A 46970-nucleotide genomic window follows, 5' to 3' on the forward strand; every position below is an offset into this window, starting at 1 on the left:
CCATTTGGGCCATTCCTCCCCGCAGTTGGAGCACACGTAAACCGTTTTTTCTTTCGCCATGACTCCATCGTCTCACAACCCCCGAATGCGAAAAATCGCGAGTTTGAAACCTGACCGCTGCGCGATAAATCCCGCACCCGGGGCGAGGAGCGTTGGGGGCGACTCAGCGAGAGGCTGGGGGGTGAGCGTTTTGCGACAATAGTCGCGCAAAACGCGAGGGGGTACTCCCCCTTCCGCCTCTCGCGAGCGCCCCCGAGCGACCCGCATCTAGCAACCAAGCCTCCAGAAGCACCGGAAATCCGGGATAGACGGACTGGGAGAATCGGAAGCTACTCGCTGGGTTGCGGATAAAGGTGGAGAATAGCCGGGTAGCTGCCATTATTGGCAGCTACCCGGCTATTCTCCCTCTATAATCCACACGTGCTCCGAAAACCCGCACCCAGGGCCACAAATTAACCGGTTAATTTCAGGTTAAAACCGCGTTAGACTTTTTACGGCGAATTACGCCGAAACCCCGGGCATAGAACCTCGTGAAAACGCGAAACCTCACACCCGGTGGCGCAACGATTGCAAGGAAAGGAACCCCGATGGCCACTGCTCAAGCCTGGATTGAAGGAGCGCGGCTGCGTACCCTCCCGGCTTCGGCGGCACCTGTCCTGCTCGGCACCGGCATTGCCGCCGGACTGGGCAAGATGGATCCTTGGCTGGCCCTAGGTTGCCTGGCAGTGGCGCTGCTGCTACAAATCGGGGTGAATTTTTCCAACGACTATTCAGACGGGATTCGCGGTACGGATGAATACCGTGTCGGTCCGCCGCGCCTGGTCGGTGGCGGGGAAAATCCGCGCAAGGTCTTGGCGGTGGCGCTGAGTTGTTTCGCCTTAGCCAGCGCTGTGGGCCTGAGTGTCGCCATTGTTTCCCAGTCCTGGTGGCTCATCGGCGCCGGAGTGGTAGCGGTCGCGGCAGCCTGGTTCTATACCGGGGGTAAGCATCCCTATGGTTACGCCGGTATAGGCCTGTCTGAGCTGCTGGTTTTTGTCTTTTTCGGTTTGCTGGCGGTGCAGGGAACCCTGTGGGTGCAGGCTCAAGTCCTACCGTGGCAGTCTTGGGCGCTGGCCAGCGGGTTGGGGTTGCTGTCCTGCGCGTTGCTGATGGTCAATAATCTGCGCGACATCCCCACGGACCGGAAATCCGGCAAAATCACCCTGGCGGTACGTTTGGGTGATGCCTGGTCGCGCCGTATTTATCGGCTGTTTATCTATATAGCGTTGCTGTTGTCACTGGCGGTGCTATTTGTGCCGTGGCCGGATATCTTCCCCGGCGGATTTATCCAATGGGGCAGCGGTTTTGTGGTGCAGCTCGTGTTGTGGCTGGGTGCTTTGCGGACTATGCGTCCGGTACGCGCGCACGAGACTGGCAAGTCCTTGATTGTCGCCCTGCGTAACACCGGTTTCCTCACCCTGGCTTATGGCGGCCTGCTCGGTCTGCTGTTCGCCCTGCTCTAGCCGTTTTTACCGGTTTTTTCAGAAGCGCTCACAAGCGCGGGTGGGCGGTAGCTCGCTACGGGCGGCGGTAGTCGGTTTACCCCTGCGCATCTTCCTATGCTATGTTAATAGTGTTGAGAGTTCACCGGGAAACCACCCGGAGAACCTTCTGAATAAAACGAAGAAAAGGGGAGGAAATGAAGCTGGTAGTGGTCGGCGGAGTTGCGGGCGGTCTGTCCTTCGCGGCGCGGATGCGCAGGTTGGACGAGTCAGCCGAAATCGTGGTGTTTGAAAAAGGGCCGTACCCCTCGTTTTCTAACTGCGGCTTGCCTTTTTATGTCGGCCAGGAGATTCCCACGCGAGAAAGCCTGCTGCTGAACACGTCCCAGAGCCTGAAAGCGAAACTGAACCTGGATGTGCGGGTGAACCACGAGGTCGTCGGCCTGGATGTGAACGCGAAAACCGTGCAGGTGCGCGGCACAGACGGGCGTGTTTTCACCGAAAGCTACGACAAGCTGATTCTTTCTCCCGGAGCGAGAGCCGCGCGCCCCCCGATTACCGGCTTGGATTCTCCGCGGGTGCACACGTTGCGCACGGTGGATGATGCCCAACAGATTGTGGACCTGGCTGATTGTGCAAAATCGGCGCTGGTTATCGGCGGGGGATTCATCGGCATCGAAGCGGCGGAAGCCCTGGCTCACCGCGGCATCAACACGACTATCGTCGAAGGCAGTGACCATGTCATGCCGCCGCTGGACCTGGAGATGGCTCATCTGGTGACCGGAGCCTTGCAATCGCTCAATATTAACGTCATCGCGAAAACTCGTGTCACCAAGATCCAACATTTCCCCGCTCACGACCTAGCAGAACTGTCAAACGGGCAGTGCCTCGAAGCGGGGCTGATTGTGCTGGCTGCGGGCGTTACCCCCGCTACGGAGCCTTTCGTGGCAGCCGGGGTCAAGGCTGATGAGCGGGGATATATCGAGATTGACCAGCACGGACGCACGAACTTGCCTGACGTGTTCGCCTGCGGTGACGCCGTTACGCAACAGACCGGGGTGACTGGACAAGCGCGGCCGGTTGCGCTGGCCGGTCCGACCAACCGCGCGGCCCGGCTTATCGCCGACTTCATCGCTGACCCAGAATCGGCCCGGCCTCTACCTAAACCCATCTCTACCTCGATTTTTCGGGTGGGGCCCATGACTGTGGCTCAGACTGGAGCAAATCGAGCCGAACTCGACGCGAGGGGCATCGCCTACCGCACGATTCACACCCATCCCACCGACTACGGCACTTTCCTGCCCGGTGCCCAACCGATGCAGCTGATGTTGCATTTTGCGGCCACGGACGGCAGGATCCTCGGCGCGCAAGGCATCGGAGGTAACGGGGTGGATAAGCGTATCGATGTTATTGCCACGGCGCTCAAGGCCGGACTGACCGCTCCCGATCTGATTGACTTGGATTTGGCGTATGCGCCCCCGTATTCCGCAGCGAAGGATCCGGTCAATTTCCTGGGTTACGTGGCGGAAAATGTGCTGCGTGGCCGGCTGAAACTGTGGTACGCCGAGGAAGCGGCTCACCTCGACCCCGCTACGCCAATACTTGATGTGCGCCCCGTCCCCGAGTTTAATGCCGGACATTTGCGAGGCGCCAGGTGTATTCCTCTGCCGGAACTGCGTTCGCGACTGGATGAGGTGCGCTCCTGGGTGGAAGGGAAAACCGTGTCCTTGAGCGATGATAGCGGAGCTAACGCTTGGCTGGCACAGAGAATTCTGGAACCCGCAGGGATTAATGCTAAAGTATTATCTGGCGGGGTCAATACGGTTTTCGCCTACTACTTTGACAACCCCGGTGCGGTGCTGGAAATGTAACATAGCTTCCAACAGACGATTCCGGATAGAGGAAAGGGAATAATATGTGCTCTCCAGTCAAGTGCGCGAACTGCGGAAAGACGACTTGGACAGGATGCGGTCAACATATTGACGCGGTCAAGGCCAGCGTCCCGGCTGACCAGTGGTGTACCTGTCCCGAGGACAAACGCAAACCGCAATCCCTATTCACGAGCTTCTTTGGGCGCTGAGCATTTCTGCCGCCAAGCGGCAGAAAATGAGCGAAGCGCTCAGGGTGCGGAGCCGTTAAGAAACGGCAATGGTTTGCCGTTTCAGGCGGCGCTTCGCCCCTGCTACGAAGTTGCAGAAATGCGAAGCATCACCAGCGCGTCTGAATAGCAATGTCTCGCCCCTCCCCGCCCTTGCTAAAATCACCGTATGACCTCTAGCAATGACTTCATAGAACTTCGAGCCGGTCAATACCGCGCCCAGATTTCGTCTTTTGGTGGGGGCTTGTGGTCGCTGACTTTTGCGGGGAAGCCGCTGGTGGTGACCCCTCCTTTACCGCACCAGGGGTTGTCGCGAGTGTCCCCGGTTCCGTTTGCGGCGGGGTGTTTGCTGGCGCCGTGGCCCAACCGGATGGACGGCGGAAATTTCACGTTTCAAGGCGAAACGTACCACCTCGAAATCAACGAACCCGACCGCCACAACGCCATTCACGGTTTCGTCAGGGAACGGTCTTGGGAACTCGATCCCGAAACGTCCGACAACCCCGCGACGGTGCGCCTCGCGCTGGAAATGGCGCCGCAACCGGGCTGGCCGTGGCGACTCAAATACGTGATGAACTGGAGTGTTGACGCGATCCAAGGGCTGCGAGGCGAACTGCGGGTGTCTAACCTGAACGCTGCGCCCTGCCCGTTTGGCTTCGGGTGGCATCCTTATTTAAGCGCGGGGGGCGCGAGCCTGGACGAATGCACCCTGAGTGTCTCGGTAGGCGACAACCTGGTGCTCGATTCAACACGTAACTTGCCGACCGGTCTGGAACACCCCGCGGACACTGTTTTGGGCCAAGCGCGGCCGGTAGCGCTACGCGGACTGTGGCTTGACCACGCCTTTCGGGCGCAACCCGAACCAGACGGGCGAGTCCGGGCCGCCTTGTGCCGGGCGGACGGTTCGGGGACGGAACTCAGTGCCGGACCGTGGTGTAGCTGGCTCCAGATTTATACCGCTGACCCCGCTCACCAGCAGGCTTTCCCCGGCGTTGATGATGGGCGCGCCCTGGCCGTCGAGCCGATGACCTGCCCGCCCAACGCCCTGAACCGCAACCAGGACGTACTGGTACTGGAACCAGGGAAACCTGAAACCTTCGCTTTCGGGCTACGCGCGATAAACGGTTAGCTGACGGGTATCCTGACGATTCCTTCCCAGAATTTCAGCATCTAGCGGGGTTTATTTCCCTGAGTACCAGAGAAGCAGACGTTCCACTTCCGCTTGCAATGCGGCGTTACCGTTACGGGAATACTTACGGGGGTCGACCAAATCGGGGCCTTGCGCCAAGTCCTGACGAACCTTGGCGGTATAGACCACGTTCAGGTGCGTAGAGACGTTAATCTTGGTCATTCCCGCTTTGATAGCGGCGCGCATTCCTTCGTCAGAAACCCCGGAAGAACCGTGCAGGACCAGCGGAACCGGAACGGCCTGTTTAATGGCAGAGATGAGTTCCGTGTCCAACGTGGCATCGCGCGAGGTCATTGCGTGTGACGACCCCACCGCTACCGCCAGCAAGTCCACGCCGGTGTCTGCCACGAACTTCGCGGCGTCCTCTGGATTGGTACGTGCGCTCGGGTCGTGGACTCCATTTTTTCCACCGACCTCACCTAATTCGGCCTCGACGCTCACGCCACGGTCGTGACACCACTGGGTGATTTGCGCGGTAGTGTCACGGTTTTGCGCATCCGGCAGTTTGGAGCCGTCATACATAATCGAGGTAAAGCCCAAATCTACCGCCGCGCGGCACAGGTCGAGATCCTCAGCATGATCGAGGTGCGCTACCACCGGGACTTTTGCCTGTTCGGCTAGCTTTAGCACGGCACTGCCGATAGGGTCTAACCAGCCATGATGGTACTTAACAGCGTTTTGGGACAGCTGCAGAATCACCGGTAGGTTGACTGCTTCTGCCGCGGCGACCTGGGCCTCACCATGTTCCAGCAGCACCACGTTGAAAGCCCCCAGACCGACTCCGGCCGAGGCTGCCTCAGCAGCGAGTTTACGTATATCGCACAGCATTTATGCACTCCATTCTTCAGTTTGAAAGGTCATTTTAGCGGCAATTGTTGCCACCATTTCTGTTTCCAACACGCCAGCAACTGCAGCCGGAACCGCGGCAGCCGACCAAGACACCGCACGCCCGAGAGTCTCGTGTGTCGGCAAGTTTTCGGACATGCCGGACAGAAATCCAGCTACCGCCGCATCTCCCGCTCCGGTTGGATTGCCCTCCAAAGTCATCCCGGGGGCGGCCCACTCGATCTGTAGCGAGGCGGTGTGCGCAGGCGCGGCGGGATGCTCTACGTAGGCCAGCCCGTCACGTCCAGCGGAAATCAGCAAGGAGCGAGCTCCCAGTGATAGCAAAGAGCGCGCCGCCGCGGGCAATTCAGTAATACCGGTGGCCTCACGCAGTTCCGCCACATTCGGTTTCAGGCAATCCGCGCCCGCCTGAGCGGCCTCTAAGAGAAACTGCCCGGAGGTATCCACCATCACCCAGCAGCCTAAGTCATGCAAACCGGAGATGAGACGTCCGAGCATCCCCTGGGGACTGCCCTGGGCAAAAGACCCGTTAATGCTGACGAAAGCATTCGGGGTCGCCCAGTCCAGCTCGAGTGCCTGTAGCCACGCCTGTTCCCAATGCTGAGTAATGTCTTTGGGGTTCATAGCGCCATAGTTCGGGCCTGCCTCATTGAATACCGTGGCGTCTCCGTCAGCCACGATGGCTACGGATTGGCGGTTTGGGAATGGCATGGGCAAGGGTTGAAAATTAAACCGACCCTGCCACTCTAGTTTCCGTTTTTCCAGGTCGGCAAGATATTCCGGGCTGGAAAAAAATCCTACTGCACGGGTGGGATAACCCATTTGCGCCAGGACTGAAGCTGTATTAATCCCCTTACCTCCGGCACGGTATACGAAGTCCTCGACCCGGTGTGTTGAACCGATTTTGAGGGCGTCCACTGTGTAAGTGATGTCCAGAGCGGGGTTGGGAGTGAAAGTGATGAGCTGGGGCATATGTAGTCTTTCCAAACTTATGACGGGCGGGTCGCGGGGATAATCGGAACTTGGGCTTTGGCGAAGGCTTGTGCCGCGATACCTAACAATTGTGCCTGCGACCCAAAGTTGGACAGCGAGAAGTGCGGTTCAGGCAGGTTCACGAGGTGCGATAAAGTCGCCTGGCGGAGTCGTTCAAGGTAGGCGGGTCCTTCCTTAGATTGTCCTCCGCCTACGATGACATCAAGATTTCCCAAGGTCGCCAGGCTGGCAGCCAAGACTGACCCCAATGCCTGCGTGGCGGTTTCGATTACGTGATGAGCGCATTCGTCTCCTTCCCGTTCCCTCAGGAACACATCCTTGGACGTGGGGTGGGCAGTTTGTGGGGAAATACCTTTCAAAAGGGCGTAGCGTCGGGCGGTATATTCGGCAGAAGCAATCCGTTCCAGGGGGAGGAGAGTTGCCTGAGCTGAAACTGGGGCGGCGGCCTTTTCCAGGTAATTCAAATCGGGATTGGGAAGTAGAATCTGGCCAATCTCGCCAGAGCTCCCGCTCCGGTTCAGTACTCGCCCGTTGAGGACAATCCCCGCTGAAATGCCGGTCCCGATAGCGACAAAAAAACACTCCTGACGTCCGGTAAACAAGGCTTCGCCCAAGGCGCCGGAACGGACGTCATGTCCCAACGCAATCGGAGCGCCCAAGGCTTCGCCTAATCGGTCGCGCATGGGAAAACGCCCCCAGCCAAGGTTGGCTGAAGTGATGGTCATGCCGGCGTCTTCCACCATTACTCCGGGAACGCCCACCCCGACAACACCGCAAACTAGCTCAGCCGGCACGGTGGAGCCGTCAGGGCGACGTATTTCACCGCGGTGCAAAGCCTGTTGAATCTGACTATGCTGCCCAGCAATTTGGTCAATCAGACCGACAGCGCCGCCGGTAGAGGTCGTTAGGGTCGGCAGCGTCACCAGCGAACCGCTGTTAGACACGAAAGCGACTTTCGTGTCCGTTCCCCCCACGTCAAAGGCCAGCGCGTACACCGGTGCAGAACCGGTTTTTGGTGTCGGAAGCTCATCGGGTGACATCTGTCTCTCCAAAGACGCGAGGATTATTCGGGTGCGTAATTAGGACAGAATCACTGAACGAGTCAGGTGACGCGGGGTGTCTGGATTCAGACCCCGGTGTTCCGCGCGCGCCACAGCGACGCGTTGCAGCAGTACCAGAGAGGCCATCGGATCGTAGTCGTGGTGGACCAAAGTGGCACCGGTAGCTGCGATTTGCGCCTCCATCCCTTCGGGGATGGAGCCAAAAATCCAGGTAATGCGGTTCGGTTCGGCAATGGAAATCGGCCCGTGGCGGTATTCCATCGCGGGATAGGACTCGGTCCAAGATTGTGAGGCTTCGCGCATCTTAAGGGCAGCTTCGTTGGCGAGTCCGTAAGTCCAGCCGGTGCCGAGGAAGGTGAATTGGTCGGCAGTTACGAAAGCTGCGGGAATTTCCGCATTCACTGCCGCGGCGCAATCCGCAATAGCTTTCGTCAAGTCCTCTCCGAGGCTGGCGCGCAGCAAAGCCAGAGCCGTGGTGGCGAAACGTGTTTGCACCACCGACGTTTCATCCGCGAAGTCTAAAACTAGTTCCATGTCGGTAAAGGGTGTGGCGGGACCATTGCCGACGGCGGTAATTAAGCGGGTGGGAACCTTGCCGTGCAAGGCTTTGAGAATATCGATAATCTCCGTGGTGGTGCCCGAACGAGACAGGGTAATGACCATGTCATAGTGGCGTGTCAGGGGGAATTCGGTGGCGGTGAAAGCATCGGAGACTCCGTGTCCCGCGACTTCCCGCGCACGGCAGTATGCCTGTGCCATGAACCAGGAGGTACCACAGCCAATCATGGCAATACTTTTGCCCTTTTCAGGGAAAAACCTGGAATCCAGGGAAGCGAGCATGTCAATGGCCTGTTTCCAGGTTTGGGGTTGGCTGGCAATTTCCTCAGCGGTGATACTCATGGTGGTGTTTTCTCCCTATAAAATCGGCTACATTGTTCAGAAACAAAAATACCACGCAAGGTGACACAAATTGTTTGAAACTGATTTAAATTTCATGTTATAGACATTTTAAATCACTCAGGAGGGAAAGGGCATGGCCCATCAATCATTACGGCTGACCAAAATTCTTGATTTAGTGCTGGAAAACGGCTCGATTCAGGTCGAGGACATCGAAACTCTCCTGGGGGTATCCCCAGCCACTGCGCGTCGCGATCTGGACAGGTTGGCCGCTCAACAGATGGTGACCCGAGTTCGCGGGGGAGCGGTAGCAAATCCCCTATCCGGGGACCTGCCCTTGCGGTATCGCCCGGTGAATAGTGGGCGAGCCAAGCAACGTCTGGCGAAAGCTGCCGCCAAGTTGGTGAAACCGGGGGATGTCATCGGCTTAAACGGGGGAACCACCACCACGGAAATTTCGCGCGAATTGGCGCTGCGCGTTTCGAAAGATTCCGGGTTTCAACGTCACGGGATAACAGTCGTGACGAACGCCATCAACATCGCCAACGAACTGGCTTTGCGTCCCCAGATTAAAGTCATCGTCGTGGGGGGAACCATGCGTCCTTGCTCGTATGAAATCGTTGGAAACATGTCTGGATTAGTGCTGCAAAACTTGGCGATGACCCGAGTGTTTTTAGGGGTGGTGGGGATCGACCTGAAACGTGGTTTGTTCAATGATGACTTGCTGGAAGCGGAGACCAACGCCGATTTTCTCCGTTCCGCCCAACGAGTCACCGTGGTGGCGGATAGCTCCAAATTCTCCGCGTTGGGGACCGCCCGGATTTGTGACTTTGAACCGATTGACGAAATCCTCACGGACAGTGTTGATTCGCAAACTTTAGAAGTCTTGGAAAGCCAAGGTATCACGGTTTTGACCGTCTAGGAACGGGCCAGCAAATAAAATAATTTGTTTAAATCGCACCAAAATGATTAGAAAAAATCATATTCTTTGTTGTAGGTGTTCAATGAAGTCCACCTTTTCGCCTGAGACAGTGCGGAAAAACTACCTCGGTTACTACCGTGAGCTGACAACTTACAACAATGGAAAGGAATGCTCGTGAAAGGCATCGTAAAAATTAGCGCAGTAGCAGCAATCGCGGCGCTCGCTTTAGCAGGATGTGCAAGTTCTGGCTCTGACTCGGGCGGCGCCGCAGCGGATCCGGCTAACTTGGAAACCACTATCAAAATCCTGGCTCCTTCGTACGCCTCCTCGACCAAGACGGACTGGGAAAACATTATTGCTGAGTACAACAAGACCTATCCGAAGGTCAAGGTTGAGCTGCAAGTTGAAGGTTGGGACGATTTCTCCTCCAAGGTGCAGGCTCGTGTACAAGCCAAGGACTTACCCGACATTCTGAACGACAATAACTTTGCGTCCGCAGCCGACGGCGAACTGCTCTACCCCATTACAGAAGTCATGAGCGAGGACGTACTAAAAACGATTGAACCCGCCCTTCTGAAGAACGGGGTAGGGGCGGACGGAACTCAATGGGTCGTCCCCGACGTGGCCTCCTCCCGCATGATGGCCTACAACACCGGCATCTTTGAAAAAGCCGGCATCACTACGGTTCCCGCTACATGGGACGAACTGGAGCAAGCCTGCGACAAGATTAAAGCTGCTTCCCCGGACGTGTACCCCTACGGTATGCCTCTAGGTCGGGAGGAAGCCCAGGTTGAATCCTCACTGTGGCTGTGGGGCGCCGGTGGTGACTGGTCCGAGGGCAAGACGTTGAAAGCCAAGAGCGATAAGGCAGTGGAGGCTTTCACCGAGATGAAGAAGCTCATCGATAAAGGCTGCACCCAACCCAACGCCGGCACGTCCAACCGTCAAGATGTCGCCGACCTGTTCAACAACGGCAAGGTGGCCATGATGATGGCCCACTCCGGCCTATTGAGCGTAACGGAGCAGGACTACCCCGACATTAAGTACGATATCGCCCCGATTCCCTCCAAGGATGGCAAGGGCGTGGCAATCGGGGTGACGGACTTCATCCTCGCTTTTGATAACGGTGATGATGCCCGCAAGCAGGCTACTAAGGGATTCCTTGACTTGTTCTATTCGGACGCAATGTACAAGAACTGGTATGCCCCGTCCGGGTTGCTTCCGGTGACGGAGAGCATCATTGAGCAAGGCAAGTCCGAAGCCGGCCCCATCGACAAGAAATTCTATGAAGCGCTGAGTACCGTGAGGTTCCTGCCAGTGGGCAACCCGCAGTGGGATACGCTGCAAGGAGCCCTGCAGTCTACTGCCGGGAAACTGACCGCTCAAGAACCAGACGCTGTGCTGGATGCGATTCAATCTCAGGTCGATGCCGAGTCCTGACGTGAACGCTTGAAAACGGGGCTGTAGAGGTGGCGACTGTCACCTCTGCAGCCCCGATAAAAACCCGCTTTGTATAGAGGAATCTCGTCGATATGAAAAGTGCGCCCAGTGTGGAACAGAACGTCAAGACCCAGTTGCGCACCCAAACTGTGCCGAAGACGAAAAAGAGCCGGTGGATGGAAACTGTAGCCGCTATACCGTGGCTGGCACCGACTCTCCTGCTGATTATCGGGGTCGTGATTTACCCGACTATCCTGCTCATCTACTATTCCTTCATTAAATTCAACAAGTATGGGGTAAACAAAGGGTTTACGGGTTGGGACAACTATGTCGGTAAAGCCGGGGCGCTGACCTACCCCTCTGTCCACATTGGCCAGGTGCTACTCAACACCACCCTGTGGGTAGTCGTGGTCGTGACGGTGACAGTGCTAGTTTCCTTGGGGTTGGCGCAGTTCCTCAACAAGGACTTCCCCGGTCGCAAGCTGGTGCGACTCTTTGTGATTCTCCCGTGGGCGTGTTCTGTGGTGATGACGACCACCGCCTTTAACTACGGCCTGGACTCAGAATATGGTCTGTTCAACCGGTTTTTCGTAGACACGGGTATCTTGCAAAAAGCCTATGCTTTCACGGAAAATCCCACGGCGGCTTTCTGGGTCGCAGTCTTTGTGGCTGTCTACGTGTCGTTACCCTTTACGACGTACACCATCCTGGCGGGACTGCAGTCCGTCCCGAAAGACATTCTGGAGGCTTCTCGAGTAGACGGCGCCAACTCCTTCCAGCGCTATTGGCTGATAGTGTTCCCCATGCTGCGCCCCGCAGTCGCCACCGCTGCTTTGATAAACATCATCAACGTATTTAACTCCCTGCCTATTTTGCAGATCTTGGTGGAATCCCCTGGCTATCACTCCGCCCACACCACCACAACCTTGATTTTCCAGTACAAGGCACAGCTCGGTCCGGGCGTCTCGAGTGCGCTGTCGGTCTTGAACTTCATGTTCTGCCTGGTGATTATTGCCATCTATCTCATATCTGTGAAGCCGACGAAGGAGGTGGAGTAACATGAGTACCCCTCTGACCAAACATTCTGAACCGGCCAAGGCGGCTTCTGAAGCTACTTCAGTGACCCGCCGTAAACGCCGTCCCGCGGGCATGGTCATGACGCTTGTCGGGGCGCTGCTGATTGTGTTGTTCTTCCTATTTCCCTACGCGTTAATGTTTGTGACTTCGGTTAAGACTCGCGGCGACGTGCGGAAAATCCCACCGGACTACCTGCCTTCCAAACTGGAACTGAGCAACTACCTAACGGTGTGGTCCTTCCCTGCGGTGAACGTAGGCAAATCACTTTTGGCCACGGCCGTCATCGCCATCGGGGCGACACTCCTGGTGCTGTTGGTGGCGACCCCCGCGGCCTACTATGTGGCTCGGTTCCGTTTCCCCGGGCGGATGCCCTTCCTGTTCCTGGTGCTGTGCACCCAGATGCTCCAGCCTACCGTGTTGGCGGTCGGTCTCTACCAGGAGTTTTCCAGCTGGCAAGGACAAGTCGTGTGGGTGGCGCTAATCCTCATCAACGGGGCTTTTAACCTGTCTTTCGCAATCTGGATTATGCAGGCGTTTTTCTCTTCAGTGCCCAAGGAAGTGGATGAAGCCGCTTTGATGGATGGCTTGGGACGTCTCCAAACCATGTTTAAAATCTCGTTGCCTCTGGTGTGGCCGGGTATCGTTACCGCGGTCGTATTCGTGTTCATTAATACCTGGAACGAGTACGCGGCGGCTTTCGTGTTGGTGCAAAAGCCCGAGTTGCAACCTTTGACGGTGGCAATGCCGCGTTTCTTGGGGCTTTACGTGCGTGAATGGCAGTACATGTTTACCACATCCGTAATCGCGATTGTGCCGGTCATTATCATGTTTGCCCTCATCGAGAAGCGTCTGATTGGTGGTCTTACTTCCGGCAGCATTAAGTAGCTTTGCTGGCGGGGTCGCTCTGCCAGGATTTAACAGCGGAAAATTGCTTACAGCACGCAAAAGTTATAGACTAGATGTTTGCGTGTTCTTTGTCCGAGGCCGCCTGAAAACGTTGATATTGCAGAAGAATGCGCCGGCAATATCACGGCAGGTACAGCGAGGGACGAGATGTTCAAACGCCGGAGCGCATCGAGATTTTCAAGGTGGAAGGGGAGACCCCCGTTGCCGCGACGTTTCGCGCAAAAGTGGCGGGTAACCTCTTGAAACCAAAAGGGGATCTCGACCATCCATACGACATAAAGGAAACGGAAATCTTGGCTACGAAATCCAAAGAATCCTCCACTCACCCTTTCCGGGTGTCTTTTGCCCAAATTGATGAACCGATGGCACCGCCGAATCTGTTGGCGCTCCAGACCGAATCTTTTGACTGGTTCCTGGGGAATGAAGCCTGGCAGGAACGCGTTAAGAAAGCCGATGAAACCGGCGATAAGCACGTTCCCCGCACTTCGGGACTGCAGGAAATCCTGAACGAAATGAGCCCGATTGAGGACAACGGCGGCACCATGAGCTTGTCCTTTAAGGACTACACCTTGGAAAGCCCGCACTACACCATCGACGAGTGCAAGGACAAGGACCTGACCTACAACGCGCCGATGTACGTGACGGCCGAATTTATTACTTACGAGACCGGTGAAATTAAGACCCAAACCGTGTTCCTGGGCGAATTTCCGTTGATGACCCCACGCGGGACTTTCATCGTCAACGGTACCGAGCGGGTGGTCGTGTCCCAGCTGGTGCGTTCCCCCGGCGTGTACTTTGAAAAGACTGCGGACAAGACCTCGGACCGGGACATTTACCTGGGCAAGGTCATCCCCTCCCGCGGCGCTTGGCTCGAGTTTGAGATTGATAAGAAGGACACGGTCGGGGTGCGTATCGACCGCAAGCGCAAGCAGTCCGCCACCATTTTCCTCAAGGCGCTGGGTATGAGCGTCGGCGAAATCCGCGAGGCTTTCCAAGACTTCCCGTTGATGCTGGAAACCCTGGAAAAAGACGGCGCGATTGAAACCCAGGATCAGGCCCTGGAGGATATCTACCGCAAGATTCGTCCCGGCGAGCCGCCCAGCGTGGAGGCCGGACGTAACCTGCTGCATAACTTTTACACCAACCCCAAGCGTTACGACCTAGCCGAGGTGGGACGCTACAAAATCAACAAGAAGCTCGGTGTTGAGCGGGAAATGGGCGAGCGCACCCTGGACCTGACCGACATTGTCGCCGCCTTCCGCTACCTGTTGGCGCTGCGTGCCGGAGACGACACGGTCAAGGTCAAAGACGCGGCCGGCAAAGAAACCGAACTGCGCATCAAGACCGATGACATCGACCACTTCGGCAACCGCCGGGTGCGTCCGGTCGGCGAGCTCATTCAGATGCAGGTGCGCACGGGTATGTCCCGTATGGAGCGCACGGTGAAGGAACGCATGTCCACTCAGGACGTCGAAGCCATCACCCCGAACTCGCTCATTAACATTCGCCCGGTCGTGGCGGCCATCAAAGAGTTCTTCGGGACCTCCCAGCTGTCGCAGTTTATGGACCAAAACAACCCGTTGGCGGGTCTGACGCACAAGCGCCGTCTGTCCGCTTTGGGTCCGGGCGGCCTGTCCCGAGACCGGGCGGGGATGGAAGTCCGTGACGTGCACCCCTCGCACTACGGGCGCATGTGCCCGGTGGAAACTCCCGAAGGCCCGAACATTGGTTTGATTGGTTCGCTGGCGACTTTCGCGCGGATTAACCCTTACGGTTTTGTGGAAACCCCCTATCGCGTGGTTAAGAAAGGCGTCGTCACCAACGAAATCCACTACATCACCGCTGACGACGAAGAAGGCAAAAACATCGCCCAGGCTTCCGCGCAGCTCACGAAAGACGGGCACTTCGTAGAATCCGCGGTGCTGTGCCGTTCTACCGGTGGCGACCCGGTGCTGGTCAGCCCCGAAGAAGTCGACTTGATGGACGTTTCGGCTCGTCAGATGGTGTCGGTCGCAACGGCGATGATTCCGTTCCTGGAACACGACGACGCGAACCGCGCCCTGATGGGGGCGAACATGCAGCGTCAGGCAGTGCCGCTGCTGAAAACCGAGGCTCCTCTGGTGGGCACCGGCATCGAGAAGCGCGCCGCGATTGACGCCGGCGATGTGGTCGTAGCTAAGAAGGGCGGCGTCGTTACCGAGGTCAGCGCCGATTTGGTGCGCGTCCAGGAAGATGACGGCGAAACCCACGTCTACGCAGTGGAAAAGTTCAAGCGTTCCAACCAGGGCAACTGCTATAACCAGCAGGTTATTGTCGACGAGGGCGACCGGGTCGAAGCCGGCGACGTTCTGGCTGACGGTCCTGCTACTGACGGCGGGGAAATGGCTTTGGGCAAGAACTTGCTGGTGGCCTACATGTCCTGGGAAGGGCTGAACTACGAGGACGCCATCATTTTGAGCCAGCGGGTCGTCTCGGAAGATTTGCTGACTTCGATTCATATCGAGGAACACGAAATCGATGCTCGGGACACGAAACTCGGCGAGGAAGAAATCACGCGAGACATTCCCAACGTTTCCGAAGCTGCCCGTAAGGACCTGGACGAACGCGGCATTATCCGTGTCGGCGCCGAAGTCAGCGCGGGCGACATCCTGGTCGGTAAGGTGACCCCGAAGGGCGAAACCGAACTGACCAGTGAGGAACGTCTGCTGCGGGCTATCTTGGGTGAGAAGGCGCGAGAGGCTCGCGACACTTCGTTGCGGGTGCCCCACGGGGAATCCGGTATCGTTATCGGGGTTAAGGAATTCGTGGCCGGCGACTGCGAAGACGCTGCGCTCGGACCTGGCGTGAAACACATGGTTCGCGTCTTTATCGCCCAGCGCCGCAAGATGACGGTCGGAGATAAGATGGCTGGCCGTCACGGCAACAAGGGCTGTGTCTCCAAGATTCTCCCGGTTGAGGATATGCCGTTCCTCGAGGACGGCACCCCGGTGGACATTATCCTGAACCCGATGGGTGTGCCCGGTCGTATGAACCTGGGTCAGGTACTCGAATTCCACTTGGGCTGGCTGGCTCACGAGGGTTGGGATATTAGAGAAGCCCGCAAGGCCGGTGAGCAGTGGGCTCAGGATGTTCCGTTGGAGGTTTGCGAACCGGGACAGCACGTGGCTACCCCCGTGTTCGACGGTGCGGAGGCTGACGAGATTACCGGCCTGCTGCGCAACACTCGGGTTCGCGACGACTTCGACCGCCCGCTTATCGACGAAATGGGCAAAGCCAAGCTGTTTGACGGCCGTTCCGGGGAACCTTTCCCGTACCCGATTGCCATCGGCTACAAGTACATGCTGAAACTGCACCACTTGGTCGATGACAAGATCCACGCCCGTTCTACCGGCCCGTACTCCATGATTACCCAGCAGCCTCTGGGCGGTAAGGCTCAGTTCGGCGGCCAGCGTTTTGGTGAGATGGAGGTGTGGGCTATGGAGGCTTACGGCGCCGCCTATGCCCTCCAGGAACTGTTGACGGTGAAATCCGACGACGTGCAAGGACGTGTGCGGGTTTACGAATCTATCGTGCGCGGCGAGGACCTGCCTCAGCCGGGCATCCCGGAATCTTTCCGCGTGTTGATGCAGGAAATGCGTTCGCTGTGCTTGAACGTAGAAGCGCTGGACGCCGCTGGCAACGCCATCGACTTGCGTGACGATGACGACGAGGCCGGCCGCGGCCCCAACAGCCTCGGCTTCGACCTGGGCAAACGGCCCAACGCCCCCGGCCTTTTGACGACCGACGAATTCATCAACGCCTAAGACGGACCGGAAGAAGAGGAAAGAAAACACATGTTGGATGCAAACAAGTTTGACAAGTTGCACATCGGTTTAGCGACTGAGGAAGACATCAACGGCTGGTCCCACGGCGAAGTTAAGAAGCCGGAAACCATCAACTACCGGACGTTGAAGCCTGAGAAAGAAGGCTTGTTCGATGAACGGATTTTCGGGCCGACCCGTGATTGGGAATGTGCCTGTGGCAAGTACAAGCGCGTGCGTTACAAGGGCATTGTCTGCGAACGCTGCGGTGTGGAAGTCACCCGTTCCAAGGTGCGCCGCGAGCGGATGGGTCACATTAAACTCGCTGCCCCGGTGACGCATATTTGGTACTTCAAGGGCGTGCCCTCCCGTCTCGGTTACCTGCTGAATATCGCTCCGAAGGACCTGGAAAAGGTCATTTACTTCGCGGCCTACATGATTACCGAGGTCGATGAGGAACGTCGCCACAAGGACCTGTCCGATATGCAAAAGGAATCCGATCTGGCGCGGGAGCAAATCGAAAAGAACCGCGATTTGGACGTCGAAAAACGCGCCCAAAAGATGGAACAGGATATGGCGGCGCTGGAAAAGGAAGGCGCCGAGAAATCCGAAATCGACAAGGTCAAGCGCAACGGCGAAAAGGAAATGCGTGCCATTCGCCACCAGGCTGAGTCTGACCTGAAGCTGCATGACGAAGTTTGGGACCGGTTTAAGAACCTGAAGGTCGGCGACCTGGAAGGCAACGAGCTGGTGTACCGCGAAATGTATGCCCTGTACGGGACCTACTTCAAGGGCGGCATGGGCGCCCAGGCAGTGAAGGACCGTTTGGAGTCTTTTGACCTGGTAGCTGAGGCCGAGGCGCTGAAAGAGGTCGTGGAGAGCAAGTCTGGTCAACAAAAGACCCGCGCTCTGAAGCGTTTGAAGGTCATTAACGCCTTCCTCCAGACCGGCAAGCCGGCTTCCGCGATGGTCCTGGATTCGATTCCGGTCATTCCCCCGGATCTGCGCCCGATGGTGCAGTTGGATGGCGGACGTTTCGCGACTTCTGACCTGAATGACCTGTACCGCCGCGTCATTAACCGCAACAATCGTTTGAATCGTTTGCAGGAATTGAAAGCCCCGGACATCATCGTCAACAACGAGAAACGTATGTTGCAAGAGGCTGTGGACGCGCTGTTCGACAACGGTCGGCGCGGCCGGCCGGTGACGGGTCCGGGCAACCGTCCCCTGAAGTCCCTGTCCGACATGCTCAAGGGCAAGCAGGGGCGTTTCCGCCAGAACTTGCTGGGCAAGCGCGTGGATTATTCCGGTCGTTCCGTTATCGTGGTTGGTCCGCAGCTGAAGCTGCACCAGTGCGGTTTGCCCAAAACGATGGCTCTGGAGCTGTTCAAGCCCTTCGTAATGAAGGTGTTGGTGGAAAACGGGGAAGCCAAGAACGTCAAAGCTGCCAAGCGCATGGTAGAGCGGCAAAACCCCCAGGTCTGGGACGTTTTGGACGAGGTTATCACCAACCACCCGGTCTTGCTGAACCGTGCGCCAACCCTGCACCGTTTGGGCATTCAGGCTTTCGAGCCACTGCTGGTGGAAGGCAAAGCGATTCAGTTGCACCCGCTGGTCTGCGGCGCGTTCAACGCGGACTTTGACGGCGACCAAATGGCTGTCCACGTCCCGCTATCCGCCGAAGCCCAGGCTGAGGCCCGCGTGCTGATGCTGTCGTCTAACAACATCCTGAAGCCTTCAGACGGCCGCCCGGTGACCATGCCCTCCCAGGATATGATTATCGGGATTTACCACCTGACCTCGGAAGAAGATCCGGAGATGGTGCATAACCCGCGGTTTGACCCTGACGGCAATCGGGTGCTGAAGTACTACTCCAGCCCCGCCGAAGCCCGCCTGGCTTATGACAACGACGACCTGGCTTTGCAGGAAACCTGCGTAATCCGGATGGAACCGGGCGACTTGCCGCCGGAGGACATGACAATGCCCGAGGGATGGCAGCCGGGAGACCGCTTTGAGCTGGAAACCTCCCTGGGTCGGGTTATCTTTAATGACTCGCTGCCGCGTGACTACCCGTTCGTGAACTACGTGGTAGAGAAAAAGAAACTCGGCAAAATCGTCAATGACCTGGCGGAACTTTATCAAAAGGCCGATATTGAGGTGTCCCTGGATGCGCTCAAGTCCTTCGGTTTCCACTGGTCGACCTGGTCCGGAATCACGATTTCCTTCACGGACGTGGTGCCGCCTTCGACCAAGCCCGCCATTTTGGAAAAGTACGAAAACCTCGCTTCTGATGTCCAAGCCGACTACGACCTGGGTGCCATCACCGAGGACGAACGCTACAGCGCCTTGATCGACCTGTGGCGGGCGTGCACGAATGAAGTGGCCGAGGAAATGCGCGAGAACTTCCCCGAACGCAACAATGTGTACCGCATGGTGAAGTCCGGGGCCCGCGGTAACTGGTCCCAGATTCAACAGATTGCCGGTATGCGCGGTCTGGTGTCCGACCCGAAGCAACGCTTGATTGAGCGCCCGATTAAGTCGAACTACCGTGAGGGTCTGTCCGTGCTGGAATACTTCATCGCGACCCACGGTGCGCGCAAGGGTCTGGCGGATACCGCTTTGCGTACCGCGGAATCCGGTTACTTGACTCGCCGTCTGGTGGACGTGTCCCAGGATGTCATTATCCGCGAGGAGGATTGTGGTACCCGCAAGGGCCTGACCATTACCATCGGTTCGGTCAACGAAGAAGGTCAAGTCGAGCCCGACGAACTGGTCGAGACCACCGCTTTTGCGCGGACCTTGGCCGTTGACGCGGTGGATGAGGCCGGAAACGTCGTGCTTGAAGCCGGGCAAGATGTCGGCGACGTGGCGATTAAGAAGCTCTTGAAAGCCGGTATCACCCAGATTAAGGTACGTTCCGTGCTGACCTGTGACGCGGCGATTGGTACCTGTGCTGCCTGCTACGGGCGTTCCTTGGCTACCGGCAAGCGCGTGGATATTGGCGAAGCGGTCGGTATTATCGCGGCGCAGTCCATTGGCGAGCCCGGTACTCAGCTGACTATGCGTACCTTCCACACCGGTGGTGCGGCTTCGGCGGCCGATATTACCCAGGGTCTGCCGCGTGTGCAGGAGCTGTTCGAGGCGCGTACCCCCAAGGGCGAAGCGACCATCACCGAGGCTGCTGGTCGGGTGAAGATAAACGACGACCCGTCCGGCCCGCGTGAGGTCATCATCACTCGTGACGACGGCAAGGAGGACCTGGTCATCGAGGTGTCTCGCCGCCAGGCACTGCTGGTTGCGGACGGCGATCACCTGGAGGTGGGCGACCGCCTGACCCAAGGTCCTATCGACCCGAAGAAATTGCTGCGCGTGAAAGGCCAAGCCGAAACCCAGCGTTCCCTGGTAAACGAAGTGCAGCAGGTTTACCACAGCCAGGGCGTGGATATTCACGCCAAGCACATCGAGGTTATCGTGCGCCAGATGCTGCGCCGCGTGACCGTGTTGGAATCGGGCGACACTATGTTGCTGCCCGGTCAGCTCATCGATCAGGCGAAGTTCCGCGAGGAAAACAAGCGAGTCGTGGCGCAGGGCAAGCAACCGGCCTCGGCACGTTCCGAGCTGATGGGTATCACCAAGGCGTCCTTGGCTACCGATTCCTGGCTGTCCGCGGCTTCCTTCCAGGAAACCACGAAGGTTCTGACCAACGCGGCGATGGAAGGCATCGACGACCCGCTGTCGGGCCTGAAAGAAAACGTCATCCTGGGCAAGCTGATTCCGGCCGGTACCGGGCTGAGCCGTTACCGCCGGGTGGAAATCAAGCCTTCCGCGAGCGGTCACGAGATGCTGATGTCGCAGATGCCTTACAGCGACACGACAGGATTCGGGCTGTTCGATGACGATGTCGACCTGGAACATCCGTGGGGATAGGGTCGAAAATGCCCGATGACCTGTGATTACATTGCTAAATCGGGTTTAATTCAATAGTTTCGGGGTTCCCGGTTCGCCAGCTGCGGATGGCGGGCCGGGAACTTCAGTTTTTCAACACCCGATTGATAGGGTTATGACTATGGGAATGTTGGATAAGGCCAAAGATATGGTTCAGGCGGTAAAGTTTGGTAACACCGGTGACGAGTCGAGCAGCGCAGTCGAGGTGGGGAACACCATAGAGGTGCGGGCGTCAGAACAGAAAGCCTCCGGTTTGTCTGCCTGGCCTACCGGGATGCGTTTCGCTCTCGCGCTGGCTGCCAGCGCGCTGATTATATTTCTTTTGGCGCAGATTGCCGGTGTATTCATGCCGACTTTTCTGGCATTTTCGCTGGCATTGGCGGTGCGCCCGGTATCGGAGTGGCTGATTCGTCACCGCTGGCCGGTCGGTTTGGCTGCTTTGGTAAACATCGTGCTGCTGTTTGCCATCCTCTTTGTCATGCTGGGGTTGATTGCGATTGCTATCACCGCTATGGTCACCGATTTACCGCGCTACGGTTCAAAGTTCCAGGCCCTCTATGAACAAGCCATCAACCAGTTGGACCAGCGCGGCTTTGACACTTCCGTTGTATTGGATTCCTGGAAGAACGTGGATATCAACCGGATTTTTTCCTACCTGTCCGGTTTTGCTAACCAGATTAGCGGCGCGGGAACCACCCTGTTCTTTATCATCATGGTGGCGATTTTTGTGGTCGGGGACATCGTCGTGGTGCGCCGCCGCGCAGCCGAGCTGGCTTCCTACGCGCCAGGTTTCGCCATTGCCCTGCGCAATTTCTCCCTGCGGGTACGGACCTACTTCCTGATGACTACCGTTTTTGGTGCTGTCGTGGCGCTGGTGGATGTAGGAATTCTTTATGCGTTTGGCGTGCCGACCCCCTGGACCTGGGGTATCCTCGCTTTTGTCGCGAACTACATTCCCGCGGTGGGATTCATTCTGTCCATGATTCCCCCGATTTTGCTGGCCTTGGCGCTGGGCGGAGTGTGGCCCGCCGTCGGGGTCTTCATCGGTTATATGGTCGCGTCACTACTGTTCCTGAACATTTTGCAGCCTCGCATCGCCGGGAACGCGGTCGGTTTGAACGCCACCGTTTCGTTCCTGTCTTTGATGGTGTGGTCCACGGTAATGGGCCCGCTCGGCGCGATTCTGGCGGTGCCTCTGACACTATTCTTTAAAGCGATTTTTGTGGATTCTGATCCGCGCACGGCCTGGATTGATGTGTTCTTCCGGCCCTCCGATGAGCCCACCTCCCTGGTGGTGAGTCGTAAATTCCATGACCGTGACGGCGACGGTATAGACGACGCCACCGGGCAACCCCAGAGCATCGATACGCGGTTGCGGGAGGAACAAATCCAGGACGCGGCTGAGAAAGAACGCGCCCGGGCGCAAGCAACCCTGGACAAACTCAACCAGGAAGCCCTGGTGCAAGCTGCGCAAAAGGCTGAAAAAGAGAAATCCAAGAAAGCCGAACCCTCTGAAAAAACCGAGGAATAGCAATCTGGCCTGCTACTTTTTCCGGCCGTAGGTCAGGGTTTTCCCGGTTCACCAGGCCGGTGGGCTCTATCTCGGGTCGGTGGGAGTTGTCGGCGGCCTGGCTATCGCGGGCAAAACCGGGGGAGCGAGGTTGCACCAGGCGGGGGCACATGCTCGGGTGGTTAGGATTTCGTGTCGGGAGAGTCCGTGGGGTCCGGGGGATTTTGTGTGTCTGTGGGCTTCTCTGAATCGGAATTTTCGTCCGGGCGGGGTTGGAGTATTTCGTCCTCTTTCTCACGCTTCTTGCGTTCGTATTCTTCACGCTGTTTCTCGCGCAGTTTCCGACTGACTTCCTCGAGGAATTCCGGGTCGTCGTCAGGAGCGCTGGGTTGCTTCGAGGCAGGTTTTCGCCCGAAACTGATGGGTACGGATTCCTCACTGGACCAGATATTCGGTTCGATAACCCCGCCTTTGGCTTCGGCGGCGGCGACTCGGGACACGATTATCCACGCAATCGCCCCGATGGGGCTAATCAGCAAAATCAGCAAAATCCACAAAATCTTTGGCACCTTGCCGGGCATGTTATCTTTCGGGGTGCGAATGCAATCAATCAGCGCATACAGGGTCAGCGCCAACCACAAGATAAACAACAAAACTCTGGCCACGGCTTCATCTTAACGTATAACCCGTGGTCTTTCTTGTTTTGTCGATTTCTGGACATGCCTGGAAGATGCTAACGGAGAAAATCGTATAAATAATGCGGGGGGCGACCGGTATCATGGTTTTAAATGGTTTTCATTCGCAAAGGAGGGGTCGCAGATGTCTAACCCCAAATCACGCTGGATTCTCTTAGCGGCTTATGCCGTGCTGTTCTTAGCTTTGCCCTATGTGACCCAACCGATTTTTAAGTCTGTAGGCGATTGCGGCTTTGGGTGGATTTTGATGATTTTCTACCTGGCGCTACCGCTTTTGGGACTGGGATGCGGGGTTGCGGACGGGATTGTCAACGGCTGGTCGCTGTGGTGGCTCATCGCTCCGGTAGTACTGTTTATTCCGCACTTCTTTCTGGCGATGGACGCGGCTGCCGACCTCAGCGTCCACTGGGACGAATTTGTCCTATTCACCGGCATCTATGTCGGTTTCGCGTTTATCCCCAACCTCATAGCGGGGCTGGTTCGGAACCGCCTCCAGCGCGTCCGGGCGCAGTCCTAAACTCGCCCGGTCCTGTCGGGACTTGTCTAGCGCACCCAGGCGCGACCGGCGCGAAGTTCCCGTTTCGCCAGCTCGGTAACCTCGTGACGAGCCACCTTGCCCGGTCCTAACGTGGGCAGGTGCTGCACGACCACGACCACGCGGGGAGCGTGGGCGGCGCCGAGTTCCGCGGTGACGGCGGTGCGGATTCGCGCCGCCAGAGAATCCGGCTCAGAAGTTCCGTCTTTCCCGCGAACCCCTAAGGAAGCCGGGGACCCCAACATCGGAGCCAGCAAATCCACATCGAGGTCGTCTCCGGGCACCACCACCGCGGTGACCAGCTCGCCCCAGCGGGCATCAGGCAGCCCGACCACACACACTTGACCGACGCCCGTCACACTCAACGAGGCCTGTTCTACCGCGGAAGCATGGACTTTCACCCCGCCGGTGTTGATGACATCATCGGTGCGGCCCTGGATAATCAGGCGCGGGCCTTCCATCCGGCCGGTGTCGGAAGTCTTAAACCAGCGGCGCGGCCCCATTTGAATCCACGGCGAAGCCTCCGCGGGATCGACTCCGGCCGGCGGTTTCTCAACGTAGCCTTCCATTAAGGACGTGCCGGTAATCCACACGGTATCGCCCACGGTAGAAACTTGGGTGCCCAGTAGGGGAATCCCGTCATAGACGCAGCCCCCGCAGGTTTCCGTCATCCCGTAGGTTTCCACCACGTGCCAACCCACGGCTTTGGCCCGGTCAGCCAGGAACGTGGTAAATGCGGCACCCCCAACCAAGATGGTGTCCACTTTCGCCAAGGCCGCGACCGCGTCCCCGCCCTCGTCTAGAATCTTTGACACCTGGGTGGGCACCAGCGACAGATACACCGGCAGGGTTGAATCCTTGGTGGCGCGTTCCACCGCGCGCACCAGGCTGTCGGGCTTAAACCCGTTGGTAGTATCCACGATGATGGGTTTCGTTCCGGAAATGAGCGAACGGGTCAACACCTGTAGCCCGGCCACGTGATGAGTCGGCAGTGCCAAAATCCAGCGGCCCGGCCCGCCCAGGGCAGCCAGGGTCGACCGGGCGGAGGACACTAGGGCGCTGGCGGAAATCGCCACCAAGTGCCCGTTGCCGGTCTGGGAGCCGGAGGTCTGCATAATCAAGTCGGTTTTGGCTGGCAGCGGTCCGTTCAAGCGCGACCGCAGGGTTTGGCGGGCCTGTTCCGGATCGACTCCGGGGGCGATGGGAACCAGGATTTCGCGGACGAAATTGCTGGGGGGCACGTCCTCGGGCTCGCCCGCAAAAACTCCGCCCACGGGTATTTCGGTGTCGGTAGCGTCGGTGGCCGTCTCAGCAGGTTGTGCAGGTGAGTCCGATTCCGTGGGCAAGTTCGGGGTTGGCGAGTCCTCCTCGGCGCGGACTTCCGCTAACGCCGCCTCCCAGTCGTAGTCGTCCGCGATCTGTCGACCGCTGCGGGCGAGTTCTTCCTCGGTGGTCAGAAGAGGCTCAATCGTGCTATCCAAAAATTCGGCTAGACTGACCACGTCCTGGGGTTTCGTGCCACCCGTCAGGAAACAGAACCGGACGGGAACTCCCCGCTTCGCTGTGTCACTCACCAACTTCACCCTGCCTTAACGCTAAAGTTCAATTATGGCTGTAACCTGGGATAACACCGCAGAAAATGTGGCAAACAAAGTCGTTTGCGCCGGACGCAGCAACGCGCCCGGAACCCGTCATACAGCCGGTTTCAATAAGATTCTAACGGTTTTGGTGGCTTTCTGGACAATGCTGGGAATGCTGGGGCTTTCAGCCTGTGCAAATTCGACGCCCGAGCCGGAAAAGACCCCTCCCCGCACCACCCAGCCCGAGGAACCCGCCTCTTGGCCCCTGACCGGCCTGCCTCGTGAGGACCTGACCCCGCACCCCGCGGTGGCGGTGAAAGTGGAGAACACCGTGGCGGCTCGTCCGCAATCCGGGTTGGAAGAAGCCGACATCGTGTTTGAAGAACAGGTTGAAGGTGGTTTGACCAGGTATAACGCGGTGTTCCATGCGCATACCCCCGAGGAAATCGGCCCGGTGCGGTCCGTACGTCCGATGGATCCGGGCATCGCGGCTCCGTTTGGCGGGATGCTGGTCTATTCCGGTGGCGTGCCGGTCTATGAATCCCGGGTGCAAGCCGCTGGGCTGCGCGGATTCAACGAGGATCAGGCGTTGGGGGCGCTGTATCGGGTGAAGTTCCGCGCTATGCCCCACAACCTCTATCTATCCATTCCTAAACTTTACGAGAAGGTCGGCAAAGACCGCACTATTGAGCCTGACGCTCCTCGGATTTTCGATTTTGCTAACCCTGACCAGGGGGAGCGTCCCACCGCGGTCTCGTCAGGAGTTCCGGCGAACTCCTTGGCGGCCCGCTTCCCGTCCCTGGTCGCGGGCTACGCCTGGACCGGTTCTCGCTGGCAGCGCTCTGACGGAGGCGTGGCGGCCAGCGCCCGTTCGGGGGCACCGCTACAAACCGACAACGTCGTGGTGGTGCTGACCACCATCACCGACACCGGAGCAAAGGACGCGGCCGGGGCTTCTGTCCCGGAAACGGTCTTAACCGGCAGCGGAACCGCCTACGTGGCGAGCGGAGGTTCAATCGCCCAAGTGACCTGGTCCAAAGACTCCGAAGGCTCGCCGCTACTGTTGACGGATTCAGCCGGCGCGCCCGTCCTACTCAACCGGGGCACCACCTGGATTGAGCTGCTGCCCAACACAAACTTCAGTTTCCAGTAACCCCAGCCGGCCGCAACCCGCTGGTGAACAGTTAGAATCTAGGCGTGGAAAATAACGCGGTTTCAGATGTTTTTGAGGCAAAACTGTGGCGGGAAGTCGGTCTGGAGGGGCTCAGTGATGTGACCTATCACCGGGGTGTGCTGGCGGACGGCAACCCGGCGCCGGTGGTGCGCATTGCGTTCAATCGGCCCGAAGTGCGCAACGCCTTTCGTCCCCAAACCGTTGACCAGCTGTATCGTTGCCTGGATCATGCCCGCATGACTGCCAGTGTGGCCACGATTTTGCTGACCGGCAACGGGCCGGCAAAGGATGGCGGCTATGCGTTTTGCAGTGGCGGGGACCAGCGGGTGCGCGGCGCTGACGGCTACCAGTATCACGTGACCGTTCCGCGCGACGACGCGCCGCAAGCTCCAGATAGCGCGGAAAACCCGCCCGAACGCCCTTGTGAAATCCAAAACCCGGCCAACCGGACTGCTGACCTGAAGCACCCGGAAGCTCCAGAAACTGCGGACCTCCCCGACCCGAGAGACGCGGCCGGACGCTACGGGCGGCTGCATATCCTGGAGGTGCAACGCCTCATTCGCGCCACCCCGAAACCGGTCATTGCGCTGGTCAACGGGTGGGCGGCCGGTGGGGGGCACTCGCTGGTGATGGTTTGCGACCTGGCGCTGGCCAGCCGGGAGCACGCCCAGTTCAAACAGGTTGATGCGAACGTTGGCTCGTTCGATGCCGGATACGGTTCGGGGCTGCTGGCGCGGCAAGCCGGGGACAAGCGCGCCCGTGAGATTTTCTTCCTGGCCGAAACCTATTCCGCCGCCCAGGCCGAGGCTTGGGGAGTGGTGAACCGCGCGGTGGCTCACCAGGACCTGGAACGCGTGGGCTGGGAATGGGCGCTGACAATTGCCGGGAAATCCCCGCAGGCGATTCGCATGCTGAAATACGCTTTCAACGCGGTGGACGACGGCCTGGTAGGTATGCAAATGTTTGCCGGGGAGGCGACTCGGCTGGCGTATGGGACCGCGGAGGCGCGCGAGGGCCGCGACGCTTTCCTCGAGAAGCGAGCCCCGAACTGGGACGAGTTTCCGTATTATTACTAAGAGAGCTCGGTAACGGCCCAAACCCGAAATGTAAACCCGAAAGAAGGTCAGAGTGGATTTCACGTTCCTGGTTGCCACGCTGGTGGGAATCGCGCTGATAATCGTGACCTGGGTGACGCCCTACGCCAAATTCCTGCGCGATGGTTTTGGGAAAACTGAGCTGGGTAACCGGGTGGTGGCCATCATGATTCCCGGCCTGACCATTCTGTGCCTGGGTGTGACGTTTTTCGAGGCTTGCGTGACTTACGCCACCGGCTTGTCCTTTTGGCGAGTGTGGGGGATTCCGCTGGCGGCTTTGCTGGCTTTGATTGGCCTCGGGGTAGCGTTTTGGGCGTTAGTTCCCGCGCCGGTGCCGAGCTTCCTGCAGCCACGGTGGATGAAAGAGGAACGCCTCTATGGGGCTTTGGGGGCGCTGGAACGCACTCGCTCCGCTCAGAAGCGCCGGGAACGGGAAGTCAACCGGCGCGGGTTTGACTATTTCGACACCCAAATGATTGATGGGGTTTCGCTGGCTTACCCCGAAACTTGGGTGTTGAACCTGGAGCCGAGTGCCCCCGCTCGCGTCTCCGGGCTGAAACTGGAAAGCCGTTTTGCGTTGGATACGCCCCACGACTTTACCCCGCATTCGCGGATTCTGTTGATGTCCGCGCCCCTGACCAGCCCGGAGCACAGCGTCAATTGGCTGCGTCGCCTGGCGGTACCCGCCGGTTGGCAGCCGCGGGAAGTAGGGACTTCCCGGCTGGCCGAAAACCCCGCTATCTGGGCTGATTCGCGCCTATCGGACGGTCGGGGAGTGCAGCAGCGTTGGGCGGCGGCTATCGGGGACACTTTGTGGGTGTTGGCTTTCCAGGTCGCTGGTTCGGATTTCGGGCCGCTGGCAGACGTGGGCGCGAAAGTTGCTGCTTCGCTGACCTTGCCGGACTCCGGAAGGACAGCCGGTCCCGTGGTGGCGTCGTGACCAGCCACGTTGAAGATTTCGGCAGTTCCGCCCGCCTGTCCCCTTTTGAGCCCGGCCCGGACGGCTCCCAACTGTTTACCGAGCAGGGAATCAAGCGGGCGTGGGTGTTTTCCGTGCCGATGCTCGTCAAGTTTCGCAATATCACGGTGCGGGAAGGGCTGATTTTACAAGGCCGTGCCGGCCTGGCTGAGGCGGCGCCGTTTGACAACTATCCTCCACAAGTCGCCGCCACCTGGTTTTCTGGGGCGTTTGCGGTGGCAGCACAAGGGTTACCGGTCTCGCTTTCCCCCGTTCCTCTCAACGTCACGGTGCCGGTCGTAGACCCGGACACCGCGGCGCGGCTGGTTCGCGAGTCGGGGTGTGGCACGGCAAAAGTGAAGGTCGCCGACCCGCGCAGCAGCCTGGAGGACGATATCGCCCGGATTCGCGCGGTGCATTCGGCCCTCGGGGCGGCGGGGCAGATTCGGGTCGATGCCAACGCGGCGTGGAGTCTGGCTGAGGCAAAAACCGCACTGCCGCGCTTGTGTGAGGCGGCCGGACCGGCCGGGTTGCAGTATGCCGAACAGCCCTGTCAGACCCTCAATGAACTGGTCGAGCTGCAGCGCGCGACGGGAATTCCGGTGGCGGCTGACGAAACTATCCGCCTGGGCGGGCAGCTCACCGAAGTGATCGCCAGCGGGCTGGCCGCTGCTGTCATCAAAGCGATGCCCTTGGGCGGCCCGGCGCGTGCCGCGGCCCTGGTGGGGGACGGGCTGCGGACGGCTGCTCCGGGTGGCACCAGCGCGCCCCTCCTGGTGGTGTCCTCAGCTTTAGACACCGGGGTGGGCTTGAGCGCCGGACTGGCCCTCGCGACCCAGCTGCAAACGACAGCCGCCTGCGGACTCGGGACCCTGCGCTTGTTCACAGACAGTATCCTCACCGCGGATCCCCGCCTCGAAAACGGCTGCCTGTACCCGGCAAAAACCTTGGAACTGAAAGGAAATCTGGCACCCGTCAGCCCGGCGGTCAGCAAACGGTGGCGCGAAAGAGTTGAACAGGTAGCCGCCGTGTTCGCTAGACTTTAGTTAGCAGCGGCAGCGAAACTGCAATTAAGGAGCGAAAGACGAAACCGATGGAAATCGAAACCGGCACCTGGACGTTTGTTCACGGGGAAACGCTGCATTGGGCTGCCGCCACCGATATCGGCTTGAAACGGGCTGAAAACCAGGATTCATTCCTGGCGACTCCGCCGTTTTTTCTGGTTGCGGATGGAATGGGCGGCCACGCCGGAGGCAAACAGGCCTCGGCCACGCTGCTGGGGCACATTCAGCCTCTGACCGGCACGGACGTGAGCCTGCCGGTGGTGCGCGAAGCCCTGGAGGCGGCCTGCGAGGAAGTCATGGGGCTGGTCGAAGCAAACATTGATTACACGATTTCCCCGCCGGGAACCACGCTGACTGGTTTAGTGGTGCTGGATTCACCAGGGGAGTGCGCGGCTGACGGGTCAGAAACGGCGCAGTTCCTAGTGCTCAACGTGGGCGATTCGCGAACTTACGTGTTGAGAGAGGGGCTGCTGACCCGCCTGACGCGGGATCACTCCCAAGTCGCCGAGATGGTCGAGGCGGGGATGTTGACTGTAGAAGAAGCCCGCGTCTGGCCGACCCGTTCCGTCATTACCCGCGCTATCGGTGCTGGTCAAGCCGGGTTGCCACAGATTGATACCTGGACCTACCCGGTGGCGACGCCCCGGCGTTTCCTAGTGTGTTCCGATGGCTTGCATTCCATGATTGATGACGGTGCTATCGGGCGGGCTCTGGGTGAACACCCCACCCCCGAAGCGGCAGTAAACTCCCTGGTGAACCTGGCCCTGCAGGTGGGAGGGCACGATAATGTCACCGCGATTGTGGTCGACGTGACCGCCCCGGAATCTGCACCCACAACCACGGAATCGGCGCAGTCCGAGCCACCCGAGCCGCCGAGCTCCCTTCTGCCGCCCCCGCCTCCCCCGGATAGCGAGAGATAACCATGAAGCACATCGCCAACGGAGGCAAAACGTTTACCGTGCGGATTTGTCCGCTGGGCCATCACAATCCACCGGATTTTCCCCGCTGTCGAGTGTGCGGCGGAATCCTGGATGCCCCGATTCAGGTGGCTTTCCCGAAACTGGGCTGGGTGCGTACCACCGACCAGCAAACTGTTGAGCTGACGGGCGATTTGGTGGTGGGTCGCGCCCCGGAGACACGCGGGCGTGAAGGGGTGTTTTCCCTGACTACTCCGCCCGAAATCCTTGAGATTTCCCGCACTCACGCCCGTATTTGTACCGAGGGCTGGGAAGTTACCGTGGAGGATCTGGGCTCGGATAACGGCACCCGCTTGTGCCGGACGACGGGCCAGATAGTGGACTTGCAGCCGCACACGCGGTACAACATTCAACCCGGCGACGTGCTGGAACTGGCGCCAAACTACCTGTTGAGGTTTGAAGCCTGATGCGTCGACCGGTCCGAATCCTGGTGGAGGGTAATCCCACCGAAGTGCTGTTAAACGCGGACGCGCGCGCCCGGGTTGCCGATGTGGCCGCAGCTTTGGGTGGGGGTTCGGCCTCTCGCCTCACCGTCACGCCGTTAGCGCCCTTGCTCGATCCGGGTGGCACCGGGTCGCTGCCAATCGTTGCCGAGTCCTCGGGGGCACAAGTACCGAGTGGCGAGACTGGCGGGTCAGGTCCGGCTCAGGTCGGGAAACCCTACGTTTTGCCGCGAGCGTTGCCGGTGGCGAAAGCGCCGATACCGCCGGGGGCAGGTTTAGCGCTGGTGGGGGAAAATGCCGAACTGCCGCCAGCTCCGGCGGGCATGAAGTCGCTGCTGACTTATTCTCCCCAACCGGTTGCCGACCCCGAACCGTTGGGAATCAACATAGAAATGCCGGCCCGGCCCCGCCTGTGGCTGGTGAATCCCGCCACGCTTGCCGTGCCCGTGGTGCCAGCGGCGTTGTTTGGGGTGTTGGCGGTCATTTTTCCCAGTGTTGCGGCGTTTGCTCTGCTGGGGCTCGCTGTGGTGGCGGGCGGCGCCGAAGTGGGGTGGGCTCTGACCCAAAACCGGGCAGCTTGGGTACGGTATGAGCGTGACATGGCTGCGCTCACTCCGCAGATTCAGACGGCTTTGGACCAACGCGACGTGGCGATACGCGCCAGTGTCACCGACCTGGCGGACTCACGCCACGCCCTGCTGCCCGGACTGTGGGGACACGCGAGTGCGCAAATGCGGATTCCGGTCGGTTTCACCCAGGCTCATCCCGAAATCACGTTGAGCAGTCCCGCAGATGCGGCCCCGTTTCGCGGCTGGGGAGCGATGGCGGCGCCGAGCGCGGAGACGAGCCATACGACCTCGGGACAAGTCGCGGCCATCAACCGCCGAATCAGCGCGATTGGTGCCGCCGCAGTCGGCGAGGGGCACACCGGCCTGGAAGTCGCCTATGTTCCCGCTGATTCCGGCCCGCTAGCGGTGACCGGCCCGCGCAACCTGCGCGGACCCGCGCTGAATCAGTTGCTGATTCGCGCCGCTTTGCGCTATTCCCCGGCCGACTTGAAAATCGTGGTCGCCGGGGCGAAACCCGCACAATGGGCGTGGGTCAGCTTCCTGCCGCACGGCGAGGCGGTGCGCGAGGATTTAGAGTTAGAGCCGGTCAGTGACTTGAGCGAAACCAGCGCTGAACGTCTGGCACAAGCCTGGACCAGCCGCAAAGGACAGCGCGGTTCACGCCAACGCCTGTTGCTGGTGGTGGACGGAGAAGTCCCGGCCGCCTCAAGATGGGAAGAATTCGCTACAGAGCCTGGCGTTTGGTTGGTTAACGCGGTTGACGACCTCGGCAGTGCGGTCAGCGCCGCTCGGCAAGTCCTGGACCTGGCGACCGGGTCTTGGCAAGACGGTGTGTCCCGCATTCCCGGAGCTAACCCGCCTGGTCCGCGCCACACCGCTTCGAACGGGATTCCCCTGCAGTCCGCCCGCCCGAGCCTGCTGAGCGTGGAACCCTTGTTGTTGACCGCTCCCAGCGCGCGAAAAGTTGCGGAACTCCTGGCCAATCTGAAGTTACCCGGTAAAACCGCCGAGACTTTGCCCGTAGTCGCCCAGCTGACCGATGTTTATCCCCAGACGGCCGGCGAAAGCGCGGCGGTTTTAGGTGAATCGGGGGAGAGGTCCCGCTGCGCGGCAGCAATCGGCTACGGCACTGCCGGCCCGGTGATTTTGGATTTGGCTGATGGCCAGAACGCCATCGTGGCGGGAGAAAATCAGGCTGCCCGGAACAATGTCATCGCTGCCTATCTGGCGGGTTTGGCGTTGACTCAGCGCCCGGAGGACGTGAGCTGGGTCATTTTTGACTCTCGCGGCACGAAATGGGGCGAAGTGGGGCAAGCCCCGCACTGTTTAGGTATCGAGTCGGGGCGGGGAGATGCTGTGTTTGCCCGGCTGCGCCGCTACTTGGAAGCGGAAACCGAGCGGCGCGAAATTTGGCTGAGCGAATCCGGGGCGGGCAGTCTGGCGCGGGCGCGCGAAGCCAAAATCGCGGGAGCCCCGGCGGATCTAATCGTTGTTATCGCTGTTGGGGAGGCATTTAGCACACGGCGACTTTCGCAGCTGGCGGAGCGGTTACACATGTACCGCGCCCTGGGATTGCACCTGCTGGTGAGCAGCGGTGATACCGAAAAGCTCCCGCGCGAAGCCCTGAAATACCTGCCGACACGTGTGGTGTTACACCTGGAGGACGCAGCCCTAGAGGCGGTTTGTGGCAGCTTTGAAATTGATCCGCGCGCGGCTTTCGCGCATCCCGGCCGCGGGATCCTGCTGGTCGGCGGGGTAGCCACCGGCTTCCAGACCCTAAATACCCTGATGGCTACCGATTTTGCCGACCCTCAGTTGGCTCCCGTGAACTTCACCGCCCTGGGGGGAGCGGCGTTCCCGCCAGCGCTATCGACGGGCGGATCATGGCGAGTTCCGGCCCTCGCAGGTCGCAGTTCCAGTCGGGCTGGCAAGAGCGGGGACCAGCCCACGGTTGATGTGCCGCGGGCGGCAACGCCGCTGTCAGTGCTGGCAGGGTCGTTTTGCTGCGGGAAATCCACAATCAGGCGCTGGACTTCCGGACTGGAAAAGGTTTATGACCTGGCAGCCTTGGGGCAATCCAGCGACACGGAGTTCCGCCTGGGGGTGCGCGATGACCTGGGACGCCAAGACGTCGTCCCCTTTGGCTTTAGTCCTGACCGGGAGGGCAACCTGTTCGTGGCAGGTCCGCGCGGCAGCGGGCGCACCGGAGTGTTGCGAGCTATCGCTGCCGATAGTTTGAACACCGGGGGTCGTCCGGTTGCTCTCTATGTCTGCAGTGCCGACACCACCCTCGATGTGCTGTCGAGCTGGGCAAACGTGGGCGTGGTAGCCCATGCCAACGAGCCGGAGACGATTGCTGACACGATTGAGTACCTGGTTAGCCGGTGGCGTTGGCGCACCGAAATTGCGCTGCGTAACGCCACCCGCAGTTTCCCCGAACTGCGTGAAGTGCTGCGCGGGGAACAGTTCGGTGAGCAGTCCGGCGAACAGAACGGTGTCCAGGCCCCGAACTCGGCGACACCCGGGCGGGACACCGGAGCAACCCGCAGCGAGAACCCCAGCGCTATTCCCAGTGCAACCCCCGGCGCTGATAGCGTAGTGGGCGGCGAAACCGACCGTGGCGAGCGAATTATCGTCGCGATTGACGGTCTGGAAGCCGTGTTGGAATCCCTGCCGGGAGCCAGTTCCGCCAGTTTCCTGGAACTCATCACCGGAGGCAGAGTCGTCGGAATCCACTTCGTTATCAGTGCCGAGAGCGTTGAGAACCTACCGGCAGCGTGGCGAGGCGCATTCGGAATGCGAATCGAGTTAAACGGTTCCGTTCCCGGCCGCGGCTTGGTTGCGGATGACCCGCGAGCTATTCAGATAGCTGTCCTCGGTAACGACCCTTCCGAGCTAGCCCAGACACGCATTCTGGAGCGCTTGGGGACACTGGCAAAAACCCCGGCCTACCGGATTGGCCGGTTGGCAGTGCCGGTGTTCGCCACCGCACTCACCACTGCTCCCAAGGGAGAAATGGCACTGGGACTGAGCGCCCCCGGAGGCCGGCAAATCAATACCATCACCAGTGGGGTTTACCTCATCGCGCGAGGCGACGGGGAAGTCGACCGGGCGGTGAGCTTGGCGGTCATGCGCTGGCTGGCTCGTTCGCTGCGCACTTCCAGCCCGGACACCGGGATGGTGCTGTTGTCTGCCCAAAGCCGTGAGGATAGTTCGCCCGCGTTGGAAACCCTGGCTGGCCTGGAGATTTGGGACGCGGTCGCCTGTGGTTTCGCAGACTTCCGCGACTTCTATCACCAGCTGCTTTCCGTTGCGGAACAAAAATCCCCGCCGGGATTCCCCGGTTTAGCCATCTATATTGCCGACCTGCCCGGATTCTCGCTGAACACGGATGCCGCCGCAGCCATGGCAGACGTCATCCGCGCGGCACGCAGCCGTGGACACCTGGTTATTGCCTCGGGCGCTGCCAATTCCCGTGACGGGCTGTCTTGGACGACGGATTCCGAACTGAATGCGGTGGTCAAAGCCCCTGCCGCGGGATTGTCCCTCGGCTTGAGCGCCGCCGACACCACCGCCATCTTCGGCGTCAGCGTCTCCCAGGACGGCACCATGTTCCCGCCCGCCCGCGGCTACTGGATTCACCGCGGTCAGGCCACGAAAATCCAGCTTCCTCAAGAAAACGGCTAAACACACGCGCTATAGACAACCAAACGCTTGCGCCACAGCATGGCTGAACATCAGCCCTGCAAAATGGTTTAGCATCAGTGCTGCATAACGGCTAACGTCAGCGCTACCAAACTGGCGAACGCCCGCGCAACCAGACGGCTAGATCCCCGCGCTGCACCACTATTGAACTGAATCGAAACTTTATTACTGGGTTCTGTCCATAAACCTCCCTTCGGTATGCACGAAAGTGCTTGAAAGGTAACATTGACCCCGGAGACGAAAATTTTGCAGTTTCTAAAACAGCTTTCGTTTCCCGGCATGGCAACGGTTTCCCGGTTTCACGGAAACCGCGAAACAGCACGATGCCAAGCGGCGAAAGGGTGAGTTGTGGATAACACCGGTCAGCGAGACAATCAGGACGCCTCAAACCGGCAATACGCTTGGGATTTGGTGCGACTACTGGTTGCGCAGGGATTTACGGACTGGTTTTACTGCCCCGGGTCCCGGGATGCTCCCCTGGGCTATGCCCTGAACCAGTTGGCAGCCAGCCGCCGCCTGAACCTCCATGTTCGCATCGATGAGCGCGATGCGGCTTTTATGGCTCTCGGGTCGACGCGCGCAGGGCATCCGGCAGTTTTGGTGATGACGTCCGGCACCGCGGTGGGAAACGCCCTGCCCGCGGTGATGGAGGCGGCCCACGCGGGTCTGCCGTTGCTGGTCCTCAGTGCGGATCGTCCCGCGGCGCTGCGCGGCACCGGGGCGAACCAAACGACCTGGCAGCCAGGGATTTTTGGGAATTTCGTGCGTTTCGCCACCGATATACAGCCCGGTGTCACCCCAGCGGAGCTACAACGGGCCGTGTCTGCTGCCGTGGCGTCTTGCCGAGGCGTCAGTCCCTCACCGCACCCGGCCACCAACGAAAAACACTTCCCCATCCCTGGGCCGGTACACATCAACGCCAGCTTCGTCGAACCTTTGGCACCCCCCGAAACTATCGAGGCGTTCGCCACCCGCGCCACCCGCACCGCCAGCGCCAACGCCAGCGAGAATCCTCTGGACCCGCACCAGGCGCCGCGTGGCACCCTGCTGATTGCCGGGGACCTCAGCGACGCCACCTACACGGACTTGTGCGAGGCGGTCGAAAACGCGGGGATTCCCGTCCTGGCCGAACCGCAAACCGCCTGGCGGTGCCACCCCAATGCGGTGCGAGGATACGCCAAAGCCGCCGGAACCACATTGTCGGAGGTGGCGGAACACAACCTCGAAAGAGTTATTGTCGCGGGCCGACCCACCCTGACCAGGCCGATTACGCGGCTCATTACCCGCCGCGACATTCCCGTGGAAACCGTGGGCGCACCGGGAACAACGGTCAACCTCGCCGACAACATCGCCCGGCAGTGGACAGACGCGTCCACCCTGGCTTGTGAACTGGCGAAAGCGGCGAAACCATCGCCACCCGCAGCCCCCCGCCCGCCCGCCGAGACCCCGGAAAGCTGGCTGGAAATGTGGCGTGTGGCGGGGGAGGACGCGGTCGCGGCCCTGACCCAGGATTGGGGTTTCCATAGCGCGGCACAAGCGATTTGGGACAGCACCATGACTGCGCCCGAGCCGGTGGACCTTTACTTGGGGGCTTCGCTAACTATCCGGGTTTTCGACGCGGTGGCGCGCATTTTGGCCCCGAACCGCGTCTTTACCAATCGAGGCCTGGCCGGCATCGATGGCACCATTGCCTCGGCTTGGGGGGCGGCGCTGGCGCGTCGTCAGCCGATGCGGCTGGTTTTTGGTGACGTATCGTTTTTCCACGACCTGGGCGCCCTGTGCCACGGCCGCACTGAAGAGGTACCAAACTTGCAGGTCATCGTCATAAATAACGGGGGTGGGCGGATTTTTGGCGGCCTGGAGCACGGTGCGGCCCCGGCAGAAACATTCACCCGGATGTTCCTCACTGCCCAGGTCGGAGACATTTGCGGGCTGGCTCGGGCGGCGGACTGGCAAGCTGAACGGATAGACAATCAGGCAGATCTGGTTTCCGCCCTGGCCCAACCGGTCAGAGGGCTGAGTCTGCTGGAGGTCGTCCTGTGAGCCTAACTTTGAACATTCCCGCGGTTGGGGAATATATTGCAAAAGTGTCGAAATCAAAGGTAGAACCTCTCACGCCGGTAACGGCGAACCCAAACCCGGCAAATCCTACCTGGGAACGAGCTTTGACCGCAGGCCTCCGCCAGAATCACAGGTAATTTTGAAGTCACCGGGTCAAAACCGTTGAGAACTTTATGAGGAGTAAACAGTGAGCGATACAAATAATCCCTGGACTTCCCCCGAGGAAACGCCCGCGTCAGAAAATCAGGAAAATACCGGGTCCACTCCGGAACATCAAGAAACGCAGATTCCCGCGAATCCCCAGAACTCTAATGAGGCTGCAACATCGGACAACCCGCAGCCCGCCCAGACGCAAACTCCGAGCCTGAGCGGCCGGATTATCTCAGTAACCCCCGCCGGCCAGGCCAGTGCTGAGCCTGCTGCGGACAGCGATAACGCCGACCAGTCGGGTGGCAGGCCGGTGGCCCACGCTTCTAGTGAAGTGGCGAGCGCGGGGTTCGCCAGTCCTTCTGATGACGGGTTCACAAGTCCAGGTGGTGACGGTTTCACAAGCCCGTCCGGGAGCGTTCCCGCTGAACAGCCCGTGGGTAGCTCCACTGGTTCGTCCGACACCGACTCAACCAACTCAACTGAGGCCGCCCCAACCCAACCGACTGACCCCGCTTCTGCCAACCCGGCAAGCCCGAACCCTTCGGCACAGTACGGAGCCAACGCCTTTTGGGGCACCACGCCGGGCTTTTCCGACCCCCTCGCAAACGCGAACCCGACCAACCCGCCATCTGCGTCCAGCCCGAACCAGGGGCAACCATCCGGCTTCAACCCCGGACAGCCGGGTAACCCCGGCGGTAACCCCGGCGGTAACCCGTTTGCGACTTCCGCCCCCTTTGCCGGCGCCCGTGGGGCAATGAACCCGCTGCAAAACAGCTTGACTTGGGCGGCGACCCCGGGGGATAAAAAGGAAAAAAGCCGTCCCGGATGGGGAGCCTTGATCGGCGTGGCGGTGGCGGCATCGCTGCTGAGTACCGGCGGTTTGTACGCTATCGAACAGAGCGGCTTGTTCGGGCATGACGCAGAAACGACCAGTTCCACCCTGTTCAATCCGGAGGACAAGGACGTCGCCACCCCCGAGCCGGTGGCAAACTCCAACTCGCAGAACCCGAACTGGGAGGCTGTGGCCAAAGCGGTCCGCCCCGCCGTGGTGGCGATTTCCGTGGAAACGAACAACGAATCCGACCAGGGCTCCGGCTCGATTATCGACTCGAAAGGCCACATCCTGACCAATAATCACGTGGTGGCAGGCGCCGCGGACGGCAACGGAATCATCACCGTAGAGCTGTTCGATGGACGCTTGTACAAAGCGAAAATCGTGGGCCGTGACGTGCTGACCGACCTGGCGGTGATAAAAATCGAGAACCCGCCGAAAGACTTGACCGTGGCGCCGTTGGGTAACTCCGACGATCTGAAGGTCGGGGAGTCGGTCGCGGCCATCGGTAACCCGCTGGGGTTGTCGTCTACGGTCACCACGGGTATTGTCTCGGCGCTGGACCGTCCCGTGCGGGTGCAGGCGGTGCAGGGGGGCAGTCCCGATGGTGAAGATGAGAAAGACCCCTTTGGCCTGCGGCGTTACTTTGGTGGCGGCATGATACAGCCTTCCCAGCCTGAAAAAAGCACTGCTCCTACCGAAGTCACCACGAACGCGATTCAGGTGGACGCGGCGGTGAATCCGGGTAACTCCGGCGGTCCCTTGTTCGATTCACGAGGGCGGATAGTAGGTGTGACCTCGTCCATTGCGAGTCTTTCGGGTTCCGGCGGCTCGACCGGAGAGGGCCAAGCGGGCTCTATCGGGCTGGGCTTTGCCATCCCGATTAATCAGGCTTCGATGATTGCCACCCAGCTCATTGATCACGGCGAAGCGGTGCACGCGGCGCTCGGTGTCATGGTGGGCCAAGAGGTCGCCACCGTGGACAAAGTGTCCCGTTTAGGTGCGCGGGTGCAGGAAATCAACTCCGGTTCCGCCGCTGATAAAGCCGGTTTGAAACAGGGCGACATCATCACCAAGATTGACGGCAAGCCTGTGAAAGGCTCGTTGTCCCTGGTCGGCTTCGTGCGTCAATATGCCGTGGGCGACACGGTGGAACTGACCGTGGTGCGCGACGGAAAGGAACAGAAGATTCCCGTGACGCTCCAGGCGCAATAGTCGTACGCGCGTGTCTAGCTGGCTTGGCCGCTGCCTCCGGGCGGCGGCCATCCTGGCATTTAAGCCGGGCAGCGGCGGCCCCAAATGAGGCGTTGGTGAGGTTTTCGGGCTACCGAAACTCTCGCCTGGCCAGGTTTTCGCTCAGGTTCCTAGCCGCAGCGTTCACAAGTGGGGTGGGGCGGCAGTGGTGGACCTCACGATGAGTTCGGTGGGAATCGTCCGGTGCAGGTCGGTGGTTTCCCCGGCCAGCTGGCGGACAATGAGATTGACCATTTCCACTCCGGCCGCATAAAAATCCTGACGCACCGTGGTGAGGGGCGGGAAAGAAAACTCGGACATTTCGATACCGTCAAAACCGATGACGGAAACGTCTTGCGGAACTCGAACTCCGTTCTCGTGCAAGGCCCGCACCAGTCCCAAAGCGATTTCGTCATCTGCACAGAAAACCGCGGTCACATCAGGATTCTGTGCGAGTCGTTTCCCGGCCGCATATCCCGCCTGGGCCGACCAATCTCCGGGAATGACGGGCGGCACCTTTCGCCCTGCCGCCCGCAGGCACTGTTCCCAAGTTTCCTGGCGAACTTGGGCGGAACGGGAACGTTTCGGGCCGCTGATGTGAAAAACCGTCCGGTGGCCCAGCTCCAGCAGGTGTTTCATGGCGGCTTTGACCCCGCCCACCTGGTCGGCAGAGGCCGAGGGATAAATGTCCACCAAGTTGGAATCCGAGGAAGCCACCGGCAAGTGGGGAGGAATCGCCAGTTGCTCCGCGCTGGCGTCCCCGCATTGCACAATGATCAGTCCGTCAATATCCTCTTGGGAAAGCAGTGACATAGCGCGGTGGGCCTGGTCGGTGTGCGGATATTCCACCTGCACCAAACTGACGGAAAAACCGAGTTCAGCAGCCCGGTCAATGACCCCGTTGGAGGTGTGTGCCTCTCCAGTGCGTCGAATCTCTTGGGTCAGCAGCCCGATGACGTCATAAGTACCGGTGCGCAAGGCGCGGGCGGCCCGGTTGGGGGTGTAGTTGAGTTCGGCGATGGCGCTCAATACGCGCTGGCGGGTTTCGTCTGAAACATTTTTGTGTCCGCGCACGACCCGAGAGACTGTCTGGGCCGATACTTCCGCCCGCAGCGCCACGTCATGGATAGAGCTGGCGCCGTTTGCTTTGCGGGGAGTTCGGGCCATGGGTGAAGCGTATCAAGCCCAGGTGAAGTTTCATTTGCGACTTGCCCAGCAAAAACTGTGTTATCGTTACCAGTACCGGTGAGAACGATAACACCAGTGTCGGTGTATTCGATTCCCGCGGCATCGCCCCAAGGAGACTTCCATGCAGCTACCAAATCATCACCAGAACCTTAGCGTTTTGCACGAAAATACTTTGGCGCCGCGGGCCTACTACATTCCGGTTTCCCCCGAGGCCGCGCACGCCTCGGAACATATCCCGAATTTCAACCTGGACCGTGGGCTCTCGGACCGTTTCCAGCTGCTCAACGGTGCTTGGGAGTTCGGATTCTATCCCTGCGTAGAGGACGTGCCGGAGGATTTTTTCACTCCCGGAGCTGCGGCGCTTCCCGACACGATTCCCACTCCCGGCGCGTGGCAGTACCACGGTTATGACTCCCACCAGTACACGAACATCAACTACCCGTTACCTTTGGACCCCCCTTATGTGCCCCACGCCAACCCCACTGGCGCTTACCGTCATGAGTTCCACTACCAGCCAGATCCGCAAGCTCCCGGTGCCACCCTCGTTTTTGAGGGCGTTGACTCGTGTTTCTACCTGTGGCTGAACGGGCGTTACGTGGGGTATTCACAAGTCGCCCACGCGACTTCCGCTTTCGAGGTCACCGAGTTTCTGCGGGAGGGGACGAATACGCTGGCGGTACTGGTCTGCAAGTGGTCGGACGGCAGCTACCTGGAAGACCAGGACAAGTTCCGCTGTTCGGGCCTTATCCGTGATGTCTACCTGCTGAAACGCCCCGCGGTACACCTCAACGATTACTTCCTCACCACCGAGATACAGCCCGATGGTGCCGGCATAAAACTGCGCGCGAATTTCAGCGGGGAAGCCTGCCCGGTCGCGGTCACGCTCACCGACGGCCCCAACATTCTGGGGCAAACCGAGCTACACCCCTTGTGCGACGGGGACGAAACCTACACCCATGCCACCGAGTTCCATCTCGAACACCCGAAACTGTGGAATCCCGGCGCACCCCACCTCTATACCCTGGTGATGGAGTCTGTGGACGAAGTAATCACGGAACGTGTCGGTATCCGTACCGTGACCGTCACGGACGCCGTGCTGAAGGTGAACGGCAACCCCATCAAGATCAAAGGCGTAAACCGTCACGAAAGTGAGGCCCAGACCGGACCGGTCGTCTCGCTATCCCAGATGAAACGGGATTTAGAGCTGATGCGCCAGCACAATATCAACGCGGTGCGCACCGCCCACTACCCGAACTGCCCGCAGTTCTATCATCTGTGCGATGAACTGGGATTTTACGTGATGAGCGAAGCGGATAATGAAAGCCACGGCACCCGAAACCGCGTCCTGGCCGACGAAACGGAAGAGAACGTGGTGGAGCTGTGGAACAAACCTATTGCGGACAACCCGGAGTGGATTCCCGCCACCCTGGATCGGGTCCAGCGCTGCGTTCATAGTGAAAAGAATCGTCCTTGCGTGTTTTCCTGGTCGGCGGGCAACGAATGTGCCTACGGGGTGACTATTGAAACCGCGCTGCAGTGGATGAAAGACTTTGACCCCACCCGGGTGACGCACTACGAAAGCGCCTACTATCGGTCCCACGACCGCTCTTATGATTACCGCAATATCGACCTGTACGCCCGCATGTACCCCCCGCTTTCCGACATCACCGACTACCTGGATAACCTCGGTGACAAGCCGTTCCTGCTGGTGGAGTACTGCCACTCGATGGGCAACGGTCCGGGAGATTTGGAAGATTTCTGGGCCCTGGTGCAGGCAGACGCGCGCATGTGCGGCGGGTTCATCTGGGAATGGTGTGACCACGCGGTGCCGGACACCGAGGGCCGTCTGCTTTACGGCGGAGACTCGGGGGAATACCCCCACGACGGGAACTTTTGCGTCGACGGGCTGGTCAGCCCCGACCGCACCGGGCACATCGGGCTGTTGGAGGCCAAGAATGTGTACCGTCCTTTGCGCTTTACCTATGACCAAAAGGCCGGGCTACTGCGGGCTACCAATACGGCTGACCACCTCAATGCTGCCGATTTCGCCACCCTGAAATGGGTGAGGGTGCGAGACGGCGTCGAGGACAGCGGCACTATCGAGCTTCCCCCGATTGCGCCTCACCAAAGTGTAGAGATTCCGTTTTCCGTGGACGTTCCTGCCGTCGGGCGGTGCTTCCTGAGGGTGGAAACGTACCTGTCCCGTCCGTTCGCCTGCCTGGAGGCGGGACATTTGTTGGGGTTCGACGAGTTTGCTCTGGACAACGCCGACCCGCGCTGTCTGCCCGCCCGGCAGCTCAGCCAGGACCTCCAGACAATTTTGGCACCTGACGCTCCCCGCATCGAAACCAGCCCCAAGGAAATCACGATTGAGCTGGGCGCATACACTTACGTGTTTTCCCGGTTCACCGGAATGCTCACCGATTGGCGTGGCAGCGCGGGGCCGCTCCTGACCCGGCCGATGGAACTCAACATTTGGCGCGCCCCGACTGACAACGACATGTATATCCGGCCGCGGTGGGAGCGGGCGCACTACGACCGTTGCACCCCTTATGCCTATTCGGTCGAGGTGGTGTCCGGTGCGAGTGTGGTGGTGAAATCGCAGGTAGCGCTGGTGGCGCCGTCGATTCAGCCCATTTTGAAAGCGGACTTGGAGTGGACATTAGGCGCCGATGGGGCCTTGCGAATGAACGCCAGCGTCACCCGTGATACGCAGTTCCCGGAACTACCGCGCTTGGGATGGCGGCTCTTCTTGGACCAAACCTTTACCCACGCCGACTGGTCAGGGCTGGGACCGCACGAAAACTACCTCGACAAACGCCGTTCTGCCTGGCACGGGCGTTTCCACAGCACTGTTCGCGACCTGTTCCAACCCTATCTGCGGCCACAAGAAAACGGGTCGCGCTCCGCTTGTGACTACCTCAAGTTGAGCGGCGAAAACGCCAGTTTAGAGGTGGTGAGCGCGGCGGAATTCAGTTTCAACGCGTCGCACTTTACGCAAGAAGAACTGGGCGCGAAAGCCCACGATTATGAACTGGTTGAAACCCCGGAAACCGTGTTGTGCCTGGATCATCGCATGGCGGGGATTGGTTCCCAAAGCTGCGGACCGAAGTTGCAGGAATGCTACCAAGTCGCTGCCCCGCACTACGAATTTTCTTTCACTCTCAAGTTTTCCAGCAACTAAGAAAGGTGCCTCATGGAAGAAAAGAATTATCTCAAGTGGTACAACAAGGTAGGGTACGGTTCTGGCGATATTGCCGGAAACGTGGTCTACGCTTTCCTTTCAGCGTTCGTGATGATTTATCTGACGGACACGTTAGGGCTCAGCGCCGGCATCATCGGAACTTTGATTATGGTGTCGAAGTTCTTTGACGGGTTTTCGGACATTCTGTTTGGGCGTCTCATGGACCGAACCCACACCAAGATGGGCAAAGCGCGCCCGTGGATGTTCTGGGCATTTTTTGGCTGTGCGGCCATGATTATTGCGATTTACGCGATTCCCACTTCTCTGGGCAAGACCGCGCAATATGCCTGGTTCTTCATTGCCTATACCCTGCTGAACGCGGTTTTCTATACCGCGAACAACATCGCTTACGCCGCGTTGACGGCTCTGATTACCAAGAACCGCTCCGAGCGTGTCCAGATGGGCTCCATTCGTTTCATGTTCGCTTTCGGAACCAGCTTGACCATTCAAACCATCACGGTGGGAATGGTTCAGATGATGGGCGGAGGCGCTGACGCTTGGCGGAACGTGGCGATTATCTATGCCATCGTCGGCATTCTGTCTAACAGTTTGGCGGTCTTTTCGGTGAGGGAGCTGTCTCCCACCGAGCTGGCGGAAGGTGATGCACAGGCTGCGAAAGACGACGACGATGTCACTTTCTTGGAGGCGCTGAAGCTGTTGGGCAACCGCTACTACGTCATCATCGTGGTGTGCTTTATCTTGATGCAGTTCTTTACCGCGACGTTGAATATGGGCATCTACTTCATGACGTACATTTTGGGTGACGCCAACCTTCTGGGGGTCTTTGCCTGGGCCATCAACATTCCCTTGATTATCGGGCTGTTGGTGACGCCGTTGGTGGTGGCCAAGATTGGGCGGATGCAGCCCGTGACCATCGTGGGATACGTGGTGGCAGTGCTGGGGCGCCTAGGGGTTATCATCGGTGCCTCGATGGGGTCGATTCCCCTGATGCTGTTCTTTTCCGGCCTGGCGTCCCTGGGTATGAGCCCCCTGCAGGGGACATTGAACGCCTTGATTGCGGAGATTAGTGAAAATACGTTCTTGCGCACCAAGAAACGTATCGACGGCATGATGTTCTCCTGTTCCTCACTAGGGGTCAAGATTGGTTCCGGCGTCGGCACGGCAGTTGCGGGCTGGCTGCTGGAGCTGGGCGGATACGACGGCACCGCGAAAGTCCAGAGCGCTTCGGCTCTCCAGATGATTCAATTCATGTACCTGTGGGTGCCGATGATTGCTAACCTGCTGATTTTGGGGTTGCTGTTCTTCTTGAACGTGGAAAAGAAGAACGAGAAACTTCGCGAAAACCTCGAGACTGGCGAGCTCCCCGTAGTTTCAGCGTTGCTGGAGCACCCCAATCCGGAAGAACCACTCTCTGAAAGGATTGTGCAAGGCCACACTCTGGGTTCAGGCGCCGAGGAATCGAAGGGTATGTTCCCGCACGAACCTACCGACGAAAAACCTGATTCTGAGGAGTGAACGCGGGGGCGGCGGCGGGTCTAATCGTGCGGTTAGACCCGTTGCCGCCCTCCGGGTTTAATTTGCACTCCGGGGCGGCGGCTACTTCAGCTTGTAGCCCCGGTGCAGGGCGACGATACCGCCGGTGAGGTTCTTGAGCTGCCTGAAAACAGGCAGCTCAAGTTATTTCTGGAACAGTTCCGCGTGAGTTCCGAGTCGATAGAGTATCAGCACGAGCACGTTGCTGCGGATTTCGTAGATCAGCAGCCAGTCCGGTTCGATGTGGCATTCCCTGGTTCCCGAGAAAGTGCCGGAAAGGCTGTGGTCGCGGTATCTTTCGGGCAGAGTGTCTCCCTCTGCAAGGACTTGGATAACTTTGAAAAGTTTATCTAAATCCCGGTGCTGCTTTTTTGCGAGCTTCACGTCTTTCTTAAACTGACTCGTAAACCTGACTTCGTACTTCATACTTCCAATGCGGCCTTTAGCTCATCGAGAGTCGAGTAGCCCTTAACGTTGGGGTCGTCTGCTATCCGTCGACCCTCCCTTATCGCGGCAGCGGTAGCGTCGTTGGGGACATTCAGACTCAACTTGAAAGGGATTCCCTGTTCGCGAATGGCAGTACGCAAGAACATATTAATAGCCGTGGTCATGTTGAGACCCAGTTCCGAAAAGACGCGGTCGGCCTGTTCTTTGACCTCTTTGTCAGTCCTGATGTTTAAATTCGTAGTCGTCATGGCGCTCCTCCTTAGTTCGATTTTAGTAAAAAGTTCGTCTATCATCAACATGATGTCATTATAAAAGCCGAGCATGCGACGAAAAAAGCCACGAGGAACTATTGCGTTTTGCTGATTCTAGGAGATTCCTCCGGGGCGGCGCCTACTTCAGCTTGTAACCCCGGTGCAGAGCGACGATGCCGCCGGTGAGGTTCTTGAGCTGCAGGCGCTCGAAACCCGCCGCGCGCAGCTGGGCGGCGAACTCGTACTGTGAGGGCCAGGCCAAGATAGATTCCGCCAGGTAGTCATACGCCACCGCGTCGGTCGAGAACAGCCGGGCAATCGGCGGCATGACCCGGTGCAAAAAGAACCGATAAACGGCTCTGAACGGGGCAAAAGTTGGGCGGGAAAACTCGCACACCACCACGTGCCCGCCGGGGCGCACGACCCGGTAAAACTCCCGCAAAGCCCGGTCCGGGTCCGACACGTTGCGCAGCCCGAAACTGATGGTGACGCAGTCAAAAGTGTTGTCAGGAAAGTCCAGGTTCATCGCGTCGCCCTGCTGAAAGTCAATCTCCGGGTGACGCCGGCGCCCCTCGGCAATCATGCCCTCGGAAAAGTCGAGAGCCACGACTTTGGCTCCGGCGCGCACGAACTCAATCGAGCTGGCGCCGGTCCCGGCGGCCACATCTAGCACCTTCAAAAATGGCCGCGTCACCACCGCGCGCTTCACGTGGGCGCGCCACACTTTTTCCTGCCCCAGAGAGGCGAGAAAATTCATCAGGTCGTAACGACGGGCCACGGCATTGAACATGGATTGGACGTCGTGAGGATTCTTGTCTAGGTTCGCGCGCATGGGTTCTATCCTACCGCCAGGTTCGCCGGCGGGGTTTTACGTCATGCCCTGCACGAACGACCGATTTCGGCATGGTTCAGCGCCCTCTGATTTACCCGGAAACTTTTCTACCAGGGGTTTTGTAAAGGTGCATGGGCGCCGCGGTGCGGATTTTCTTTTGAAATCGGTCGTTCGTGCATATGCCCTCTGTCGAGGTAGCGGTTTTAGTGGTGGGCGCTTCGTCGCGGGGGCGCTCGCGAGAGGCGGAAGGGGGAGTACCCCCTCGCGTTTTGCGCGACT

General features: G+C 59.3%; 33 protein-coding genes. 23 read left to right on the plus strand and 10 right to left on the minus strand.

From position 1 onward, the window contains the following. Positions 1 to 587: 587 nt before the first annotated feature. The 4 genes from Q0V70_RS09250 (at position 588) to Q0V70_RS09265 (ending at position 4708) form a co-directional block, all read left to right on the plus strand. Entirely contained in the window at positions 588 to 1502 is a 915-nt protein-coding gene (locus Q0V70_RS09250; protein WP_297591069.1) for a 1,4-dihydroxy-2-naphthoate polyprenyltransferase, read from the plus strand. A gap of 176 nt (positions 1503 to 1678) precedes the next feature. Next, positions 1679 to 3352 (plus strand): FAD-dependent oxidoreductase, encoded by a 1674-nt coding sequence (locus tag Q0V70_RS09255; protein ID WP_297591072.1) that lies wholly within the window; start codon positions 1679 to 1681, stop codon positions 3350 to 3352. A 44-nt stretch (positions 3353 to 3396) separates the two neighbouring features. Further along, a complete protein-coding gene (locus Q0V70_RS09260) occupies positions 3397 to 3561 on the plus strand; it encodes a hypothetical protein (protein ID WP_282920982.1) in 165 nt (54 codons plus the stop codon). A gap of 187 nt (positions 3562 to 3748) precedes the next feature. Next, positions 3749 to 4708: an aldose 1-epimerase family protein gene (locus tag Q0V70_RS09265; protein ID WP_297591076.1), complete on the plus strand. Its 960-nt coding sequence runs from the start codon at positions 3749 to 3751 to the stop codon at positions 4706 to 4708. Positions 4709 to 4759: 51 nt separating this feature from the next. Here the strand turns inward: Q0V70_RS09265 and Q0V70_RS09270 are convergent, their stop codons facing one another. From Q0V70_RS09270 to Q0V70_RS09285, 4 genes are read right to left on the minus strand one after another with little or no spacing between them, the layout of a single operon-like run. Next, entirely contained in the window at positions 4760 to 5596 is an 837-nt protein-coding gene (locus tag Q0V70_RS09270) for a class II fructose-bisphosphate aldolase (protein ID WP_297591079.1), read from the minus strand. Continuing rightward, positions 5597 to 6586 carry a 1-phosphofructokinase family hexose kinase gene (locus Q0V70_RS09275; RefSeq protein WP_297591081.1) on the minus strand — a complete coding sequence of 330 codons (990 nt, stop codon included), beginning with the start codon at positions 6584 to 6586 and terminating at the stop codon, positions 5597 to 5599. Between the two features lie 17 nt (positions 6587 to 6603). Next, positions 6604 to 7647: an ROK family protein gene (locus tag Q0V70_RS09280; RefSeq protein ID WP_297591084.1), complete on the minus strand. Its 1044-nt coding sequence runs from the start codon at positions 7645 to 7647 to the stop codon at positions 6604 to 6606. Positions 7648 to 7686: 39 nt separating this feature from the next. Next, a complete protein-coding gene (locus tag Q0V70_RS09285; RefSeq protein WP_297591087.1) occupies positions 7687 to 8568 on the minus strand; it encodes an SIS domain-containing protein in 882 nt (293 codons plus the stop codon). A gap of 133 nt (positions 8569 to 8701) precedes the next feature. Between Q0V70_RS09285 and Q0V70_RS09290 the strand changes: the two genes are divergently transcribed. From Q0V70_RS09290 to Q0V70_RS09320, 7 genes are all read left to right on the plus strand, one after another. Beyond that, positions 8702 to 9487 carry a DeoR/GlpR family DNA-binding transcription regulator gene (locus Q0V70_RS09290; protein ID WP_297591089.1) on the plus strand — a complete coding sequence of 262 codons (786 nt, stop codon included), beginning with the start codon at positions 8702 to 8704 and terminating at the stop codon, positions 9485 to 9487. A 174-nt stretch (positions 9488 to 9661) separates the two neighbouring features. Continuing rightward, the gene (locus Q0V70_RS09295; RefSeq protein WP_297591092.1) at positions 9662 to 10927 is read left to right on the plus strand and encodes an extracellular solute-binding protein; all 1266 of its coding nucleotides are present in this window, start codon (positions 9662 to 9664) and stop codon (positions 10925 to 10927) included. A 92-nt stretch (positions 10928 to 11019) separates the two neighbouring features. Next, on the plus strand, positions 11020 to 11985 hold the full coding sequence (locus tag Q0V70_RS09300; RefSeq protein ID WP_297591095.1) for a carbohydrate ABC transporter permease: 966 nt from the start codon (positions 11020 to 11022) through the stop codon (positions 11983 to 11985). A 1-nt stretch (position 11986) separates the two neighbouring features. Further along, entirely contained in the window at positions 11987 to 12889 is a 903-nt protein-coding gene (locus Q0V70_RS09305) for a carbohydrate ABC transporter permease (RefSeq protein ID WP_297591099.1), read from the plus strand. Positions 12890 to 13203: 314 nt separating this feature from the next. After that, entirely contained in the window at positions 13204 to 16713 is a 3510-nt protein-coding gene (locus Q0V70_RS09310) for a DNA-directed RNA polymerase subunit beta (protein ID WP_297591102.1), read from the plus strand. Positions 16714 to 16743: 30 nt separating this feature from the next. Continuing rightward, entirely contained in the window at positions 16744 to 20637 is a 3894-nt protein-coding gene (locus Q0V70_RS09315; RefSeq protein WP_297591105.1) for a DNA-directed RNA polymerase subunit beta', read from the plus strand. 139 nt (positions 20638 to 20776) lie between these two features. Continuing rightward, on the plus strand, positions 20777 to 22186 hold the full coding sequence (locus Q0V70_RS09320) for an AI-2E family transporter (protein ID WP_297591108.1): 1410 nt from the start codon (positions 20777 to 20779) through the stop codon (positions 22184 to 22186). A gap of 161 nt (positions 22187 to 22347) precedes the next feature. On the opposite strand, the gene Q0V70_RS09325 is transcribed toward Q0V70_RS09320, so the two are convergent. Then, complete coding sequence (locus tag Q0V70_RS09325; protein ID WP_297591111.1) at positions 22348 to 22830, minus strand: PLDc N-terminal domain-containing protein; 483 nt, start codon at positions 22828 to 22830, stop codon at positions 22348 to 22350. A gap of 154 nt (positions 22831 to 22984) precedes the next feature. Between Q0V70_RS09325 and Q0V70_RS09330 the strand changes: the two genes are divergently transcribed. Beyond that, positions 22985 to 23377, plus strand: coding sequence for a hypothetical protein (locus Q0V70_RS09330; RefSeq protein WP_297591113.1), 393 nt, complete (start codon positions 22985 to 22987; stop codon positions 23375 to 23377). A gap of 26 nt (positions 23378 to 23403) precedes the next feature. Here Q0V70_RS09330 and Q0V70_RS09335 read toward each other — a convergent pair whose 3' ends face one another. Beyond that, the gene (locus tag Q0V70_RS09335; protein ID WP_297591115.1) at positions 23404 to 24969 is read right to left on the minus strand and encodes an AMP-binding protein; all 1566 of its coding nucleotides are present in this window, start codon (positions 24967 to 24969) and stop codon (positions 23404 to 23406) included. Positions 24970 to 25003: 34 nt separating this feature from the next. On the opposite strand from Q0V70_RS09335, the gene Q0V70_RS09340 reads away from it, so the two are divergent. The 9 genes from Q0V70_RS09340 (at position 25004) to Q0V70_RS09380 (ending at position 39217) form a co-directional block, all read left to right on the plus strand. Next, complete coding sequence (locus Q0V70_RS09340; RefSeq protein WP_297591117.1) at positions 25004 to 26128, plus strand: DUF3048 domain-containing protein; 1125 nt, start codon at positions 25004 to 25006, stop codon at positions 26126 to 26128. 44 nt (positions 26129 to 26172) lie between these two features. Beyond that, entirely contained in the window at positions 26173 to 27225 is a 1053-nt protein-coding gene (locus Q0V70_RS09345) for a 1,4-dihydroxy-2-naphthoyl-CoA synthase (RefSeq protein ID WP_297591120.1), read from the plus strand. Positions 27226 to 27277: 52 nt separating this feature from the next. After that, positions 27278 to 28183 (plus strand): hypothetical protein, encoded by a 906-nt coding sequence (locus tag Q0V70_RS09350; protein WP_297591123.1) that lies wholly within the window; start codon positions 27278 to 27280, stop codon positions 28181 to 28183. After that, on the plus strand, positions 28180 to 29247 hold the full coding sequence (locus Q0V70_RS09355) for an enolase C-terminal domain-like protein (RefSeq protein ID WP_297591125.1): 1068 nt from the start codon (positions 28180 to 28182) through the stop codon (positions 29245 to 29247). The genes Q0V70_RS09350 and Q0V70_RS09355 overlap by 4 nt, the downstream gene beginning before the upstream one ends. A 47-nt stretch (positions 29248 to 29294) precedes the next feature. After that, positions 29295 to 30185: a PP2C family serine/threonine-protein phosphatase gene (locus Q0V70_RS09360; RefSeq protein WP_297591127.1), complete on the plus strand. Its 891-nt coding sequence runs from the start codon at positions 29295 to 29297 to the stop codon at positions 30183 to 30185. Between the two features lie 2 nt (positions 30186 to 30187). Further along, the gene (locus tag Q0V70_RS09365) at positions 30188 to 30649 is read left to right on the plus strand and encodes an FHA domain-containing protein (RefSeq protein ID WP_297591129.1); all 462 of its coding nucleotides are present in this window, start codon (positions 30188 to 30190) and stop codon (positions 30647 to 30649) included. Beyond that, a complete protein-coding gene (locus tag Q0V70_RS09370; protein ID WP_297591131.1) occupies positions 30649 to 34941 on the plus strand; it encodes an FtsK/SpoIIIE domain-containing protein in 4293 nt (1430 codons plus the stop codon). Before Q0V70_RS09365 ends, Q0V70_RS09370 begins: the two co-directional genes overlap by 1 nt. A 366-nt stretch (positions 34942 to 35307) precedes the next feature. Continuing rightward, on the plus strand, positions 35308 to 37002 hold the full coding sequence (gene menD, locus Q0V70_RS09375; protein WP_297591134.1) for a 2-succinyl-5-enolpyruvyl-6-hydroxy-3-cyclohexene-1-carboxylic-acid synthase: 1695 nt from the start codon (positions 35308 to 35310) through the stop codon (positions 37000 to 37002). A gap of 205 nt (positions 37003 to 37207) precedes the next feature. Then, a complete protein-coding gene (locus Q0V70_RS09380; RefSeq protein WP_297591136.1) occupies positions 37208 to 39217 on the plus strand; it encodes a trypsin-like peptidase domain-containing protein in 2010 nt (669 codons plus the stop codon). A gap of 162 nt (positions 39218 to 39379) precedes the next feature. Here Q0V70_RS09380 and Q0V70_RS09385 read toward each other — a convergent pair whose 3' ends face one another. Next, positions 39380 to 40402, minus strand: coding sequence for a LacI family DNA-binding transcriptional regulator (locus Q0V70_RS09385; protein WP_297591138.1), 1023 nt, complete (start codon positions 40400 to 40402; stop codon positions 39380 to 39382). A gap of 142 nt (positions 40403 to 40544) precedes the next feature. Between Q0V70_RS09385 and Q0V70_RS09390 the strand changes: the two genes are divergently transcribed. Both Q0V70_RS09390 and Q0V70_RS09395 read left to right on the plus strand, forming a co-directional pair. Next, complete coding sequence (locus tag Q0V70_RS09390; RefSeq protein WP_297591141.1) at positions 40545 to 43607, plus strand: glycoside hydrolase family 2 TIM barrel-domain containing protein; 3063 nt, start codon at positions 40545 to 40547, stop codon at positions 43605 to 43607. Between the two features lie 12 nt (positions 43608 to 43619). Continuing rightward, on the plus strand, positions 43620 to 45143 hold the full coding sequence (locus Q0V70_RS09395) for an MFS transporter (protein ID WP_297591144.1): 1524 nt from the start codon (positions 43620 to 43622) through the stop codon (positions 45141 to 45143). A gap of 162 nt (positions 45144 to 45305) precedes the next feature. On the opposite strand, the gene Q0V70_RS09400 is transcribed toward Q0V70_RS09395, so the two are convergent. From Q0V70_RS09400 to Q0V70_RS09410, 3 genes are all read right to left on the minus strand, one after another. Then, a complete protein-coding gene (locus Q0V70_RS09400) occupies positions 45306 to 45587 on the minus strand; it encodes a type II toxin-antitoxin system YafQ family toxin (protein WP_297591145.1) in 282 nt (93 codons plus the stop codon). Then, a complete protein-coding gene (locus tag Q0V70_RS09405) occupies positions 45584 to 45856 on the minus strand; it encodes a type II toxin-antitoxin system RelB/DinJ family antitoxin (protein ID WP_297591147.1) in 273 nt (90 codons plus the stop codon). The genes Q0V70_RS09400 and Q0V70_RS09405 overlap by 4 nt, the downstream gene beginning before the upstream one ends. A gap of 142 nt (positions 45857 to 45998) precedes the next feature. Continuing rightward, on the minus strand, positions 45999 to 46691 hold the full coding sequence (locus Q0V70_RS09410; protein WP_297591149.1) for a class I SAM-dependent methyltransferase: 693 nt from the start codon (positions 46689 to 46691) through the stop codon (positions 45999 to 46001). Positions 46692 to 46970 lie beyond the last annotated feature (279 nt).

It is taken from the genome of uncultured Mobiluncus sp. (assembly GCF_947087965.1).
Taxonomy (GTDB): Bacteria; Actinomycetota; Actinomycetes; order Actinomycetales; family Actinomycetaceae; genus Mobiluncus.

Excerpts from the sequence above, each read along its gene's own strand:
- Q0V70_RS09250 (WP_297591069.1), top strand. The coding sequence starts at position 588 with ATGGCCACTGCTCAAGCCTGGATTGAAGGAGCGCGGCTGCGTACCCTC.
- Q0V70_RS09255 (WP_297591072.1), top strand. The coding sequence starts at position 1,679 with ATGAAGCTGGTAGTGGTCGGCGGAGTTGCGGGCGGTCTGTCCTTCGCG.
- Q0V70_RS09260 (WP_282920982.1), top strand. The coding sequence starts at position 3,397 with ATGTGCTCTCCAGTCAAGTGCGCGAACTGCGGAAAGACGACTTGGACA.
- Q0V70_RS09265 (WP_297591076.1), top strand. The coding sequence starts at position 3,749 with ATGACCTCTAGCAATGACTTCATAGAACTTCGAGCCGGTCAATACCGC.
- Q0V70_RS09270 (WP_297591079.1), bottom strand. The coding sequence starts at position 5,596 with ATGCTGTGCGATATACGTAAACTCGCTGCTGAGGCAGCCTCGGCCGGA.
- Q0V70_RS09275 (WP_297591081.1), bottom strand. The coding sequence starts at position 6,586 with ATGCCCCAGCTCATCACTTTCACTCCCAACCCCGCTCTGGACATCACT.
- Q0V70_RS09280 (WP_297591084.1), bottom strand. The coding sequence starts at position 7,647 with ATGTCACCCGATGAGCTTCCGACACCAAAAACCGGTTCTGCACCGGTG.
- Q0V70_RS09285 (WP_297591087.1), bottom strand. The coding sequence starts at position 8,568 with ATGAGTATCACCGCTGAGGAAATTGCCAGCCAACCCCAAACCTGGAAA.
- Q0V70_RS09290 (WP_297591089.1), top strand. The coding sequence starts at position 8,702 with ATGGCCCATCAATCATTACGGCTGACCAAAATTCTTGATTTAGTGCTG.
- Q0V70_RS09300 (WP_297591095.1), top strand. The coding sequence starts at position 11,020 with ATGAAAAGTGCGCCCAGTGTGGAACAGAACGTCAAGACCCAGTTGCGC.
- Q0V70_RS09305 (WP_297591099.1), top strand. The coding sequence starts at position 11,987 with ATGAGTACCCCTCTGACCAAACATTCTGAACCGGCCAAGGCGGCTTCT.
- Q0V70_RS09315 (WP_297591105.1), top strand. The coding sequence starts at position 16,744 with ATGTTGGATGCAAACAAGTTTGACAAGTTGCACATCGGTTTAGCGACT.
- Q0V70_RS09320 (WP_297591108.1), top strand. The coding sequence starts at position 20,777 with ATGGGAATGTTGGATAAGGCCAAAGATATGGTTCAGGCGGTAAAGTTT.
- Q0V70_RS09330 (WP_297591113.1), top strand. The coding sequence starts at position 22,985 with ATGTCTAACCCCAAATCACGCTGGATTCTCTTAGCGGCTTATGCCGTG.
- Q0V70_RS09340 (WP_297591117.1), top strand. The coding sequence starts at position 25,004 with ATGGCTGTAACCTGGGATAACACCGCAGAAAATGTGGCAAACAAAGTC.
- Q0V70_RS09360 (WP_297591127.1), top strand. The coding sequence starts at position 29,295 with ATGGAAATCGAAACCGGCACCTGGACGTTTGTTCACGGGGAAACGCTG.
- Q0V70_RS09365 (WP_297591129.1), top strand. The coding sequence starts at position 30,188 with ATGAAGCACATCGCCAACGGAGGCAAAACGTTTACCGTGCGGATTTGT.
- Q0V70_RS09370 (WP_297591131.1), top strand. The coding sequence starts at position 30,649 with ATGCGTCGACCGGTCCGAATCCTGGTGGAGGGTAATCCCACCGAAGTG.
- Q0V70_RS09385 (WP_297591138.1), bottom strand. The coding sequence starts at position 40,402 with ATGGCCCGAACTCCCCGCAAAGCAAACGGCGCCAGCTCTATCCATGAC.
- Q0V70_RS09390 (WP_297591141.1), top strand. The coding sequence starts at position 40,545 with ATGCAGCTACCAAATCATCACCAGAACCTTAGCGTTTTGCACGAAAAT.
- Q0V70_RS09395 (WP_297591144.1), top strand. The coding sequence starts at position 43,620 with ATGGAAGAAAAGAATTATCTCAAGTGGTACAACAAGGTAGGGTACGGT.
- Q0V70_RS09400 (WP_297591145.1), bottom strand. The coding sequence starts at position 45,587 with ATGAAGTACGAAGTCAGGTTTACGAGTCAGTTTAAGAAAGACGTGAAG.
- Q0V70_RS09405 (WP_297591147.1), bottom strand. The coding sequence starts at position 45,856 with ATGACGACTACGAATTTAAACATCAGGACTGACAAAGAGGTCAAAGAA.
- Q0V70_RS09410 (WP_297591149.1), bottom strand. The coding sequence starts at position 46,691 with ATGCGCGCGAACCTAGACAAGAATCCTCACGACGTCCAATCCATGTTC.